Annotated in this window: 40 protein-coding genes and 1 pseudogene (1 of these 41 only partly in view); 21 read left to right on the forward strand and 20 right to left on the reverse strand. The window is 64.1% G+C overall.

All coding sequences use genetic code 11. The annotated features are described in order from the left end of the window. The 4 genes from BMF89_RS14965 to BMF89_RS14980 all read left to right on the forward strand — a co-directional run. On the forward strand, positions 1 to 418 hold the 3' portion of the coding sequence (locus tag BMF89_RS14965) for a hypothetical protein (protein WP_078107903.1). Its footprint begins 50 nt before the window's first position; only the last 418 of its 468 coding nucleotides appear in the window; its start codon lies off the left edge, out of view; it ends in the stop codon at positions 416 to 418. Between the two features lie 142 nt (positions 419 to 560). Continuing rightward, positions 561 to 1,160 carry a DUF305 domain-containing protein gene (locus tag BMF89_RS14970; RefSeq protein WP_078107904.1) on the forward strand — a complete coding sequence of 200 codons (600 nt, stop codon included), beginning with the start codon at positions 561 to 563 and terminating at the stop codon, positions 1,158 to 1,160. A 238-nt stretch (positions 1,161 to 1,398) separates the two neighbouring features. Next, positions 1,399 to 1,674 (forward strand): cytochrome c biogenesis protein CcdA, encoded by a 276-nt coding sequence (locus BMF89_RS14975; RefSeq protein WP_253190833.1) that lies wholly within the window; start codon positions 1,399 to 1,401, stop codon positions 1,672 to 1,674. A gap of 34 nt (positions 1,675 to 1,708) precedes the next feature. Then, a complete protein-coding gene (locus BMF89_RS14980; protein ID WP_078107905.1) occupies positions 1,709 to 3,271 on the forward strand; it encodes a multicopper oxidase family protein in 1,563 nt (520 codons plus the stop codon). A 595-nt stretch (positions 3,272 to 3,866) separates the two neighbouring features. Here BMF89_RS14980 and ftsW read toward each other — a convergent pair. From ftsW to BMF89_RS15010, 7 genes are all read right to left on the reverse strand, one after another. Further along, the gene (ftsW, locus tag BMF89_RS14985; RefSeq protein ID WP_078107906.1) at positions 3,867 to 5,171 is read right to left on the reverse strand and encodes a putative lipid II flippase FtsW; all 1,305 of its coding nucleotides are present in this window, start codon (positions 5,169 to 5,171) and stop codon (positions 3,867 to 3,869) included. Positions 5,172 to 5,322: 151 nt separating this feature from the next. Next, positions 5,323 to 6,666, reverse strand: a complete 1,344-nt coding sequence (locus BMF89_RS14990) for an LCP family protein (RefSeq protein WP_078107907.1) — start codon at positions 6,664 to 6,666, stop codon at positions 5,323 to 5,325. Then, the gene (locus BMF89_RS21690) at positions 6,659 to 6,841 is read right to left on the reverse strand and encodes a hypothetical protein (RefSeq protein WP_139359692.1); all 183 of its coding nucleotides are present in this window, start codon (positions 6,839 to 6,841) and stop codon (positions 6,659 to 6,661) included. The genes BMF89_RS14990 and BMF89_RS21690 overlap by 8 nt, the downstream gene beginning before the upstream one ends. Continuing rightward, positions 6,841 to 9,048, reverse strand: a complete 2,208-nt coding sequence (locus BMF89_RS14995; protein WP_253190836.1) for a transglycosylase domain-containing protein — start codon at positions 9,046 to 9,048, stop codon at positions 6,841 to 6,843. Before BMF89_RS14995 ends, BMF89_RS21690 begins: the two co-directional genes overlap by 1 nt. 421 nt (positions 9,049 to 9,469) lie before the next feature. Next, positions 9,470 to 10,726, reverse strand: a complete 1,257-nt coding sequence (locus tag BMF89_RS15000; protein WP_171983508.1) for an FAD-dependent oxidoreductase — start codon at positions 10,724 to 10,726, stop codon at positions 9,470 to 9,472. After that, on the reverse strand, positions 10,723 to 10,959 hold the full coding sequence (locus BMF89_RS15005; RefSeq protein WP_078107910.1) for a ferredoxin: 237 nt from the start codon (positions 10,957 to 10,959) through the stop codon (positions 10,723 to 10,725). The genes BMF89_RS15000 and BMF89_RS15005 overlap by 4 nt, the downstream gene beginning before the upstream one ends. A 3-nt stretch (positions 10,960 to 10,962) precedes the next feature. Next, a complete protein-coding gene (locus tag BMF89_RS15010; RefSeq protein WP_078107911.1) occupies positions 10,963 to 11,598 on the reverse strand; it encodes a ferric reductase-like transmembrane domain-containing protein in 636 nt (211 codons plus the stop codon). 102 nt (positions 11,599 to 11,700) lie between these two features. Here BMF89_RS15010 and BMF89_RS15015 point away from each other — a divergent pair, with 102 nt between their 5' ends. From BMF89_RS15015 to BMF89_RS15025, 3 genes are all read left to right on the forward strand, one after another. Beyond that, positions 11,701 to 12,090 (forward strand): BlaI/MecI/CopY family transcriptional regulator, encoded by a 390-nt coding sequence (locus tag BMF89_RS15015; RefSeq protein ID WP_078107912.1) that lies wholly within the window; start codon positions 11,701 to 11,703, stop codon positions 12,088 to 12,090. A 140-nt stretch (positions 12,091 to 12,230) separates the two neighbouring features. Beyond that, positions 12,231 to 12,965, forward strand: coding sequence for a phosphatase PAP2 family protein (locus BMF89_RS15020; protein ID WP_078107913.1), 735 nt, complete (start codon positions 12,231 to 12,233; stop codon positions 12,963 to 12,965). Positions 12,966 to 13,050: 85 nt separating this feature from the next. Further along, the gene (locus BMF89_RS15025; protein WP_253190834.1) at positions 13,051 to 15,570 is read left to right on the forward strand and encodes a DUF2156 domain-containing protein; all 2,520 of its coding nucleotides are present in this window, start codon (positions 13,051 to 13,053) and stop codon (positions 15,568 to 15,570) included. Positions 15,571 to 16,169: 599 nt separating this feature from the next. Here BMF89_RS15025 and BMF89_RS15030 read toward each other — a convergent pair. The 8 genes and pseudogenes from BMF89_RS15030 to BMF89_RS15065 all read right to left on the reverse strand — a co-directional run bounded on the left by BMF89_RS15030 (position 16,170) and on the right by BMF89_RS15065 (position 23,095). Next, on the reverse strand, positions 16,170 to 17,225 hold the full coding sequence (locus BMF89_RS15030; protein ID WP_078107915.1) for an iron ABC transporter substrate-binding protein: 1,056 nt from the start codon (positions 17,223 to 17,225) through the stop codon (positions 16,170 to 16,172). Positions 17,226 to 17,327: 102 nt separating this feature from the next. Next, positions 17,328 to 18,644, reverse strand: a complete 1,317-nt coding sequence (locus tag BMF89_RS15035; RefSeq protein ID WP_078107916.1) for a Dyp-type peroxidase — start codon at positions 18,642 to 18,644, stop codon at positions 17,328 to 17,330. 5 nt (positions 18,645 to 18,649) lie between these two features. Next, on the reverse strand, positions 18,650 to 19,435 hold the full coding sequence (locus BMF89_RS15040; RefSeq protein WP_078107917.1) for an EfeM/EfeO family lipoprotein: 786 nt from the start codon (positions 19,433 to 19,435) through the stop codon (positions 18,650 to 18,652). 143 nt (positions 19,436 to 19,578) lie between these two features. Then, positions 19,579 to 19,868: pseudogene (locus tag BMF89_RS22455) on the reverse strand (MFS transporter); the annotation flags it as partial. 74 nt (positions 19,869 to 19,942) lie between these two features. Beyond that, positions 19,943 to 20,971: a HAMP domain-containing sensor histidine kinase gene (locus BMF89_RS15050; protein ID WP_078107918.1), complete on the reverse strand. Its 1,029-nt coding sequence runs from the start codon at positions 20,969 to 20,971 to the stop codon at positions 19,943 to 19,945. Then, positions 20,964 to 21,647, reverse strand: a complete 684-nt coding sequence (locus BMF89_RS15055; protein WP_078107919.1) for a response regulator transcription factor — start codon at positions 21,645 to 21,647, stop codon at positions 20,964 to 20,966. The genes BMF89_RS15050 and BMF89_RS15055 overlap by 8 nt, the downstream gene beginning before the upstream one ends. Before the next feature lie 4 nt (positions 21,648 to 21,651). Continuing rightward, positions 21,652 to 22,305, reverse strand: a complete 654-nt coding sequence (locus tag BMF89_RS15060; RefSeq protein WP_078107920.1) for a VTT domain-containing protein — start codon at positions 22,303 to 22,305, stop codon at positions 21,652 to 21,654. Positions 22,306 to 22,312: 7 nt separating this feature from the next. Further along, positions 22,313 to 23,095 (reverse strand): phosphatase PAP2 family protein, encoded by a 783-nt coding sequence (locus BMF89_RS15065; RefSeq protein WP_078107921.1) that lies wholly within the window; start codon positions 23,093 to 23,095, stop codon positions 22,313 to 22,315. 129 nt (positions 23,096 to 23,224) lie between these two features. Here BMF89_RS15065 and BMF89_RS15070 point away from each other — a divergent pair, with 129 nt between their 5' ends. Continuing rightward, the gene (locus BMF89_RS15070) at positions 23,225 to 23,701 is read left to right on the forward strand and encodes a DUF3566 domain-containing protein (protein WP_078107922.1); all 477 of its coding nucleotides are present in this window, start codon (positions 23,225 to 23,227) and stop codon (positions 23,699 to 23,701) included. Positions 23,702 to 23,713: 12 nt separating this feature from the next. Here BMF89_RS15070 and BMF89_RS15075 read toward each other — a convergent pair whose 3' ends face one another. Both BMF89_RS15075 and BMF89_RS15080 read right to left on the reverse strand, forming a co-directional pair. Further along, positions 23,714 to 25,675 carry a cation-translocating P-type ATPase gene (locus BMF89_RS15075; RefSeq protein WP_078107923.1) on the reverse strand — a complete coding sequence of 654 codons (1,962 nt, stop codon included), beginning with the start codon at positions 25,673 to 25,675 and terminating at the stop codon, positions 23,714 to 23,716. A gap of 66 nt (positions 25,676 to 25,741) precedes the next feature. Next, the gene (locus tag BMF89_RS15080) at positions 25,742 to 25,987 is read right to left on the reverse strand and encodes a heavy-metal-associated domain-containing protein (protein ID WP_139359693.1); all 246 of its coding nucleotides are present in this window, start codon (positions 25,985 to 25,987) and stop codon (positions 25,742 to 25,744) included. Between the two features lie 105 nt (positions 25,988 to 26,092). On the opposite strand from BMF89_RS15080, the gene BMF89_RS15085 reads away from it, so the two are divergent. After that, positions 26,093 to 26,473 carry a metalloregulator ArsR/SmtB family transcription factor gene (locus BMF89_RS15085; protein ID WP_078107925.1) on the forward strand — a complete coding sequence of 127 codons (381 nt, stop codon included), beginning with the start codon at positions 26,093 to 26,095 and terminating at the stop codon, positions 26,471 to 26,473. Positions 26,474 to 26,746: 273 nt separating this feature from the next. Here the strand turns inward: BMF89_RS15085 and BMF89_RS15090 are convergent, their stop codons facing one another. Then, entirely contained in the window at positions 26,747 to 27,349 is a 603-nt protein-coding gene (locus BMF89_RS15090) for a recombinase family protein (RefSeq protein WP_078107926.1), read from the reverse strand. A 240-nt stretch (positions 27,350 to 27,589) separates the two neighbouring features. Between BMF89_RS15090 and BMF89_RS15095 the strand changes: the two genes are divergently transcribed. The 12 genes from BMF89_RS15095 (at position 27,590) to BMF89_RS15145 (ending at position 48,284) form a co-directional block, all read left to right on the forward strand. Further along, positions 27,590 to 28,111: a recombinase family protein gene (locus BMF89_RS15095; RefSeq protein WP_078107927.1), complete on the forward strand. Its 522-nt coding sequence runs from the start codon at positions 27,590 to 27,592 to the stop codon at positions 28,109 to 28,111. Between the two features lie 158 nt (positions 28,112 to 28,269). After that, the gene (locus BMF89_RS15100) at positions 28,270 to 31,293 is read left to right on the forward strand and encodes a TrlF family AAA-like ATPase (RefSeq protein ID WP_078107928.1); all 3,024 of its coding nucleotides are present in this window, start codon (positions 28,270 to 28,272) and stop codon (positions 31,291 to 31,293) included. Positions 31,294 to 31,684: 391 nt separating this feature from the next. Next, complete coding sequence (locus BMF89_RS15105; RefSeq protein ID WP_078107929.1) at positions 31,685 to 32,704, forward strand: type IV toxin-antitoxin system AbiEi family antitoxin; 1,020 nt, start codon at positions 31,685 to 31,687, stop codon at positions 32,702 to 32,704. Beyond that, positions 32,673 to 33,533, forward strand: a complete 861-nt coding sequence (locus BMF89_RS15110; RefSeq protein ID WP_139359694.1) for a hypothetical protein — start codon at positions 32,673 to 32,675, stop codon at positions 33,531 to 33,533. The genes BMF89_RS15105 and BMF89_RS15110 overlap by 32 nt, the downstream gene beginning before the upstream one ends. 68 nt (positions 33,534 to 33,601) lie before the next feature. Beyond that, positions 33,602 to 34,117, forward strand: coding sequence for a hypothetical protein (locus tag BMF89_RS21695; protein WP_139359695.1), 516 nt, complete (start codon positions 33,602 to 33,604; stop codon positions 34,115 to 34,117). Between the two features lie 142 nt (positions 34,118 to 34,259). Further along, complete coding sequence (locus tag BMF89_RS15120; protein WP_078107932.1) at positions 34,260 to 34,577, forward strand: hypothetical protein; 318 nt, start codon at positions 34,260 to 34,262, stop codon at positions 34,575 to 34,577. A gap of 247 nt (positions 34,578 to 34,824) precedes the next feature. Continuing rightward, a complete protein-coding gene (locus tag BMF89_RS15125) occupies positions 34,825 to 35,289 on the forward strand; it encodes a single-stranded DNA-binding protein (RefSeq protein WP_069953159.1) in 465 nt (154 codons plus the stop codon). 222 nt (positions 35,290 to 35,511) lie between these two features. Further along, the gene (locus tag BMF89_RS21700) at positions 35,512 to 35,997 is read left to right on the forward strand and encodes a hypothetical protein (protein ID WP_139359696.1); all 486 of its coding nucleotides are present in this window, start codon (positions 35,512 to 35,514) and stop codon (positions 35,995 to 35,997) included. Between the two features lie 83 nt (positions 35,998 to 36,080). After that, positions 36,081 to 43,892, forward strand: a complete 7,812-nt coding sequence (locus tag BMF89_RS15130) for a DEAD/DEAH box helicase family protein (protein WP_139359697.1) — start codon at positions 36,081 to 36,083, stop codon at positions 43,890 to 43,892. Positions 43,893 to 43,989: 97 nt separating this feature from the next. Beyond that, positions 43,990 to 45,627 (forward strand): hypothetical protein, encoded by a 1,638-nt coding sequence (locus tag BMF89_RS15135; RefSeq protein ID WP_139359698.1) that lies wholly within the window; start codon positions 43,990 to 43,992, stop codon positions 45,625 to 45,627. Positions 45,628 to 45,707: 80 nt separating this feature from the next. Continuing rightward, complete coding sequence (dcm, locus tag BMF89_RS15140; protein ID WP_078107935.1) at positions 45,708 to 47,015, forward strand: DNA (cytosine-5-)-methyltransferase; 1,308 nt, start codon at positions 45,708 to 45,710, stop codon at positions 47,013 to 47,015. Between the two features lie 3 nt (positions 47,016 to 47,018). Continuing rightward, complete coding sequence (locus tag BMF89_RS15145) at positions 47,019 to 48,284, forward strand: type II restriction endonuclease (protein WP_078107936.1); 1,266 nt, start codon at positions 47,019 to 47,021, stop codon at positions 48,282 to 48,284. A gap of 348 nt (positions 48,285 to 48,632) precedes the next feature. Here the strand turns inward: BMF89_RS15145 and mobF are convergent, their stop codons facing one another. Together mobF and BMF89_RS15155 are read right to left on the reverse strand one after the other, a co-directional pair. Then, entirely contained in the window at positions 48,633 to 52,400 is a 3,768-nt protein-coding gene (gene mobF / locus BMF89_RS15150; RefSeq protein ID WP_171983510.1) for a MobF family relaxase, read from the reverse strand. Further along, a complete protein-coding gene (locus BMF89_RS15155; RefSeq protein ID WP_078107938.1) occupies positions 52,397 to 53,005 on the reverse strand; it encodes a hypothetical protein in 609 nt (202 codons plus the stop codon). Before BMF89_RS15155 ends, mobF begins: the two co-directional genes overlap by 4 nt. Positions 53,006 to 53,812 lie beyond the last annotated feature (807 nt).

Here is a 53,812-nt window from a genome sequence, read left to right on the forward strand (position 1 = left end):
CCTGCTCGCCGGGATGCTGGCTCTCATTGCCGGGATCTTCGGTATGCACATCATGACCGGATCCCACAACATGCCCATGGTTGCCGCGGGATTCGCAGCAGTACCGCACGAGGCTCCCGTGATGCTTGACGGCCTCCCCGGACACACGGCCGCTCCGGGTGCCTCAACGGCCGCACCGGACGAGGTCGCGACGTCGACGTCGACGTCCTCGTGCCTGGACCGTACCCCGTGCCCGGCCATGTCCTCCATGGACCAGCCGTGTATCCCGGCCCCGGGAAATACCTCCCTTGACGCTCCTTTGCCCGGCACAACAGAATTCGTCCTCCACGCCGGGACCGGCCTCGCCCACCGTGCTCCCGCGCACCCTTATCTTCCTGTCAGTCCTTCGCCGGGCGAACTCTGCATCAGCCGGACGTAAATCGGCGCTGCCGCGCAGGATTGTTTCCTGCGCCCAGTCCCCACCCTGACGCACCCCACAGGCCCCGCCGGGTCTCGTTTCCGGTGCGTCACACGCCGATGGCGCCACGCGCCCCCTGATGTCATTAAGGACCCCTGATTTTATGAAGAAGATTCTGACCATTTCCGCCGCCTCCGTTGCCACTGTCCTCGCTCTGGCGGGTTGCTCGGGCGGAACCGGCGGCAGCATGCCCGGCATGAGCCATGACAGTTCCGCCATGGCATCCGGCTCTGCCCCGGTCGCCGCTGGCGACCACAGCTCAGACGACACGATGTTCGCCCAGTCGATGATCCCCCACCATGCCCAGGCCGTGGACATGAGTGACACGCTCCTCAAAAAACAGAACATTCCCGCCGCGGTAACGGCCCTGGCCACCAGGATCAAGGCCGCGCAGGCTCCCGAGATCGACAAAATGACCGCCTGGCTCCAAAGCTGGAACGAATCGGCGACCATGTCTGCCAGCCACAGCATGACGGGCATGATGGGCACGGACGACATGGCAAAGCTCGACGCCGCCCAAGGAACGGAGGCAGCGAAGCTGTTCCTGACCCAGATGATCGCCCACCACCAAGGTGCTGTGGCGATGGCCAAGACCGAAGCAGCGGCTGGAAAGAATTCCGGCGCGGTCGCACTCGCCAAGAGCATCGTGGCCTCCCAGGAAGCGGAAATCCAGGAAATGAAGAACCTGCTGGCCACCTTCTAGCCAGCAGACCCTCCTGTGCCGGCCCCAGTTTCGGGGCCGGCACAGGAGATCCCTTTCCGCACCCATACTTGGAGCCGGCATCCACCCGGGCCCAACATCGTGGTGATCCTGATAGGCGCCGCCCTGCTCGGGCTCGTGCCCTGGCTGCAGCAGACCGCAAGATCACCCTGGGACGTGGACCGGCCTGCATCGTCTTCGTCCTCGGCCGGACCCCCTGCATGGGCCGTCGCTTAGCGCCGTGCTGTCCCTGAGCGTCACCACCGGCAGCGCCGGCCGGGGCGCGCTGCTGGCCTTCGCCTACTGTCTGGGACTGGGCATCCCCTTCGCCTTGATGGCCATGGGCCTGGGCTGGGTCAGCTCGGCCCTGGCCTTCGTGCGCCGGCACTTCCGGATCGCGACCATCGTCGGAGCGTCCATGCTCGTCAGTCATGGTCATGGTCATGGTCATCGGTGTCCGGGTGCGGTGGATTTACCAGCTGCAAAGCCTCTCCGGACCTTACTCGCCCCCATCTGACATCCGCGGAACCATACTGCCCTAAGGACTTCCCATGCACATCGATCTGAACCGCCGGCTCTTCCTCGGTCTGTCGGTCGCCGGCGCCGCGACGGCAGCCCTGGCTGCCTGCTCGAACACCCCCGTCCCCGCGGCCGGCCATCCCGCCCGGGTGATGCCCACGGACCCGGTCGTCGCCGTCTACGAAGCCCGGCGCCCCTTCACAGGGACCACCATCACCCAGCCGCTAAACGCCGGTACCTTCGCCGCAACCGTGGCCGGCAAAACCCTCACGACCTGGGGTTACAACGGGGCGCTGGTCGCACCTGCGATCCGTGCCAGGGCCGGCGATTTCCTGACCGTGCACCTGTCCAACGGCCTCAAGGACCCGACGGCCATCCACTGGCACGGGCTGGCCCTGAGGAACGACCAGGACGGCGTCCAGCACGTCACCCAGGAGCCGATTGCGGCCGGTGACGGATTCACCTACGGCTTTCGGCTTCCCCATCCCGGTACCTACTGGTACCACTCGCACATGGACATGCAGCGCGAACGCGCCCTCTACGGGGCACTGATCGTGGAAGACCCGAAGGAGTCCCTCAGCTACAACAAGGACTGGGTCATCGTCCTGGACGACTGGATGGACGGCATCACGGGCACCCCCGACGACGTCCTGAAGGAACTCGAGCAGGGCATGTCGATGGGAGGTGGGATGGATCATCGTCCCATGGGGTCCTCCCCGACGCCGTCGTCCGGTTCCATGGGCATGGGATCGGGCATGAAGCACATGCTGATGGGTTCCCGCAGTGACTTCCTCGGCGGGGACGCGGGCGACGTCAGTTACCCCTTTCATCTGTTCAACGGACAGACACCAGAGCAATCCGAGATCCTCCCGGCCAAGGCAGGGGACATCATCCGGCTGCGGATCATCAACGCAGCCGGAGACACCGCCTACCGCGTCGGCATCCCCGGCCAGAGACTCACACTGACCCACGCCGACGGGTTCCCCGTCCAGCACCAGGACGTCGATGCCGTCGTGCTCGGCATGGGTGAACGCATCGACGCCCTGCTCACCGTCCGCGAAGGGTTCACACCCGTCATGGCCCTCCCAGAGGGCAAACCGGGCCAGGCCCTGGGGTTCGTCAGCACCGGCACGGGCAAGAAACCCCTGCCGGCGGTGCTGCCGGACATCCTGGACGGAACCGTCGTCGACGGCGGCCAACTCCAAGCCGACCCTACCGTCAGTCTGAAGGACAGGACCCCGGACCGCACCCACGAACTCAGGCTCACCGGCGGCATGGCCAAATACGACTGGGGCATCAACGGCAACCGCTTCGATATAAACAAACCCTTCGAGCACCCCTTCGAGGTCAAGGCCGGCGAAAGGGTCGAGGTGAAATTCACCAACGACACCGACATGTGGCACCCCATGCACCTGCACGGCCATACCTTCCAGGTCCGTGCCGGCGGAGCCCGCAAGGACACCGTCATCGTCCGGCCCAAGCAGAGCGTCACCGTCGTTTTCGACGCCGACAACCCCGGACAATGGCTGGTCCACTGCCACAATGCCTACCATGCGGAGCGGGGCATGATGGCCCTCTTTTCCTACATCAAGTAACCGGTGCCATGCGAGCCGCGGCACTCACCACCGGGGAACTTCTCGGGACCGTCGGATCAGCACCATGGGGAGCACGGGTATGGCTGGGAACGGGTTCTGAACTGTGCTGTGCGCCGGGCACGCCTTCGGGCGTGGTCCTCCTGCCATCGATATCGATGCGAGGTCCCGCCGCATACGCCGGCCCAGGGCACCTTCTGCCTGAGTACGCGCACTGCAGGCCGACGATGGCGGCGAAGTCGGGCGGTGGCGTGGTGCCTTCCACTGATCATGGCCCTCCCATCTTCCGGTGTGGAGCTGGGGTCGTCGAGTCGATCGCCTGGGAACGAGGCGGATGCCGGTCCGCCGATGCACCCGATGGGCGTGCCGTCGCGGTGGAGTCCATCGGGTGCGGCCGTGCCGGGGCCGGTCCCCGCTGAACCGCCGCCCGAACCGGACTCCGACCGGAACATCGGCCGTGCCGGCCCCGGGCACGCGCGGCATCGCCCGCGCAGATCAGGTCGGGGATGGGGGGCAACGCGCTTGGCCTCAGCTCGACGTCGAGATCCGCTTGGTGGGGCGCCACGCCGCATGGGCCTCCGAGCGCTGTCCCAGCGTGTCACGGCCTCGGCTTTCCGCGGCTTCCCGTCTGCCGCGGCTTTCTGGATTCGGGCATCGGTGCCGGGTTGGAAGGCTGGCAGGGCTCCCTCCGCACGACCCGTTTTGCGGGCCAGCCGGTACCGGCGGGCCGGATCCCCTCGCGGGCCAGGGACAGGACGACCCCGACGGCGCACAGGCAGCTCACAAGCGCGGAACCTCCCGAGGAGATGAACGGCAGCGGGACCCCGACCACGGGCAGCAGTCCCGTGACCATGCCCATGTTCAGGACCGCCTGCCCGATCAGCCAGACCATGATCGTTCCTGTGAGGACGCGGGGAAAGAGCTCCTGCTGCCGGACCGCGACGCGGGAAATCGCCACGGCAAGCACGACGAAGAGGGCGAGGACGAGGATGGTGCCGAACAGGCCGAGCTCCTCCCCGAGCACCGAGAAGATGAAGTCGTTCTGCGCCTCGGGGATCCAGTTGTACTTCTGCCGGCTCTGGCCCAGGCCGACCCCGAGCCATCCGCCCGAGGCGAACCCCCGGAGGCCGTTCTGGACCTGGTAGCCGAAGTCCGCGCCCTGGGTGCACTCGGCCGGGGACTGCCCGAGCCACGAGTAGATGCGGCACATCCGGTTGGGGCTGGTGATCGCGGACGCTGTGGCTCCAACGGCCATGAGCGCCACCGATGCGAGGAAGAGCCGCGCGGGCACGCCGCCGAAGAACAGGCCCGCGGCCGTCACGAGCAGGATCACGAGGGTCGTTCCGAGGTCGTGGCCTGCGATGACGAGCCCCGCGACCCCCAGCCCCACCGGGAGGACCGGCAGCATCGCGTGCAGCCAGTTGCCGAGCAGGGACGCCTTCCTGTCAAGGATGGTCGCCATCCACAGCGCCAGGAGGAGCTTGGCGAACTCCGAGGGCTGGATGCTGAAGCCGGCCACGTCGATCCAGTTGCGGTTGCCCAGGACCCGCTTGCCGATGAGCTGGACGAGCACAAGGAGCACGAGCGTGGCCCCGATGCCGGGCCACGCGAGCCGCTTGAGCCACCGGACTTTGATCCTCGAGATGATGAGCATGCCCACGACGCCCACGACGCCGAACGCCGCCTGCTTCAGGGCGGCCGTGTATGGGCTTTCCCCCCGCGCGATGCTCTCGACGCTCGAGGCGGAGAGCACCATCATGATGCCGATCGCGGTGAGCGCCAGGGTCGAGCCGAGGATCAGGTAGTAGCCGGCGCCCGCCCCGGGCGTGCCCGGGCCCTCGAGGCGCCGCCACAGCGGCCGCACTCTGCTGGGCGGCCGCTCCTGCTCCAGTGTGGCCATCATCTTGCTCCTTGCTTCAGGGCCCGCGCTGACGGAAGATCACTGGTCGGGCGAGGGAATGATGAGACAGGGACATCGGACACGGCTGGTGTCCGGTCCTGAGAGGGGTTCGTGTGGACAGTTCGGGACGGCCCCGCCTGCTATAGGCGTGCTCTTATTTGACGCAGGGGATGGTGCCGCCTTGGAGGGCTCCTGTGGAGTCGGCGTAGGTGCTTGTGGTGGGCGCCGGTGCCGGGTTGGTCGGTGTTTGGTTGGCCGGTGCGGGGGTTTCGGGTGCTGCGTTTGCCGGAGCCGGATTGGCCGGTACCGGTGCCGGGTCTGGGGCGGTGGTGTTTGTACCGGGTGCTTGCTGTGTCGGTGGCGGTGCGGGGGTGAGGAGTTCCTTCACGGCCGCTTGGACCTGGTTGAGGTCCACGGTGTTGATGGATGCGCCCTCGGGTGACCAGCCGAAGCCGGTGATCGGCAGGGTCGTGAAGGAGATGTTTCCGCCGGTCAGGGAGGTTGCCTGCTGGGCCAGTTCGATGAGGTTCAGTTCGGAATCGACCACGATGTTCTTGCTCACCGCGTCCAGCACGCCCTGCATTTTGCCGATGTCGGTGAAGGTTCCGGCGTCTTTGAGCTGGTGGGACACGGAGGTGATGAAGGCTTGCTGGCGGCGTTCGCGGTCCAGGTCCGAGAACTGGTATGTCGGGTCGGACGTGTCCCGGCGCTGCCGGACGAAGGCCATGGCTTGTTTGGCGTCGATCTGCTGGATGCCGGCTTTGAAGTCGGCGCCGGAGAAGGTGTCCTGGGTGGCCCGGTTGACGCACACGGTGATGGGGGCGATGGCCTGGGCGGTCTGGTAGAACGCGGCCATGGTGACTTCGATGAAATGGTCGATGTGGACGCCGCCCAGGAACTGCGTGACGGTGGCGATCTCGGCCTTGCGGCCGGCGTCGCGGGCCGCCTGGTAGGTGGTGTCGTCATCGGCTTTACCGGCGTTGATCAGGGAGTTCTTTGCGGCGTCGAATCCGTAGCCGTAGGCTTCCTTGATTTTGGCTTTGAAGGGCCCTCCGGGGATGCCGCTGACCTGGACGTAGTCATCGCGGGGGATGGAGATGCCCGTGGCTTTGGAGCCGTCCGCGGGGATGTGGATGAGCATCAGGACGTTGGAGTTGTAGCCGCCGATGCTCTGGTCCCCGGCGTGCAGGGCGTCGTACATTTCCGGAGGAAGAGGCTGGCCTTTTTCGTCAACCCTGGTATCCAATCCCATGACGAGGATGTTCGTGTCCTTGCTCAGCTTCGGGACATCCTGGGCGTTCAGGGCGCCGGAGCGGTGGAGGTTTGCGTTGAAACTGAGCGCGGTACCGCCCGCATACATGATGACGCCGGCGACGAGTGCGGCCGCGGCCAGCACGGCGACGAGGACAATCCTGCGACGGCGGAACTTACGGTCCCGATCACGCTTCAGGAGCTGCTCATACAGGGAGGGCGGTTGCGCATTGTTGGTTTCAGTCATCGGATTCTCCTTTCTGAAGGGGCCGGCAGGTGGCTGTCCCGGGGGCGAACACCGAGGCCCGGAGCGTGGTGTCTGCGCAGGTGCCCGCGTCGATCACGGGACGTGCCGCGAGGCCGGCAGTGGCCCTCGCCGGCCAGCCCGTGGCGCGACCTGGCCTGGCTGCCATGAGGGGCATCAGCCCTTCCCGTTCCCGTTGCCGTCCTTCGACGGTGCTGTCGAGGGCTGGGGTACGGTCGGCTCCGGAGCCTGGCCCGGGGTCGTCCCGCCGGTGGCCTGGTCGCTGCCGCGGGTCTTTGGCGGGGAACCGCCGATGAGGTTTTGCGGCGGGGCGTCGAAGTCGCCGTGGTCGTAGAGGCTGACCGCCTGCTGCATGTACTGCGCCCATTGCGGGCCGGCGATGTAGGCGCCGTCCACCACGGGGTAGTACTTGCCGTTGACCGTGATGTTGCGTCCGAGCCGTGCGGCGCTTCCGTTGAAGGGGTCTCCGAAGAAAGACGCCGTGGCCAGGCCCTTGGTGTAGCCGAGGACCCAGGTCTGGTTGTTGTACTGGTTGGTGCCGGTCTTGGCGGCGGCCGGGACGCCGAGCTTTTGTGGGATGAGCAGGCCGGAGCCCTTGGTGAGGACGTCCTGGAGGACGTTGGTGGTGGCCTTCGCGACGTCCGGTTTCAGGGCGTTCGGCTGGCACGCGGATGTCTGGCCGCCGATTTGCTTGCCTTGGGCGTCGTCGACTTCGGAGATCGAGACGGGCGGGCAGTACGTGCCGTTCGCGGCGAACGTCGCGAACGCGTTGGCCATCGTCAGGGGGGCGACGTTCTGGCTGCCCAGGATATTGCCGAGGGTCGAGAGGTCGATCTTCTGGTCTTTCCCGTCGCCCAGGTGCAGGCCCACGGCGTCGGCGGCCCGCTGCACATCGCAGAAGTCGTTCAGTCCGGCGAGGGACGCGAACGTCGCGGTGTTGATCGACTGGTAGATGCCCTCCCGGACGGTCATGGGCCGATACCAGTTGGGTTCGTCGTTCTGGAGGTCCTCAGAGGGCGGAACAGTGCCGTCGAACCAGCCCTGGACGCGCCCGCATGTGGTCTTCCACGGGTAGTTGACACCGTATCGCCGCCTGGAGGCGTCTACTGTCTGGTTCGTCGCTTTACCCTCGCCGAGCCAGGCCGCGAGGGTCACGGGTTTCATGGTCGAACCGGGCTGCATGCCGCCTACGCCGCCCAGGTCGTTGCCGTTGGCGTCCGCGCTGTCGACGTTGAAGTTGTAGACCGAGACGAAGCCGGTGCCGAGCGTACGCGAGTTCTGCGCCATCGCGAGGACCTTGCCCGTGCCGGGCTGGACCGTCACGAGGGAGGCGCCCCACTTATCCGGGTTCGCGCCTGCTGTGGAGTCGACCTGGGCCTGGGCGGGTCCCTGGAGGCGCGGGTCCAGGGTGGTCTTGATGGTCAGGCCGCCGCGCGTGATCTTTTGGATCCGGTCCTCCTGCGTCGTGCCATAGGCGGGGTCGTTCTGGATCTGGTGGAGGACGTAGTCGCAGAAGTACTGTGCCTGGGCCGCGTAGGCGCAGCCCTGCCTGGGCGGGTTGACCTTGAGCTGGATCGGGGTGTTGACGGCCTCGTCGTGCTGCTGCTGGTTGATGTAGCCGTGCTGGAGCATCGCGTCGAGCACCAGGTCCCGCCGCTTCTTGGACGCCTCGGGGTGCTGGGTCGGGTCGAACAGCGCGGGCCCGTTGACCAGGCCGGCGAGCAGGGCCGCCTGGGGCAGGGTGAGGTCCTTGGCGTCGACGGAGAAGAAGTACTGGCCTGCGGCCTGGATGCCGTAGGCGTTACCGTTGAAGGAGACGAGGTTGAGGTATCCGGCGAGGATCTGGTCCTTCGTGTACTGCTTCTCGAGGGCGATGGCAAGCTTCATCTCCCGCAGTTTGTCGCCGATGTTCTTCTGCCCGTTGAGCACGACCTGGGTGTCTTTGCCTTGGGCGATGAGGTTGTTGTTGAGCACGTTGGTCACGTACTGCTGGGTCAGCGTCGAGGCGCCCTGATGGGCGCCGCCGGCGTTCGTCGCGAGGGCGCGCAGGATGCCGGTTGGGTCGATCCCCCCATGCTGGTAGAAGCGGGAGTCCTCGATCGCGACGATCGCGTTCCTGATGGTGGGGGACATCTGCTCGAGAGGGACCTGGGTGCGGTTCTCGTTGAACAGCGTCGCGATCTGCGATCCGTCGGCCGCGAGGACCCTCGTCACCTGCCCGGGCGGGGCCACTGTCAGCTCGCTGGGCAGTCCGTTGAAGAACTGGACCGAGCCGTTCGCCGCGATCCCGGCCACGGCCGCGGCGGGCACCAGCAGGCCGGCCACGAGCACCCCGCAGACCGCACTGACGCCGAGGAAGACCATGATCCGGCCGAGCGTTGTTCCCGTGTCCAAGAGCGGGTTCCTGCCGGAGGCCACGGCGGCCGCGGTGGCGGGCCCGGCTGCCTCGTGCCGCCGGGACACGCCGGAGCGCCTATCTTGCCAAGTCCGTATCCGCTTGAACATATGTCTCTCTCTCTGGCGATGGATCGCGCTGGCTGGTTGTCGGTTCCGGCGGGGTGCGGCCAAGGGCCGGACCCCGGGTGGCCCGCATTCTCAGTCCGCTGGGCCCGGCTCCGGGATCTCAGGCGTTGCTCGGGGTGTGGAGCCCGTCGGGGGGTCACTCTCCGGGGTTGCCGCGTGCGTCTCGAGCGCCCGGGTTCCTGCCCTTGCGGCCGGGCGCGTCTGGGGGTGCCGGAAAGCCGGGCCCGGGACTCCGGCCGGTGCACTCTTCCCGGTTCCTCAGTTACGGGCCGCCCGTGGTCTGGAGGGCCCCGGTCATGGACTGCCGGACGGGGAAACCGATGGAGGCGTGGTGGGCGAGCAGGGACCGGGGGGCGTTGAAGGCGATCAGTCCGGCGAGGTGCCCGTCGGGTGCGGTGAAGCCGGCGAGGAAGCGGTTCGCGTCCAGGGAGCCTTCGAGGATGTGCATGTGCTCTCCGAGTTGGGGCATGCCGGCGGATTGGATCCTGGTCCCGTGCTGGTGTGACCAGAAGCGCGGCACGGGGGTGTAGGGGGCCTGGGTGCCGGGGTCGGTGGTGAGTGTGTCGGCGGCGGCCTGTCCCATTTCGATGGCGTTGATCCAGTGTTCGATGCGTCGCGGGGTCGCGTCGAAGCGGAGGTTCGGCCAGCGTGCGATGTCGCCGGCGGCGACAATGCCCTCCACCGGCCGGCCGTTCAGGTCAAGGGCGCGGCAGGCCTCATCGCACAGTACCCCGTTGGCTGTGTCGAGCCCGGAGCCCTCCAGCCAGCCGGTGTCGGGTTCGGTGCCGACTCCGACGACGGCCAGGTCCGCCTCGACGGTCTCCCCGTCTTCGAGGTCGAGGACGACGCCGCGGGGGGTCTCGGTCCAGCCGGCGACGGCGACGCCGAGGTGAAGGCGGACCCCGGCTTTCCGGTGCAGGTCTCCGGCCGCCGCGCCGAGCGCGTTGCCCAGCGAACGGCGGAGCAGGACGGGGCTGCGGTCGATGAGGGTCACTGCGAGTCCGCGTTCGCGGGCGGTGGAGGCGATCTCGGAACCGATGAACCCTCCTCCGATAACGGCGACGCGGCGGGCGCGGGCCATGGCCCGGTCGATGGCGTACGCGTCCTGGATGGTGCGCAGCGCCCACACGTGCGGGGAGTGCATGGGCGCCCCCGGCAGGTGCGCGGCGCGGGTGCCGGTGGCGATGACGAGCCGGTCGAACCAGACGTCCCTACCGTCGTCCATGAGGACCCGACGGCCCGGGACGTCCAGGGCGGCGGCTGCGGATCCGGTGCGCCAGCGCGCGTTCAGGCGGGTGTGGGCGCGAAGGGGCAGGTCCCTGGCGCTGCGGGTCCCGGCGAGCAGGCCCTTGGAGAGGTGGGTGCGGTTGTAGGGCCGGTGGGGTTCGGCGCCGAGGATGATCAGTTCGCCGGTGAAGCCGATGGCCCGCAGCCGCTCGGCGGCGGAGAAGCCGGCCCGACCGGCCCCGACGACGACGATCCGTTCGTAGGCCAGAGTCGCGGGAAGGGAGGGGGTCACAGGGCTCTCCTCCTGTTGATGGTGATGGCGGCCATGGGGCAGATCCTTGCGGCCTGAAGGACCTGTGCGGTCTCGGACGCGGCAGGGGAGGGCGTGTAGCGCAGGCGCCCGTCGGGGCCGAGGCCGAACACCTCGGGGGCCTCCTGCTGGCACAGGCCGTAGAGATGGCAGTGGCCGTTGTCCACGCTCACGCTCACCCTGGCCGGTGGGGCCGTTTTGGGTTCCAGTGCCATGGCTCAGGCCTCCTGGGGGGCGATGCGAAGGCCCGCTGCGGCGCGGGCAGGCAGCAGGCGCAGCAGGAACAGCAGCCCGCAGGCCGCTGCGCAGCCGAGCACGCCCACGCCGAGCAGGCCCAGGGCCTGCACCTCGGCCGAGGCGGTGAAGGTGTGGATCAGGGACGCTGCGAACGAACCATAAGCGAGGTAGTGCACCAGGTGCCAGCGCCGGTAGCCCAGGCGCCGCTGCAGGACGATCGAGACGGCCACGGCTACGCCCAGCTCCAGGCCGATGATGCCCAGCCCGACGCTGGTGTCTCCGCCGGCGATGAAGGGAACCACCGCGTTGATCGGACGGAACGACTGCCCGGTCTGGAAGATATAGGACACCCCGTGCAGGACCCCGAAGGTCAGCGCAGTCACGGCCAGGACCATGTGCGTGGCCGACATGGCCGACCGGGCGACCATCCGCCGCGCCCACCCCGTGGTCGTGAGAATCCCGAAGCACACCGTCAACGCCATCAGCCCGTAGGAAAGGAAGCCCGCGAGCGTCGCGATGTGCCGGATGCCCTGGTCGTAGGGTGTGTACTGCTCCGCCGGCACCGCCAGCGCCGGTGCCGCGGCCAGGGCGGCATGGAAGGTATCGAGCAAGGTCATCTCCTCGGGGTAAACTCAACTAGAGTGTCCTACACATTGTAGGAACCATTATCCTACAATATGTCAGACTCAGGTTTGGGTCGGAGCGAACGGAAGGCACGCATGCACGCGGGTGAGCATGAGGAAGGGCGCCGCCGGCACGGGGAGCTGGAGGGGCAGGTCCTGATGGTGCTGTGGGCGGCGGACCGGCCCCTGACCGGCGCGGAGGTGCACGAAGGCCTGGGGGCGCCGGAGCTGTCCTACAAGACGGTCCTGACGGTCCTGACCCGTCTGCTGGGCAAGGGCAGGGTGGCCCGGGAGAAGGTCGGACGGGCGTTCGTGTTCCGGCCCGTCCCGGACGGGTCGGCCGATGCGGCCGAGCGGATGGCCCGGGTCCTGGCCCGCGGCGCGGACCGCGCGGCGGTGCTGCAGGGGTTCGTGGACGCGATCGGCCCCGCCGACGAGGCGATGCTGCGGGCACTGCTGGAGGGCCGGCCGGGGCGGCGGCCGTAATCATTTCGCGTCTCGGCAGGCCTATGAGGGCGTCCTCCCCTAAGAAACACCTATGCCGTCCACCCCTCGTCCTCGGGGTGAAACCTCCTACCAACATGGCCGCACAAGGGTCCCGGACCCCCTTGCCCCGTAAGGAAGACATGAAACAGTTCGCCCCTCCCGTCCCTGCCTTGGGTCTGCCGCTACGCTCGTGGTGGTTCGTGCCCGCTTCGCTAGTCCTATTTGCCCTCACCTTGACTATCGGCACGCTGGCAAAGTTCTATGGCTCCCCGGGCCCTGACCTTGCATGGGACGTCGACATGATCCGCGACCGGACCACGATGCAAACGGTCCTTGCCGTGGTCGTGAACAACGTGCTGTCCCCAGCCGGAAACGTCCTCATCCTGTTCCTAATCTGTCTGGTGCTGCTGGTGGCTTTCAGGAAACCGCTCACCGCACTGGCCTTCGGATCCACGGCTGCCATCGGCTGGCTCTCCTCAGAAATCGGGAAAATCGCCGTCGCCCGGCTCCGGCCTCCCTCCTCGATCACCCACGCGCTGATCATCGAAACCGGACACGACAGCTTCCCCAGCGGCCACACAGCCTTCGCCGCCTCCCTGGTGTGGGCCGCCGTTCTGGTCCTGGCCCGCACCCCCAGGCAGCGCATCGTCACCGCCATCACCGGCGTGGTCTTTGTCGTTGCTGTCGCGTTCTCGCGTCTGTATCTCGGTGTGCACTATCCCACGGATGTGCTGGGATCACTACTGATCAGCACAGCCGGTATCTTGCTCTGGCTACCCTTCTGGAACAGGCTCATCGAGCCCCGACTCCGCCAGACACCACTGATCCGCAAATTGACCCCGCTTCCGCAGCCCCGCCGTACGGCCAACAATTAATCTCCAACCCGGGCCCTTCAAAGCGCGTACGACGAAACCTCCGATCCCATGGCTCACCCTGGGTTTTCTCATCGTCTTCTGGGGATTGGGTGCCCTGACCTCGAGCCTCGTCACTGGACCGGACGCTCAATGGCGGCTCAACGTCGCCCTGACGCCTCGCTCCGTACCTGATCATTGGTGGGCCGTCGTGGCTTCCGCCGTGTGGGCCCCAGGGACGACAGGCTATGTGCTGGGAACCCTCGTGGTGTCGCTGCTCGGTGTGCCCTTGGAACGGCGAATGGGATGGCGGGCGTACGCTATCGCTGCCGTCTCCAGCCAGATTCTGGGCGTTGGCGTTGCCCTTGGATTCCTGGCCACGGCCCGGGGTTTGCTGGGGAGCTGGACGCAGGAGCTGGGCGGCCATCTCTTCATGGGTCCGAGTGCCTTCATCATCGGCGCGGCCATGGCCGGGACGGCGTCCATGGCCACCCTGTGGAGGCGCCGCATCCGGCTGGTCGTCTTCGCCCTGTTGCTGCTCCTGGCACTCTACAGCGGAGGGTTCGCGGATCTCGTGAGGCTCGGCGCCGCAGGGACAGGCACGATTCTCGGGCCACTACTGCTGGGCCGTCGGCCGCGCTTCGGTCGCCCGGTCAGTACCCGGCACGAAGGCCGCGTGCTGATCGCGCTGCTCATTGCCGCCTCGGCGATCGGCCCGGTGGTCGCCGGCCTCGTCCCGCATGCCGTGGGACCGCTGTCCATCCTGCGCTTCCTGTTCACCAACATCCAGCCGGTAGACTCCCAAGCGCTCCAGACCCTCTGTGCGGATCCGGCGCAGGTGAAGGACTGTGCCGTCGCCCAACTGCAGTTGCGCGCCGGGGCCGGCGGGATCTTCATGGCCATCCTCCCGTCGTTCCTCCTCCTATTGCTCGCGGACGGCCTTCGTCGCGGACGGCGATTTGCGTGGGCCGGGGCGCTGCTGATCCAATTGGCCCTGTCCGTCCTGGCCGGAATTGCCATTGCGGGAGTCCTGCAGCCGACTACCTCGGATACCGGGGCAAGCGAGGGGATCGCCGCGATCGAAGGGTCAGGCTCCTCGCAGCCGCTCACCCTGGCCCTGCCGCTGCTTCTGCCCCTTGCGCTGACCATCGTTCTGCTCGCAACCCGGCAGCTGTTTCACGTCACGGCACCGGCTGGAACCTACAAGCGCCTTGCCGTCCAAGTTCTTGTCATGGCGGCTGCGCTCAGTGTGGTCTACGTCGCTGCAGGGCTCCTCCTCGCCCAGGATTTCTCCCCGGTTCCGGGATTGCCGGATCTACTGGCGGATATCCCCGACCGCTTCCTTCCGCTGGGCTTCGTACTGGACGTGCCTCCGGCCTTCTTCCCCCAGGGCACGTCCGCCGTTCTCGTCTACGAAGGCGTCGGAGTCCTCTTCTGGGCCGTTGCGGGTGTCCTGATCTTCAAGACTTTCCTTCACCAGACCCATCTACGGCACGACGCCAGTACCGAGCGTGCGCGGAAGATCATCAAGACGTGGGAAGGCAGCTCGCTGTCTTGGATGACTACCTGGCCGGGAAACATGTATTGGTTCTCCGCTTCAGGACAGTCCTTTGTCGCGTACCGGGTCAGCACGGGAGTTGCGCTCACGCTTGGTGGCCCGGTGGGACCCAAATCCGAGATGGGCGCCGCCTTTGCGGAATTTGCCCGCCACTGCAGGGGCAATGGGTGGACGCCGTGTTTCTACTCGGTGCCCCGGGAACTGCGCGATCATGCGGACTCTTCCGGTTGGAGCTCTGCCCAGGTAGCCCAGGAAACGGTCCTGCCGCTGCATTCGATTTCCTTCAAGGGAAAGAAGTTCCAGGACATCCGCACAGCCCTGAACAGCGCCGCGAAGGAGGGCATCCGCTACGAGTGGACGAGCTACGCCTCGGCTCCTTTCTCCGTCCAGGTGCAGATCGAGGAGATCTCCGAAGAATGGGTAGCGGACAGGAACATGCCCGAAATGGGCTTTACCCTCGGCAGCCTGGACGAGCTCGACGACCCGGAGGTGCGCTGCTTGCTCGCGATTGACCAGCGCCACACCGTTCACGCTGTCACGTCCTGGTTGCCTGTGTACCGCAACGGACACATCGTGGGCTGGACTTTGGATTTCATGCGGCGCCGCAGCAATGGCTTCCGTGCCAGCATCGAATTCCTCATCGCCTCCGCGGCACTCAGCCTCAAGGATGAAGGATGCGAATTCCTCAGCCTCTCCGGAGCGCCCCTGGCACGGATCGCCGAGGATCCTTCCGAAATGCCACGGCCCAGGCCACGATCCCGGCCTCCCGGCAGCCTTGACCGGTTGCTCGATTGGTTGGGCGCGACTTTGGAACCGGTGTACGGGTTCAGGTCCCTCTTGGCGTTCAAGGCAAAGTTCCAGCCGAGGTACGAACCCCTCTACATGCTCTACCCCGACGCCGCTTCCTTGCCTGCCGTTGGAACGGCCGTCGCACGGGCCTACCTGCCCACCCTCAGCCTCGGAGCAGGGCTGGCCTTGGCAGGCCGGATCTTCCACCGGCCCGGACGCTCCGGGCCCTCCGGCAGCCGCCACGAATCGCCGGACCAGCCCCGGCGCGGAGGATCCGGATAGAGACGGAAGAGCATTCCGTGCTTGCTTGCGGTCAAAGCCCGCAAGGAACACTGTCCCAGGCCTACACCGCGACGCCCAAAGCACTCCCCGCCACAGGACCGGCAACAGGACACCCCAGGTCCGCACGGACCGCGTGGACAACACCGGAAATGTCCGCCTCCAAAAGTCCGCCTCCGCCACGCCGGCAGGCTCAGCCACCTGGGAATCTGCCGCGCCCACAACAGCACCACCGTCCCGGTCCTCACCGCAGAACCCGACGCCTTCGTCCTGAACAAAAGCACCAGAGAGATCCTCGCGGAGTTCACACCCGACACAAGCAAAGACCATCAAGTCAAAAGGAAGCACCCCGGTCCAGAAGGGACAGTCCCGTTTATGAGATAGTCCCGTGATGAAGGCTGCGCGGTGTGAGTGTCTATTCGTTCATCGAACCAGGGGGATTCATGGTGTTGAAATGGGCATCGCCATTGCTTTTGCCATAGGTGTGGCCGGAGTCGTCGCAGCCGTGTTCTGTTGGGGCAAGGCCAGAAAAGACGAAGCGGAATGTAGCCGCTGGGTGCTGCCCTGGGGCCGGCCCGCAGCGGCAAACCGGCCCGGGGGGATTAGAGGAGCCCGGCTTTGGTCATCAGCTCGGTGACCTTTTCGCTGTTGAGTTTGGCCGGGTCGACCGAAGGTGCGTGGAGGTCCTTGAGGGGTACGAGCTTGGAGCTGGCCGGCACATCGGATCCGACGGTGTATTCAAAGGAGTCCCCGGTCTGGAGCACCTGCTGGCCCGCTTTACCAGTGATGAACTTCAGGAACTGCTGGGCCTGGGCTTGTTTCTTGCTGGAGGCCAGGACGGCGCCGCCGGAGACGCTGACGAACGCGCCGGGGTCCTCGTTCTTGAAGTAGTGGAGATCAACGTTCTTGCTGTTTTCTCCAGTCTGGGCCTGATCCACGAAGGAGTAGTAGTGGTACAGGACGCCCGCGTCGACCTCGCCGGAGTTGACGGCCGCGAGCACCGGAGTGTCGTCCTTGTAGGACTTGAAGCTGCTCTTCGCCGCCTCCAGCCATTTCTGCGTTGCGTCTTCCCCCTTGAGCGCGAGCATGGCGCTGACGATGGCCTGGAAATCCGCTCCGCCAGTGGATGCGCCGATGCGTCCCTTCCACGCCGGGTCCGCGAGGTCCATCAAGGACTTGGGGAGCTGGCCGGGAGTGAGCTTGCTCTTGTTGTAGGCCAGCACGGTGGAGCGGGCCGCGATGCCCGTCCAGTCACCGGTGGAGGGCCGGTACTGCGCAGGGACCTGCGTCAGGGTCCCCTGGTCGACCGGGGCGAGCAGGCCCGCACCCGCGATGCGGACCATGGCCGGGGAGTTCTCCGTCAGGAAGACGTCCGCGGGCGAGTTTTTGCCTTCCACTGTGAGCTGGTTACTCATTTCCAGGTCGGCACCGTTGCGGAGCGTGACCTTGATTCCCGTCTCCTTGGTGAAGGCGTCCACCCATGCGCCGGTGAGGTTTTCGTGCTGCGCGTTGTAGACGACGATGCCGTCGCCGCCGGATTCCGCTGCGCCGGCTGTGGCACTACCGGTTGCGGTCCCGGTCGGTGCGCCGCCACAGGCCGAAAGCGCCAGCAGGGTGGCGACGGCAAGGGGCGTGGCGGGTTTGATGCCGAATTTCATGGGGGGCCTTTCGAGGTTTCCGGCTGTGACCGGAATTATTGGGGGTTGGGAGTTTGTTGGGGTTGTTTTGGCAGTTCTGGGTGCAGCACCCTGGCGCGAGCCTTAGGAGAACAGTCCCTGCCCGAGGAAGCCGTTGCTGTCCTTCACACCGGGCAGACCGATGAAGTAGCCGCCGCCGAAAGGTTGGATGTAGTCCGTCATAGGCTCGTTGATCAGCCGGGTCTGGGCCGCCTCGAACTGGGTTTGGATGTTCTGCTGGAAGCTGGCGAAGATCAGCCCGGCCTGCATGTTGCCGTTCAGGTCAATGCCGAGATCGTAGTTGTAGCCACGCCGCAGGAACCGTGAGCTGTCCGTGGCCGGCGTGCGCGGGTTGGCCAGGCGGATGTGGGCATCCAGGGGGATGGTCTCGCCTTTGGGGTCGTTGGCGTAATCGGGCTTGTCGTTTTCGTTCGCAGAGCCCAGCGGGGCCCCGGTGGCACGGTGCCGACCGATCATGTTGTCCTGTTCGCCCAGACCGACGCGGTCCCAGAACTCAACAAGCATCCTGATCAGGCGCACCACGATGAAGGTTCCGCCGAGCGCCCAGTCCGGTTGGCCGGAGTCTTTGCCGATCCAGACCAGCGGTTCCTGCGGTGCGGGGTTGACGATGCCGTCCTTGTAGCCGAACAAGTTCCTCGTTGCACCGGAGGGCCTGGGAGCTGACTGGAATCCGTTGATCTTCCATTGCAGTTGCATGGCCCCCCGGGTGGCTTTGGTGATGTCCCGCAGCGCGTAGTGGATCATGTCCGTCGAGTCCGCGCAGAGTTGGAGGAGCAGGTCCCCGCCCATCCAGGCCTGATCCGGGGCGTCGTTGGGGAAGATTTTCATCTCCGTCAGGCCTTTGGGTTTTTTGCCGGCCAACCCGTAGGCCGCATTGTCGAAGACGCTTGATGCCAGGCCAACGGTCATCGTGAAGGAACACGGCGGGATGTCCTCTCCAAGGATTCCTGAGTTTGCGGGCGGACCTCCGCTGATAGCGGGCAGTTCGGTGGACGGCACCGGGGCATCCGCGCGCTGTCCCGCGGCCAGATGCGTTCCTTTCAGGGAGAGGGTCTGCAGCAGGGCCTTGAGTTCTTCCCGGTCCTTGGCCAAGACCCGGAACGCGGCGAAGCAGGCGTGCTGTTGCTGGCCGGCAGGCCTGTAGATACCCGCCTGGTTGATGCCGTGGAAGTCAACGGCTGTCTCTTCCGGACCCGGAACGGGATGCACCGGGCTGTTTTGGGCCGAAGAGGACATGGCGGCGGCCGTCAGGGCTGCAGCCGCCGTTCCTGTTCCGGCGCCAAGAAGGAACGACCGCCGTCCCAGACGTGCGTGGGAGACGGTGGTGGGCTCCGACGTCGTCGTCTCGGCGAGAGGCGGGTTTGGCTTGTTTTTTCTCATCGATTTCAGTCGTCTTCGGTGGCGAACATGGCAGGGACGTAGGCCAAGGTCTCGAGGGCGCGGCCAATGGCGCCGTTGACGGGCTGACGCAGGGACAGCGGCACCGTCCGGTAGTCAGGCCACCGGCCGCTCGTCTTGGTGGCGTTCAGGGCAACGTCCAACGAGTCGAGTTCCGCCGCTATGGTGGCTGTGTATCCCCGCTTTTGCCCGTCAATAAGCGTGCTCAACAGCGTCAGCACCACCCGTGTCCCCGAGACATCGGCCGCGGTAAGGGCGAGGGACATCCCGGAACCTTGATCGTTGTTGCCGGTCAGATTGTCCCTGAGGGCGTCCTCCAGGATTTCGTGGCAGCGCAGCGGCATGTCCGAGGGCGCCACCGTGAGCTCCGGCAGCTTTGAATCCAGTGTGCCGATGTTCGTGTGGAGTTCCTCCAGTACCGGCATGAGTTCTGCCGGCCCCTGTCCGTGATGCAGGCCGTATTCCACCCGGTGCAGACCCGTGAAGCCGGGATCGGCCGGCCCTCCCGCAAGTCCGGATGGCAGAGTGTTGATGGCCGCGCCAAGGTCCCCGAAGATGCCATAGGCGGCACCGATTTCCTGCCACGTCAACTGGGCTGCGAGCCATTGCTCCCGAGCTGGCTCCAGTTCATTGTTGCCGACGGATGCCTTCAGGGTCAGGACTTGCGTTCCAAGGTCGGCAAGTTTGCGGCCGACATAGGCCCGGTAGGATTCCAGGGCTTCATCCATGGTTCCGGCAGGAAGAGGCGTGGAAGCGGTAGCGGTCGCGGGCATAGGGGATCCTTCGGCTGAACAACACTTAGATAGGCAAGGCAACCCTTACTGTAATAACAACATGCTGATGTTGCGTAATTCGGAACCAGCTGAGGTCGACTGTTACGAACGTGCCGAGGGTGGTGTTTGCGGTGGCGGCTGCGGGAATACTGCCGCAGCAAGTAGTAGAGGCAGCTCGAACCAGCCAGTGCCACGGTGCCCGGCAGGAATTAAACGCTGCGCCCCCCACGCGTCGGCGACCACTCCAGTGGGCACCTCAAAGACCACCATCCGGGCTGTGAAGAAGGCGTTCCCCGCAAAGGCTTCGAGGTTGCTGAGTCCGGTATCCAGCAGGAAGAGGGTGTTGATTCCCCGGATCGACGAGGCCGCAAAGAGTGTTACCGCGGGTTAGCGTGAGATAGACACTGGGAATCTTTCGGGCGGCGACGTTCATCACGTCGCCGTCCCCTGCAGCTTGTGGGGAAACACGAGCTCATTTTCGTGCCCTCCGGCGCGCACGCCAGAGCCTCAGCGGCCTGGCTCGACGCGTGTTCGCTGTCCGGGCTTCGGAGCGAGCGGCAGCGTGATTTTCATAGTTGTTCCCCGCGGGCCGCTGCGCTCTACCCCCACCGTGCCGCCGGCCCCCGTAATGATTTCACGGACCAACGCTAGGCCGATTCCAAAGCTGCGCTGCCCCATCGTCCCTTCCGGGCTGTGTCCTTCCGGGTGGTGTGTCCTCACGAAGCGGTCGAAGATCCTTGTTTGGTCCACTCCCTTGATCCCGGCCCCGGAGTCCGAGACGGTGACCACTGCCCGGTTGCCGAGTACCGCCGTCGTGATCCCGACCTGCCCGCCGGCGGGAGTGTGTGCCAGCGCGTTGTCTGCCAGGGCAAGGAGGGCGCGACGGAATCCATTGCTGTCAATGAGTGCGAAGGGCCGGTCTTTTTCCGTCAAGGTGACGCGGACGTCCTTCGCCCCCGCGAGCTGTTGCACGCTTTCGACGACGGCCGCCGCGACGTGGGCGAGATCGCTCGGCTCTGAGGCGGCATCCGGAGGAGAGCCGGTGGCCGCCACGAGCAGTTCGTTGACGATGCCGGTGAGGGTCGCTGTGTCATTGCGGATGCGCGTTAGTGCCTGCCCGGTTTGTGAGTCGGGGCCCGTATGGCGTTGGGCAAGTTGAACGCGTGCGTCCAGGATAGCCAGGGGCGTACGCAATTCATGGCTGGCGTCCTGCACGAACCGTCGTTGCAAAGCCAGTGCTTCTCCCAATGGCCTGATGGCGCTTCGGGCGCTGAGCCAGCCGATGCCGCCGGCAAGGAAGATCCCCGCAACGCCGGCGATGATCATCGCCTTCAGGAGGTCCTTGGTATCCAGGTAGGCGTAGACCGAGTCAGGTTCTCCTGATCCGGGCAGTCCTGGCTGCCGTACCTGGTTGAAAAGGTAGATTGCAGCGGCCGCCAGAAGGCAGAGCACCAAAACCGTGCAAGCCGCGCTGATCCGTACGGCGATCCTCAAGGAGGCTTTGCGGAGAGTCGCCTGGTCTACGTTCTCAGTCATGGGGGTTGCCGATCTGGTATCCGAGGCCGTGGACTGTCCGGATCACCGCTTTGGAAGTCTTACGGCGCAAGTGGTGGACGTAGGTGTCGATCACGCCGGGCTGGTCCGCAGGGTGGAACAGGGCGTTGATGAGGTCTTCGCGGGTGAAGACCCGCCCCGGTTCGCTGGCCAGGGTTTCGAGCAGCCTGGCTTCCTTTGGCGTCAGGGTGACCACGGTGCCGTACACGGAGCGCATGGAACGCATGGAGCGGGCACCGGCGTCGAGCTCCCAATCTCCGATCTCCAGGATCCTGGGCGACTGGGCGTAGGTCCTGGTGAGCGCCCGCAAGCGGGCGGCCAGTTCCATGGCATCGAACGGTTTGATCATGTAGTCATTCGCCCCGGCATCGAGGCCACGGATCTTCTCATCGGTGGCACCGAGTGCCGTCAGGATGAGGATCGGCGTGCCGATCCCCCTGGACCGAAGGGCCGCGATCAACGCGATGCCGTCCATGAGGGGCAGTCCGCGGTCAATAACCATCGCGTCCCAGCTCTGCGTCAGGCCCAGGTGAAGGCCGTCGCGCCCGTTAACAGCCAGGCGGACGGCGAAGTCGGGCTCCAGGAGTTCGCTGATGAGCGGCCCCAGGGCCGCGTCGTCTTCGACCAGGAGGAGGGACGGCCGCGCAGCTGTTGTCATGTCGCTATTTTTCCCCGGGCTGCCCGTTCGTGGCACCCACCGTGACCTTCCGGCGCCGTTTGAGGAACTCGACTCCCCACGGCAACACGGAGACCAAGACCATGATGACCGCAATGACGTCAACGTTCTTTGCCACGAACTCAAAGTGCCCCAACCATGAGCCCAAAAGGGTAACGGAAGATCCCCAGATGAGGGCACCGGCGATGTTCCACAGGGTGAAGGATTTATAGTCATACCGTGCAATGCCGGCACTCAGCGGTGCGAACGTCCGCACAACAGGAACGAAGCGGGCCAGGACAATGGCCGGTCCACCGCGGCGTTTGAAGAAATCCTCGGCCGCGTCCAAGCGGGCGGTCTTCAGGACTCGGGCGTCGTCCTTGAACCAGCGCCTTCCGAACCTGCGCCCCAGCATGTAACCGATCTGGTCTCCAGCGATAGCGGCAACCGTCACGACGGCGATCAGGACCGGCAGTCCTACTTGCAGTTGCTCGTGCAGCAAGCCAGCGGTGAAAAGCAAGGAATCCCCAGGCAGGAAGGGGAAAAGCAGGCCGGACTCAATGAAGACGATCAACGCCACCACACCCAGGGCTGCCGGGCCCAAGCCTTGAAGCAGGGTGGCGGGATCAAGAAATGCCGGCATGGCAGAAAGTACGTGCATGGTGTCCTCAGGATCCGTGGGCGTTGGATGCGGTTGCTTCTGAAGAGGTCTCTTCTGACCCGGCCCGGCCCGGGAACCGCTCGAGGACCCGCGGTGCGTACAGGTTCCAGAGCCCGGCCAAGACGATGACCGCGGCACTGGTGGCCAGGAAGGACGCCACCACATCGCTGGGGTAATGGACACCGATATAGACCCGGGACCACGCCACAACCACGGCCAGGCCGGCTCCCGCCCAAGCGGTGACGGCGGCCCATCGGCTGCCCCGGACCAGAAAGTACAGGGCAAAGACGAGCGCCACGGCGAAGCTCACATGACCGCTGGGAAAGCTATTGGAACCCGTTTCCGGGGAGAGTGGGTCGAAAAGAACCGCGGGGTCGGGCCGGTGGCGGTCCACGATGAGTTTGAACGCCGCGCTGGCAACCCACCCCGAACATGCGAAGAGCACAAACATGAACGCACGCACGAAAGTCCTGCGAACCAGGAAGAGGTACAAGCCGATCACCAGGACAATGCAGACTCCTGCCGCAGGGGCAAAGAGGAAATTCAGCGCCATGGCCAACGTCGTCAACGCGCCCACGTGATGGAGGCTGAGTTCCTGGTCAACGCCAAGTTCGCTGGTGGTCAGGCCCGCTACCAACTGGACACTGAAGCCAAGGGCAAGGACTGCCGCAGCGAGGGCAACCGCCCACAGCAGCCAGAACCTGGGCTGCGGAAGTAACGGCACACTTTGGCGTACGACAGCGGAAGTGCGGTCTTCCACGGAAACGCTCCTGTTGACGAATGATGGCATGCGACTCTCCGGTTCGGGGGGTGACGGCCATGAGCGGCCCGTTTCCACTCTCGCACGGCGTGTTTAAGAAGCTCTTAAGAACTCCCCCGGCCGGGATTCCCTCGCGACCTGCGCGGGGCCGAATAGAGATTGGGAACGAACCCCCGCCAAAATCGAAGGATCTGGGATGTCCGGATCTGCGATCTCGAAAGACTCACGCAGACGGCGGCCGAAGCCACCACCGTCATCGCCCTCAACGTGGTCCTGGTCAGCGCGCTGGCGGGTCTTGGTGCCGTTCTGTACAACATCAGCGCCACCATGGTCGGAGGCATCGGCATGACCTTCACCGACGCCGAACTCCCAAACTTGGCGGTCTCGGTAACGATCGTTCGTAAGACACCGCTTGAGATCCCTTACGGGCCCCCGGGTGTGACTGTTAACCGAGAATGGCGATTAATCGCAGCTTTGCTTGGCGGTTTTCGAACCCTTGGCTGTGACTGCTTGCCTTGTCGGGTGGTTATCGGCAGCTCGAAATGGCGGTTTGTGTGTTGGATTCAGGAACGCTCTGGTGGCTCCGGGTGTTCACGCGCCGTAGCGGCCCGTTCCGGGCCGGGCCGCTTGGAATAGGGTGCCGGTGATTCAGGCGGGCAATGCAATTCGTTTTTGCCGGGTTTCGCCGCGGCCGGGGAGTAGCATGCGCAGGCCGTTGAGGATGATCAGCGCGGCGCTGCCTTCATTCAGCAGCAGTCCTGTGGTGAGGGTCATCCAGCCGGCGAGGGCGGCGATGATCAGGATGGCCACGACGGCCAGGCTGAGGGCGATGTTGATCTTGATGTTGTTCCGGGCCCGTCGGGAGAGGCGGATGGCTGCGGGGAGCCGGTCCAGTTCGTCGGCCATGAGTGCGACGTCGGCGGTTTCGAGTGCGACGTCGGTTCCGGCGGCGCCCATGGCGATGGCCAGGTCCGCGTTGGCCAGTGCGGGGGCGTCGTTGACTCCGTCGCCGACCATGGCGATCACCCCGTACCGTTCGCGCAGTTCACGTACGGCGGCTGATTTGTCCTCGGGCAGCAGTTCGGCGCGGTAGTCGTCCAGACCCAGGGCATGGGCGGTGGTTTTAGCGACGGTGGCGTTGTCGCCGGTGAGCATCAGCACCCGTTTGATGCCTAGTCCGCGCAGTTCGGCGATAGTGCTGTGGGCGTCTGGGCGCAACTGGTCCGCGACCGCCAGAACGGCCAGTGGCCGGGTGTCCTCGCGCAGTACGACGGCGGTGCAGCCGGTTGCCTCGGCTCCGGCCACGGTTTCTCCCACGTGCGGGTCGGTGCGGTCGGCGTCCGAGGGCCGGCCGACGTGCAGGGCGCGGCCGTCGACGACGGCCTCCATGCCGGCCCCTGGGAGGGCGCGGGCGTCCCTGGCGGTGGGGATGTCGAGGCCGCGGTCCCGGGCTCCGGTGGTGATGGCGGCGGCGATGGGATGTTCGCTGCCGGCCTCGACGGCGGCGGCCAGGGCGAGGGCTTCCTGTTCGGTAGTGCCGTCGAATGTGGTGACCTGAACCAGGGCAGGACGGCCGCGGGTGAGCGTGCCGGTCTTGTCGAAGGCGACGGCCCTGATGTCGGCCAGGCGTTCGAGGTAGATGCCGCCCTTGATCAGGATCCCATCCCGCGCTCCGCGGGCGATGGCAGTGACGACGCTGACCGGCACGGAGATGACCAGCGCGCAGGAGCAGGAGACAACAAGGATGACAAGGGCCCGGTAGATGGCCTCACGCCATTCGAAGCCAAACAACGGCAGAACCAGAGCCACCAGGACCGAAAGGGCGAACATGGCGGGGGTGTAGACGGCGCTGAACCGGTCGGCGAAGCGCTCGGCGCCACTGCGGTTGGCCTGGGCCTCCTCGACCTGTTCGATCACCCGGGCGAGGACGGTGTCGTAGTACTCCTTGGTGACTCGGACGCGCAGCACGCCGTTGCCGTTCAGGCTTCCGCCGAAGACCCCGGTGCCGGCGGCAGCCTCCACGGGCACGGACTCGCCGGTGACCGGACTGGCATCGACCCACGAGGCACCCTCGGTGACTGTGCCGTCGGTGGGCAGCCGCTCACCGGGGCGGACAAGGACGACATCGCCGGGGTGCAACTCCTCCACGGCCACGGTTTCGGTTGAGCCGCCGGCCGTGAGCCGGTTTGCGCTCGGGGGTGCCAGTTCCATCAGCGCACTGATGGAGCCGCGTGCCCTGTCCGTGGCATAGGCTTCCATGGCCTCGCCCAGGCTGAAGATGACCACGAGCATCGCAGCTTCCTCGATCACACCCAGCGCGATGGCGCCGATGGCGGCCACGATCAGCAGCACGGTGATGGTCAGCCGCCTGTTGCGCACGGCGCGGATGGCGCTGCGCAGCGGGTAGGCGCCGCCGACGACGATCGAAGCCCAGAAGAGAGCCAGGGCCGCCGGCTCGGGGTGGATGGTCCGATCCACGGCCAGCCCCGCGGCCAGCAGCACCGCGGCGATCCCCAGGGCCACCATCTCGCTGTTCTGCCACCACCGGCGCCGGGACTGCGCCGCCGACTGCGCGGTGAGCTGCGTTGAGGTGCTTGCTCCGGTATTCATCCGGTGATCTCTTCTCTATGTGAAAGCTGAGGATATGGCTCGTGAGGGTCAGCCCTCACCAGGGGATCAGGCGCGGACGGGGCGCGCCGGACCGGCCGGCGCCAGGGACAGGCCGGCCCTCTGTGCCGCTTCAACGACCGCACTGTCTGCCACGGTGCCGTCGTGCGTGACCAGCACGACGCCGGACGCCAGGGCGTCGACCTTCTGCACGCCGGGCAGGGCCTCGACGGGGGCAAGGTCTCCGGAGCAGCTCACACAGCCGCCCCCGAGCGCGCGGTACTTGGAACGGACCAAATGGATAGGTGTACCCACAGGTGGCCTCCTTCACACTTAAGACTTCGAACGACTTCGAAGTCTTTTCCACGATACTCACACTTCGATAGTTGTCAAACTATCGAAGTGTGCAAGAATGGAGGCATGTCGATCCCAACTTCGGCCCCGGCTGCCCCAAATGCGCTGGGTTACTGCACGCCGTTGTCCCGTGAGCCAATGACGGCTGCCCAAGCTGGGGCCGTCTCCCGGATGCTCAAGGCCTTGGCGGATCCGGTGCGGCTGCGGCTGATGTCCCTGGTGCTCTCGCACGAGGGCGGGGAGGCATGCGCAATGTGTGACCTGACCGAGGGCTTCGATTTGGCAGTTTCGACACTCAGCCACCACCTGAAGATCCTGCACGACGCCGGGCTCGTTGACCGTGACAAGCGAGGGGTGTGGGTCTACTACAAGGCCCGCCCCGAGGCCATGGATGCTCTGCGCACCCTCTTCGGTTCGGACCTTTCCACGCCGGCAGAGGCTGGTTGAGCACGCAACCGCGCGGCACCGGGTATGGGCTTGCGATGCGCGAATCAGCTCTGAAGAAAGCCGTTTGCCGCATGCTCCTAAAACGATCGTTCGCAAGACACTCCAAAGGGTCTGTGCCGAGTGGCGGAACCACAGGGCTCATTCTGTAATGCTTCCCGTGTACGCGGCTGTGTAACGTCAAACCCTGTTGGTGATACGCTCCGGTGATGCGAATCGGATACGCCCGATATGCGGGCATGAGACACGTCCAGCCCGATGCGTGTCTCGCGGTATCTACACTGCCTTGGGCTCAGCGCGGGTTTGGCCGGTCGCCTGCATTGCCCGGTACAGCGTGGCTCGGCTCCATCCGACGAGTTCGGCGGCTTGCTGTGCTGTTTTGCCTTCGGTGCGGGCATTGGCTGCGATCTTCAGCTTTTCGGCCGTCACTAATGGATTGTTCGGCGGGCGGCCAAAAACAGCACCGGCGCCCCTGGCTGCGGCGATCCCGGCATTCACTCGCTCCACGATGAGCTCCCGCTCGTACTCGGCCAAGGTGGAGAGCATATTCAGCATCAGCCTGCCGCTGGTGGTGTCCGGGTCGATGCCGTCGGCGATCGAGCGGAGCATGATCCCTTTGTCCCGGAGCCCGTTCACGGTGGTCAGGACATCGAGCAGGGAACGGCCGAGCCGGTCGACGCGCCACACCACGATCGTGTCCCCGTTTTGGGCGTAGTCCATGAGTTTTTGCATCCCGGGCCGGCTTTTGGCTTCTTTGCTTCCGGAGGTCACATCGGAGTAGATGTCCCGGGCCTGGACCCCCGCGGCGGTGAGGGCGTCGCGTTGGAGCTGGTCGTCCTGCCCTGAGGTGCTGATCCGCGTATATCCGAGATGTGCCATAACGGAAGTCTGCCCCATAAACCCCTAAAAACGCGCCGGAGACACCCTCGTCTATGAGACGACTTACCGAGACACAGACACTTGGCGGATAACAGCGAATTTGCGGGGGAGTGGCCGCCCTGTTCCCCGGCCCCGTCCGGGTGTCTTGAAAATCAATAGTTTGTTGCGACACCCCGCCCACCACGTGAGACACGGTCAAAGCGTCCACATAACGCCCGCGTTTCGACCAACGAGCAGGATCTGACCGCGCAGCGGAACGGCCTCGCCGGCCTCGGCGTCCCCGAAGACCGCGTCTACGTCGACCACGGGTTGACGGGCCGGAACAGGGAACGGCCGGGACTGCGGGAGGCCCTGGCCGCCGTCCGAGCCGGCGACACCCTCGCCGTCACCAAACTCGACAGGCTCGCCCGGTCCCTGCCCGACGCGCGGGACATCATCGAAGACCTCACCAAAAGGGACATCAAGCTCAGCATCGGCGGATCCGTCCACGACCCGACCGACCCCGTCGGCCGGCTGCTTTTCAACGTCCTGGCCATGGTCGCCGAATTTGAATCGGACCTCGCCCGCGCCCGCACCCGCGAAGGCATGCAGGTCGCCAAGGCCAAAGGCCTGCTCTGCGGCAAACAGCCCAAACTCAGCAAGAGCCAGGAAGCTCACCTCGTCTCCCTATACAAGGGCGGACACCACACCACCACCGAAATCGCCGAACTGTTCAAGGTCGCCCGAAGTACCGCGTACAGGATCGTCAACCGGACTCCTTAGGAGTGCGCTTGACCCCCTGATCATTTCCGTCTCCGGATATGTGCGGATCCGGCCGACAGTGCGGCCAGATGCGCGCCGCCCCTGATCGTCGACGAGGGAGACAAGATAGCATGTCGGTTACGTCGCACGTAGCCGTATGAAATTGGGGGCCTTGCTAGATGCAATACGCACGGGGTACAGAGTGGCGCGTTTGGGATCTTCACGTCCACACGCCTGAATCCATCGAAAACGCTTACAAGTCTCCGGACAATGCCGATGTGTGGGACCGATACCTAAAAGAACTGGCAAACCTACCTAGCGACATAAAAGTTCTGGGCATTAACGACTACTGGTTCTTTGACGGATACCGTCGAGTTCGAGCGGCCTTCGATGCGGGCAAACTACCCAATCTGGAACAGATTTTTCCAGTACTGGAAGTACGCTGCGACACCTTCTCTGGCGCCGACGGGCACCTGTCGCGAATTAATCTCCACGTAATCGGAGACCCCGAGATACAAATCGATCATCTGAAGGCGCAGCTGGATCCGCTCCTGACGGCCACCTACCAGCTAACACCCGATGTCGAGCCCAAGACGTGGAGCCAGTTCGTGACCCGCGAATCCATGCAGCAGCTGGGTCAAGAGGTCATAGACGCGACGCCCGAGGACAAGCGACAGGGGCTCCGCCCCCTGCGTGTTGGCTTCAATAACCTGAATGTTTCATTTGAAAAACTTCGGGAGGGGATCCTCAGTAACTCCCTCCTGAGAGATCATGCTCTACTCGCTCTGGGGAAAATTGAATGGTCAAAAATCAAGTGGACGCAGGGAACTGCAGCCAACAAGAAACACCTTATTAACAGTGTCGACGCAGTCTTCACCGCTTCTCCGAGTAATGAATCCTTCGACAAATCGCGCCAGTCCCTGACGGTGGCGGGAGTGAACTCCAAACTTCTCGACTGTAGCGATGCGCACAGTTTCATGGATTCTGGTCTTGACAATAGACTCGGCCAATGCAGAACCTGGATTAACGCCGATCCAACGTTTAAAGGTCTCCGGCACGCTTTGCATGAGTACGACTCCAGGGTAACCACGGCCGTGCGACCTCCTGTGCAGACTCGCATGGTCACCGCACCAAAATCCATTCTCACGTCTATCAAGTTGAGCGCTAAGGACGGGGACACCTCCGATCCGCTGTTTGACACTAATCTCCCGATCAATAGCGGATTCTCGGTCATCATTGGGAATAAAGGGCAAGGAAAGTCTGCTCTGTTAGACACCATGGCGTCTGCCGCCAATAGCGACAGGGACAAGGATTTCTCTTTCCTAACCGACGCCAGATTCAGATCCGGTGGCGGGAAGCTGGCAGAACAATACGAAGCCGAGGCGGGTTGGTCGGATGGAACCCACACCACAGTTTCGTTGAATGATCGCTTTGATCCCAGCAAACCTTCGATGGTTGATTACCTTCCCCAGACTCTGATCGAAAAAGTCTGTTCCGCAGACCCAAATAGCGTCGAGAAGCAAGGTTTCGAACAGGAGATTGAAAGGGTTCTTTTCCGGCACATACCTTCTGAGGAACGCCGTGGCGCATCCTCTCTCAGGAGCTTCCTAGATGAGGCCGCCGAACAAGAGCAGACATCGTTGAAGCAAGCACGGCTCGAGATCCGCGAGGCAACTGAACACATCGAACGTTTGCGGTCACGAGGCAAAGAACTCGACGAACTGGGTCTCACGAGCCGAAATCAACTGGTTGTCGAAGAGATCAGCAAACTGGATCAGCGCATAGCCGACATCGACTCGATACTCAGCGGAGGAAGCCGTGTTGGTGAAGGAAAGCAGTCCGTTCCCGCTGACCCACTTACCGCCGCAACTGCGGCGCTGCAAGCCTCTGACAGAGCCGTCGAAGACGCTGAGCCCAAATACGGAGGCGTCACAAAACGGAAGTTGCAAGGCCAAAGAAAGAACCAAATCCTTCAGAACCAGATCGAACAACTCACCACCAGTGCGGAGGAACTCCGTCAGGAGCTGGGCCTTCAAGACGGTCTATTGACGGTTGTCTATCGCCCAGAAGTATTCCAGGCGTGGCTCACGAGCATCACCGAAGACGAGAAGAAGGCCGAGGCAGAACTAGCTGAGTTGCGGCTTAAGAGCCAGGCCAATGAGAAAAACGTCGCCGACATTCGTGCATTTCTAAAGGCTGAAAGCGAAGAAAACCAAGTACTGATTGAAGAGCAGAGTGACCTCGGAAACCGGCGTGCAAAGCTCATTGGTGATCCTTCTAATATCCAGTCTCTTGAAGGCATCAAAGTTCTTGTCGAAGAGGAACTGGACATTCCGAAACAACTGTCTGCCGCGCAGGCTTCTTTGGAATCTGCTTTCAAGGCTGTCCATTCAGCGCTCTTGGCCATCATGAGCGCTCAGGAAGCAGCCTACCGGCCAGCGGCAGATTTTGTGGCAGAGAAAGATCTGGCAAATGACATTGATCTTGAGTTCGCCGTAGAGCTACGTGTCAGAGGCTTTGTCGATAAATGGGTGGGACAGGTCAACCGTCAGAAGTTAGGAGACTTCCACGATCTCGATAGTCGAAAGCGCGATACAAATATCCTCGGGGACATCACCCTAGAAGATGAGGTAGGTCTGTTTACGGCTTTGAAGGTCTTGGAAGATCGCCTATGTACAGTCCGAGGTGCCGCCAGCGGTGACAAGCGCTCCTTGCAGTCGATCATGCGCGCGGGCCAAAAATCTGCGGACCTTCTCTCCTGGATCTATGGCTTGGAGTGGTTGCAGAGCCAGTATGTCATCAGATCAGAAGGGCGCGAGCTCTCAGAGCTTTCTCCCGGCCAACGAGGCCTAGTGCTTCTGCTTTTTTACTTACTTGTTGATCTAGCTGACCGCCCGTTGCTACTCGACCAGCCGGAGGAGAATCTCGACAACCAAACAGTGAAACGGATCTTGGTGCCCGCACTTAAGGATGCGTCCTTGCGCCGTCAGGTTGTTGCCGTAACTCATAATCCAAACTTCGCCGTGGTCGGCGACGCCGATCAGATCATCGTGGCGGAAAAGGTTGGCAACCAATTTGTCTATGTTTCCGGTTCACTTGCGTCGTTGGGCATCGGTTCATCGACTATCGACGTTTTGGAAGGCACACGAGAGGCATTCAAGAACCGGAACGTCAAGTATGACCGTGTCGTAGGGAGGTCCTGACGCACTTCGTTCATCGGCAGGAAGTCACCTTCAGGGCGACTTCGGTCGGCTGGGCAGACCGTGGGCCTATATAGGCAAGAGCCACTCGATTGAGCTATCTGTCTGGCGACTCGACGAAAGACATTGGCCTCCACGCATCAATGCACAGGAAGCCGACACGGCTGAACCCGTCTTGTTTCTTAGCCAGCGTCGATCCCGAACGCAGATAACAGCGCATACGTTCTTCCCGGCGTGACATCTGTGGTCTGCGCCTGGCCCCTCGCGGGCCCCCGGAGGATGACTTTCTGACCGACCGGCGTCCACGTTTGAGGCTGACCTCAGTGCGCGTGTTCATTTTTTTTGAATATTCAATTAGAGTGAATGTTCAACCTAAGTGAACAGAGGAGGGGCGATGCTGGAAAGCCGTATCAACATCATTGTTCAACATCTGACCCAGTACGGCATCGATGTACGCGTGGAAGACTCTGATTGGACCCGCCCCGCGTTCGAGCACCCGCTTCTCACACTGCAGCGGGAGGCCGAGCACCAGAAGTTTGTGATCCTGGATGATGCTCTGACGCAAGTCATTCCCTCGGGGGATCAGGCGAAGCCCCTCATTGCCCAGGGCTATATCGATGAAAAGCAGGCCAGAGGATACCGGGCACAGAATCTGAATTTCGTAGATGAGGCCGGCAATGCCTTCATTACCTTCGGGAACGTCTATATCGACGTACGAGGCCGCCGCGTGAGCCACCGAACTCCCGAGAGGAAGGATGCGGCGGCCGGCGTTTCCGCCTCGGGAGTGAATCTGTTCAGCGCACGCAGGTCGCGTCTGCTGTTCGTTCTGCTGACCTGGCCATACGTCCCGCGCCTGACGATCAGGGAGATCAGCACGCTGTCCGGGGTTTCAGTCGGTCTTGCCCAGGAGACTCTAAAACTCTTACAACGAGAGGAATATCTCTCAGTCGGGCCTGGCCCGCAGCTCTTGAGGCAACGCGAGCTCTTCGAGCAATGGGTCATGACCTATCCTCATCAATTGGCCCCGCGGCTGTCACTGGAGGCCTTCAGATCATCTGAACCGGGTCTTCATGTGCCATTGGCACCAGAGATGGAAGTCAGCGGAGAAAGCGCCCTTCCCGAACTGCTGAATCCTTCAACGCTGACCGTCTATGTCGAAGAGTTCACACCCCGCATGGCCGTCGTCAATAAGTGGCGCAGGGATGAGCATCCGAATGTCTTCGTCAGACACAAGTTCTGGACGGATCCGAGCAGTCTGGACATCGAAGCCCCGACATTGGCCGGGAACCTCCCAACCGTTCCCAGCACTCTCGTATACGCCGACCTGCTCGCCAGCGGGGAACCCCGACAGCGCGAGGCCGCCTTAATACTGAAGGAGCACGATGAGCGACTTGTCCGCATATTCCGCTCATGAGTTCGGTCCCTTGTGCACTGTCCTGCGGAGCGTTATGGACATCACCGCCAGACCGGGAGAGCAGATCATGCTTGTCGGCGCTTCGGCACGCGACCTTATCCACCGGGGTTTGGGATTTGACTCGGAACTGGCCAGCACCACCGACATAGACATTGCCATCGCCGTCCCGGACCGTTTCGCCTACCAATCGGTCATAACGAACCTTGAACCTGAGGGAGACACCCGGATCCGCTTTCGCATCGACAAGTGGTCCGTGGACCTCATACCCTTCGGAGGGATCGAGAACCCGTCGGGAACAGCCGTTCCCCACCCTGACGGACACACCGTGGATGTCTTCGCATTTCAGGAAGTCTTTGACGGAGCCGAACTGTACCGGTTACCTGAGGGCATTGAAGTTCGGGTGCCGACGGCCGCCGGCTATGCTGCCTTGAAAATCAAGGCCTGGGTAGACAAGGGAGCCTTGGGATGGACCAAGCATGCCCGCGACCTCAGCTACGTATGTATGTGGTACCAGAACAGCCCTGGCCTCAACGACTCCCTCTACGACTACGAAAAGGACGCAGACCTTTTCGAGCTGGCCAACTTTGACCAGGATCTGGCCTCTACCTACCTGTTGGGCAGGCACATCCGCGCCACCATCGGGGGCGCCCTTGCCGACCAACTGGGGACCCTCTGGAACCCCGCCAGCCGCAAACTCATGGCATCATCTGAACGAAACGACCGGTTCCTCGCCTCTGCTAAGGCCCGGGACTATGACACCAGACTTCAGTATTTCAACGCGATCCACGCTGCACTCTCAGCTGTCCAAAGCCAGGCAAACAACGATTGACCTGAAAGTTTGGATTCCTTGATCTGCTCAGGTTCAGCCCCTGTAGCCATCACCCATGAAAGTGCAGAATGACTTCATCAGAACTTCCTCTTCCGTCTGGAATCGACCTGGCTGTCCAGGGCATTCAGGGTGCCGTTTGGGATCTCCGCGGCCTGCGCAGCCCACCAGTCCATCCGCATGTGCGTGTAGGGCAGGCACTTTTCTGGATCTGCAGCTTCGATGAACAGCACAGGGAGATTGACGGGTACAAGGAACATCGTGACTCCACTGCCCATGGGCAAGTCATAGAGGGACTGCGTTTTGCGCGAAACGCAGTAACCCACGGCGTTGTTCCTCTAGCCAAAGTCGTCGGTGAGGATTTCAAGCTTCCTGGCGCCAGGCTAACGGTCGGCCAATGGACGTGGCGGACGCGGGAAGAAATCGTCGCTGACTGGACAGAAATGAAACCCAAGCTGAACAACGAGGCGATGCTCTCTTCCTACGATCAATGGACAGCCGGAAAGCGCATCGAAGCCCCGATATTGACGGCTTATGAATGGGTCAAGCAATGGACGAAATCACACTACGGAGTGGAACTGGCGTAAAGCCAATAAGGGGCGTGAGGACCAATGCTCGGGAAAGTCACGCTTACGGGTTGATGAGCAAAACCCGGACCACCAAACAGACGCCCTAACCCGGGCCGGCGTCGACCCGGCAAACATCTACGTCGATCACGCCAGCGGCGCCATGATGATTCCCGTCGACAAGATCTCCTACATCACGCCCGAATCGGACGGCAAGACGCTGGTGGTCGGGCTTGTCGGGGGAGTGAGCAAGCGTGCCGTCCTTCCGGATCTGGGCGGGGCGCCGGCTCCTTGGCAGCAGGATAGCCGCGAGGAAATTGTGAAGCGGCTGCCCGAGGCGATCATGCGTGCCGGCGCCGCCCATAGCGCCGTGGCGGTCATCTCCCTCAATGCTTTCGAACTCACAACCGGCAACCCCAACACACGAATCTTTACGTGGGAAGTGGAGATCGGCGAACCGTACCCGACTAGGGTCTACTGACCGGCAGGGAAGGCAACGCCGGCGGTTGGTGCGCTGGTAGCGTTGATTCCGAAAAGGCCTCCATGTCCCCCCAGCGTGGAGGCCTTTTCGTCTGCCTGGATTCGGTCGGTGCCGACTCATCCGGTTCGCGTTCGAGCCGGTTTACATGGGTGAGCGTATGTCACACACCGTTCGGGATCCCCGGAGCGAATAGTGCGGTAGCGGGCACCAAACAGGTTGGTACCCACCGACTGAGGGAGCGCCTGACATGGCTGGACGTCCAAGGCTCGATAAGCACACAGCAACGGGGAACCTCGTCGATGATCCGGTAACACGCGAGGTAAACGGATCGAAGCTCGTCACTTTCCGTCTGGCGGACACACCCCGGGTCTTTGACCGTGAGGCCAACGAATGGAAGGACGGCGAAGCGGTCTTCTACGACGTCGCCGTGAAGAGCGTCCGGTTGGGGGAGAACGTCGTGGGCTCCCTCGCGAAAGGTAACCGGGCAACGGTCACGGGCAACTATGAGGCCGTCCCGTATGTGAACAAGGAAGGCAGCCCTGGCCTGAACCACAGGGTCTGGGCTGATGAAGTGTCTGCTTCGCTGGAGTTCGCCACGGTGGAGATCGCCCAGAACCCGAAACCGGGTCTCTGGGCCAAGGCGATGGACGCCCAAGTCGCTCCGGTCGATGTTGAACAGGCCACGGTTGACCGCGAATGGGGCCTCGTCTAAGTCCGCATACCTCGTTATTTCCCGGCCCGTCATGGCGTTCGCGTTGTGACGGGCTTGCGGCCGTTCTGAGCGGTCCCCGTTTTCCCTGGACTTGACATCCCGTTGGGAATGCCCACGTTATGTAAACCTGAAAGGCCGTGCACATGGCGCGACGAAGTTTTGATCCGAACCAGATGAGTCTGTTTGACCTTCTGGGAGACATTGAGGAACCGGAGGTCAGCGATGGAGGACATGGTGGGCAGGCAGATGTTGCGCGAGGTGATGTCGGAAGCGCCGTCGGACGAGTGGGAGGACCAGGCAACGACGGACTGGGAGAACGATCCGGAGGCTTGGAAGGATCCGCACTACGCAGCGCCCAGGATGGTGCCGCTGGTGGAGCAGTTCAGAGATCTGTACGTGGACCGGAGCCTGCTGGAGGGGCTGAAGGGGGAGATCGGGCAGGGGAGCCCGGAGTTCGTCGACCTCGTGAAAGCGCGGTGGGCTCAGCTGGTGAGGGATGGCGATCCTTCTCGACCGTTGACGGCGGATTCCCGCGAGCTGCGCGCTCTGCCGGAGAAGGACGTGGCGGTGACCCTGGATCGGATGAACGAGATCATGGGGACCGTGTTCGACTGGATGATCTCCCAGGGCAAGGAGCCGATTCCGGGCTGGACCCAGTGGCTCGTCCCGCCGGTACCGCAGTCGATGATGGGCCTGCTGGAGGACTAAGCGGTGTCCCGGTCGATTTCCGGCCAGGCACAGCTGTCCGGCCGCCGGCGGGCGCGAAGGCCCGTGCGGCCGCAAACCTTGGGGTGCTGCGTCTGCTGCAGGATCTGCGCACGCAGCACCGGTACGCGACGCTGCCCGAGCAGGAAACCCTGGCCCAATGGTCCTCATGGGGTGCGGTGCCGCAGATTTTCGAGGAACACCGCGAGGACTGGGCCACGGAACGTGCCGAACTCAAAGAATTACTGACGCCGGCTGAGTACGCGCAGGCATCCGCGACAACGATCAACGCCCACTACACCGATCCGGCCGTCGTCAAAGCCGTCTGGGACAGCATGGAAGCTGCAGGGTTTGACGGCGGCACGGTCCTGGAACCCGGTTGCGGTGCCGGTACGTTTATCGGGCTGGCCCCGGACTCGGCGGTCATGGCTGGTGTTGAGCTGGACTCCACCACTGCCCGTATTGCCTCGCTGCTGTATCCCTCAGCCCAGGTGCGGGCGGAGGGCTTTGAGCAGTCCCCGATCCCGGAGGGGGCAGTGTCCGCCGTCGTCGGCAACGTCCCGTTTGGGGACTTCGTTGTCCACGATGCCCGGTACAACACGTCCCGGCTGAGCATCCACAATTACTTCATTGCCAAGAGCCTGCGCCTGACCGCGCCGGGCGGCTACGTTGCGGTGCTCACCTCGACGTACACGATGGATGCGCAGTCGGCCAAAGCCCGCCGGCAGATCGCCAAGTACGGTGACCTTGTGGGTGCCGTGCGGCTGCCGACAAATGCGTTCAAAGCTGTGGCCGGCACCGAGGTCATGACGGACCTGCTGGTCTTCCGCCGCCGCAAAGATGCGGAAAAACCCGACGAGGACCGGATCCGGGCGTGGGTGGACGTGTCCACGACGCGGGCGCAGCACCGCGAAACCGGACAGCCCACCAAAGTCTCCATCGGCGGCCACTTCGCCGACAACGACGACGCACTGCTGGGGGTGCTCTCCGTCGGGCAGGGCATGTACAACGACGCGGCGCTGGAACTCAGTGGACCGGCTGGGCACCAGCTCGCGGACCTGATCCGGGAAAACCTGGGCGCACAGCTGGCCGAGGCCGCCGGCGCCGGCCTCAGCTATGCGCCTGAGCCGATCACGGTACCCCAAGGCACCTTCGTCCCGGGGCTGCACTTCCCGGCCGGCGCCGCCGAAGCTGTCACCGGGCATGTCCGCTATGACGCCGCCACCGGCTCGTTCGAACGGTTCAACGCCGGACGCGCGTGGGTATCCGCAACATGCCCTAAAACGCGGGTCCAGGAATCACTGGCGCTGCTGGGGATCCGCGACACCGTCCGGAACGTCATCGACTCCCAGCGGGCCGCTGCCCCGGAGAATGAGCGAATAGCGTTGCGCGAGGAACTGACTGCGCGCTATGACGCCTATGTTTCCGCGTACGGGCCGCTGAACCGGGCCGTGGTGACGGAAGCGAGGCCGCGTTCAGCCACGGATATTGCAGCACGTACGGCCACGTTGGAGCGGGAATGGCGGGCCGCGTTGCCCATCGACGGATCCATTGAGCCTGGCTCATCGATCGTGCCCGCCGAAGTGAAAGACGTATGGCGTGAACGAGCCGGGCAGTCCCGGCCGGCGACGCGCACCCAGGAACACCTGAAAATCCTGCGGGGGGACCCATCCCTGGGGCTGCTGCTGGCGCTGGAGATCTTTGACGAAGCGTCCGGGACGGCAACGAAAGCCGCCGTGTTCGAACGCGACGTGCTGGCATTCCGGGAGCGGCCCGAGCACGCCGGGACGGCAGCCGATGCGCTGGCGATCTCACTGGATGAAACCCGCTCTGTTGATCTGGATCGGATCGCAGGACTTCTGGGCGTCGAAACCTCCCAGGCACGGGAAATGCTCGGCTCGACCGTCTTCCCGGACCCAGGCACCGGGGCGCTTGTTCCTGCGGTGAAGTACCTGTCCGGGGATATCAGGGTGAAACTGGCCACCGCGCGGGCAGCGGCGGAGGTGGACGGGGTGTTCCTGGCCAACGTTGAAGCACTGGAAGGCGTCCTGCCCGAGCAGGTCTCGGCAATGGACATTATCGCCAAACCCGGCGTCCGCTACGCCGAACCGACCGACTATGAGACGTTCATCGCCGAAACATTCGATGTCCCCGTCACCGTGTCGATCTCACCCACCGACGGGACATGGGAGCTGCGCGGAACGGCCGGGGCAGCGAAGTACGCACCTGCCGTCCGGTTCGACTACGCAACCCCTGACCGGACACCGGTGGCGCTGCTGCAGTCCCTGATGAATAACCGCACCATCACGATCCGCCGCACCATCCACGACGAGAACGGCGCCGAACGCCAGGTCAAAGACGTCAAAGCCACACTGGAGGCACGCGACAAGGCAGCCAAAATCGCCGACGAGTTCGGGGCCTGGCTCTTCCGTGACGCCGCACGCGCCGTCCGGGTGACCGAGGCATACAACGTCATGTTCAACTCCCACGTCTCCACGGACTACAAAGCGATCGGGGAGGGCCTCTCCCTGCCCGGACTGGACGCTTCGATTACCCCGCACGCCTACCAACGCAGCGCGGTCGCCCGGGTCGTAAACGAACCGACCGTGCTGCTGGATCATGTCGTGGGTGCAGGCAAGACCGGCACCATGGTCATGGCCGCGATGGAACTGCGCCGCACCGGCATCGCACAGAAGCCGGCCATCGTCGTCCCCAACCATCTGGTGGACCAGGTGAGCCGGGAATTCATCCAGTGGTACCCGTCCGCGAACGTCCTGGCGATCCCTACCGGCATCAACGCCAACGAACGCGCCTTCTGGGTGGCAGCCGCTGCCACCGGAGACTGGGACGCCGTGGTCATCCCGTCCACGGTGTTCGGGAAAATCCAGGTCGATCCGGCCCGCACCCAGGTGTGGCTGGAGGAGCAGATTGTCGAACTCCGCGAGGCCAAGGCCGGCATGTCCAGCGAGGAGAAGTCCCGGATCAAAGCCGTCGAAAAGGCCATCAAACGTATCGAGGAACGGCACGGGAAAATCACCACCGGCAAGGACACCGGAGTCACGTTCGAAGAGACGGGCATCGACTACCTGTTCGTGGATGAAGCCCACCACTACAAGAACCTGTTCCGACAGTCCGACTCCTACGAACTGGCGTGCACCGGCTCGGACCGGGCCTCGGATCTGGACTTCAAACTCCGGGCCCTGCGGGAGACCAAGGTCGAGGACGCCCGCCGTGGCGGCTACCACCGGGACGGGTACCTGCCGGCGGTGGCCACGTTCGCCACCGGAACGCCGGTGGCGAACTCCATGTCCGAGATGTGGGTCATGCAGCACTACCTGCGCCCGGACCTGCTGGACAAGGCCGGCCTGGTGGACGTGAACTCGTGGGCCAACCAGTTCACCGAACGCTCCACGGTGCTGCGCATCTCTCCTGCAGGCGGCGGATACGACCAGGTCGAGCGGATCAACAAATACATCAACGTCCCCGAGCTCGTGGGCCTCACCGCCCAGTTCTCCGACGTCATCACCGTCTCGGACATCACCGCGAAACTCCCAGTCCTGACCGGCGGGGAGCGGCGGCTCATCTCACGGGAACCATCCCTCGCGGTGGCGGAGTATGTGGAAGATCTCGGACAGCGGGCCAAAAACCTTTCAGGCGTTGATCCGCGGGATGACAACATGCCAAAGATCACCAACGACGGGCGCATGGTCGCGCTGGATCCGCGGCTCAAAGGCCTGACAGCGGATGCCGACGGTGGAAGGCCGGCGCAGGTTGCCGCCGAAGTGTGGGCTATCCACGAACGCACGAAAGACACCGTCTACACGACCCCTGACGGCAACCCCTCCCCGGTCACCGGCGGGCTACAGCTGCTCTTCTGTGACCGCGCGGTGCCCAACAATGCGGGCCGGTTCAGCATGTATGACGCGATCCGGGACAATCTTGTCGAGCACGGCATGGAGCGGGAGTTGATCGCATTCATCCATGAGGCCCCGAACGACATCGCGCGGGCGGAATTGTTCGATAAATGCAGGGACGGGCGGGTCAGTGTTCTGATCGGTTCGACGGAGCGCATGGGGACGGGAACGAACGTCCAGGCCCGGGCCGTCGCGCTGCACCACGTCGATGTGCCGTGGCGCCCGGCTGACCTTGAACAGCGTGAAGGGCGGGTGCTGCGGCAGGGGAACCAGAACGATGAGACGACGATCCGCTCCTACGCCACGGCACAGACCTTCGACGTCTACATGTGGGACATGGTGGCCCGCAAAGCCAAGTTCATCAACCAGCTCAAAACCGGGGGCGTGCAGGGCCGGAGCATGGATGACGGCTTCGGCGATCTTGAACTGTCCGCCGGGCAGGCGGCCGCGGCGTTGTCCGGAGATCCCCGGCTGGAGCAGCTGGCATCCATGCAGATGGAGGAATCGAAACTCCAGTCACTCTTCCGCTCCTACACGGACGCGAAGCGCCGCAGCAAAGGTGAGCTGACGATCGCGCACTCGGCACTGGGCACCATGGAACGGGACCTGCCCGTTCTGGCCGCTGCACTGCCGGGCCTGAGCAACACCCGTGGTGATGCGTTCACCATGACCGTCGGCGCACAGGAGTATCGGGAACGAGTGGGCGCGGCCGCGGCGCTGCACCGCACCGTCCTGGCCTCGGTCACTGTGCTGCCGGCCGGGGCCGGTCCCTACGTCCGTCTCGGTACGGTCGCGTCTCTTCCGGTGGAAGGCCGCTGCAACAACGGCACTCTCGAGCTCATGCTCGCAGGATCCGGACACGCGCTCGTGCGTGTGGTGTGGGCCGAGTTCATCAAGGCCGAACCGCTGGGACTGGTCCGCCGGCTGGAGAACACGGCGGCCGCGTTGCCCCGGATCCACCAGGATCTCCTGGAGCGGCAGACCACGTACCGGCAGGCAATACCATCACTGGAAGAGACGCTGGCAATGCCGTTTGAACACGCCGCCGAACTGACCGGCCTGCAGCAGAAAATCAGTGACCTGATGACGGACATGGGCCTGAACCAGGACGAAGACGAACAAACCGCCGAAACGCCACCTGTCGCGGGCGAAACACTGCGGCTGCTCGCCGGAAACACGGACAAGTTCGCGGTCTCCGGCCTGCGCGACGGCGACGTCGTCACCGGCATCCAAGGCCGCGGCCAACAGCTGTTCCAGGTCGAATCAGTCAAGGCCGGGGACGGCGCGGTGCTGCGCCCGCTCGGTGACGCCGACGAGCGCAGCGACGACGCGCACATCGCCTACTTCCGCGACGTGGAACTGGTCAACCGGCCCCAGAGAACCCTGACCCGGTTCGAGCGGGTCTTCCTCTCCGTGAAGGACACCGACGCCGTGGCCACCAAAGACACGGACGTCCGCAACGGCGAACGGATCACCGTCGAGAGACGGACACTGGACCCGGACACCGGGACCGAAACAGGCAAGGTCATGATGGTCACCGGCACCGTGGAAGTGGCCGAGGGTGAATGGCGTGTCAACGACGACGCCGGATCCAGTCACCGCTTCCGCCGCTCCTCATGGGCTGCCCTGACACCGGTGCTGCGTCATGATGTCATCGCCCCCGACGCGGTAGCGAAAGAAGCAGCGAGTGCCGCTGCGGCAGCGGCGACGATGAGCGCCCAGGATTTCCTGCCCGGAGACGTCCTGCTGGAGGACGTAACGGGGCTCGGGCTGCGCGGCGACGTCGCCACCGGAGCCACCCTGTACTCGGGAACCAGGTTCATCGACCCCGACATGGGCATGGAACGCAAGAACACCGACCGTTATGTGCCGGCCGCCGCGTCATACCAGCCAGGTAGGCTGCTGACCGTAGAAGAAACCGCCCAGTTGTTCCCGGACGGTTTCGGGGACACCGTGGGGGACCTGCGCCCGGGCGACATCGTCTCCGTCCATGAACTGGACCGCAACCAGTCCAGGCGCGGGAACGTGACAGTGACCGGCCGGAACTCCGGGACGATGGTTGACTTCCGCTACCGCTTCGATGACGGGGCGACAGGTGCATGCCGGCGCCGCACCGACCAGAGCATCGCCGTCCACGCCCGACGCTACGGCGCGCTGACGACGTTCGAAAACGCGCTGCTGCAGGCGCCGGGGAAAGTCCGCGAACAAGCGGCCGCGCTCCTGACGCGCGAGCATGTTGGCCAGTGGGTGCGCCTCAGTGCCAGCCCCGGGACGGTGCCTGCGTGGAACAAGTCCGAGATCGTTCTCGGCCGCCTCATAGAAGCGGAGAGGATCCCTGCTCCGGATGCCCGAAGCGGACCCACCCTGCGGCTTCAGATCGAAGCACCCGGCGGGACGCGCAGCAGCTGGGCCGCACAGGGCAACACCACGACACTGCTCTGGGACGGAGACCTGCCGGAGAAGCCGCTGGACTTCAGCGGCGTCTCCCTGGACATGGCACCCGTGCCTGTCACGTCACCACCGGCGGCACCCGCGGACATCATCGAAGAACTGGCTACCGGGTTCGGGGATCATCTCATCATCTCCACCGTGGACCTGCCGGCAGCGAAGGCCCCGGCGGAAGCAACCCCGGCCATCGATCCACCAGAGGGCGCTCCCGTCTTGGAGCACAGTGCAGAGGGAACGACCCTGACAGGGGTGGGCAGGGAGAACAAGGCGCTCCACGGCGCGCTTAAGGACTCCGGATTCAAGTTCTCCCGCCGTCAGGAGTTCTGGTACCTGCCCAGGAACTACAAGACATCCACCCGGGACATGAATGTCCGCCAGCTGCTCTCCGCGGCCGGGCGTCTCGGGGAACCCATCAGCCTCGACGAAGCGGAAGGGGAGCGTCGCATGGCGATCCTGAAAACAGGGGACTGGGTCAGCATCCGGCCCGGAACAGCGACCATCCACGGCATCGACGCCTTCGGAATGCCCACCGCCGTCAAAGACTTCCCCGCCATGGTCGGCAAGGTCGGGGCGAACCCGGGACAGCACCGCGTGCCGGTCGAGGTGACCGTCGCAGGCAAGGTGCACACCTTCGAGATCAGCGGCGAATCCGGGGCACTGGAAGTGATGGACAGCCCCGAGACGGCACCGTCATTACCGGACGAGGTGCACGTGACCCTGGACAGGATCGCCGGCAGGAGAGTCTGCGAGGTTGAACCCGGGCAGCGGATCAGCGTCAGCGGAAAGGCCCTCACGCTGGAGGCCCTCCAGTCCTTCCAGCGGGAACGCTTCGATGACGCCCTCGTCCTCGCCGTGGAACCCGGACCCGTGCAGTCCGTGCAGTATCTGCTGCTGGACAGGGGAGCGGACCGGCTGTGGGTGGAAGCCACCGCCATGGAAAGGGTCCCTGTGATCGGCACCGAACCGGTGCACGAGACACATTTTGCGCCTCCGCGCTTCCGCCGGGACCCGCTGCGGGACGTCACTACAGGCGAGCGGGTAGCCGCCACCGGTATCCGGAGCTCAACGGTGAACACGCGCATCGAAGAGATCGTCAGCGCCAGCGGCACTCTCGCGGCCATAGCCAGGGTCAACGACACGGACTATGACCTGACCATCGAAACCAGGAGGGGCCCTGTCACCCTCCGGCAAGGGCCCGGCGGTTACCTGCCCGAAGTCACCACCATGGTCAGCGGCACCACACAAGGCTGGGTTCCGTCGGTGGACGGGGCCAAGCGGTCGGTGAGCGCGGCGCAGCTCAGCCCCGGAGACATTCTGGTCAACGCCAGCGGAGAACGTGCGACGGTCGTGGCCACACGGCCGGCGGGCGAACTGACGGAGGTCATGGTCACGAGCAGCCGCGGCGAAAAGGGCGTCATCAAGGCAGAGAAGGATCGTCCCTTCATCGTCGAAAAACCGAAGCCTGAAGCGGAAACCGCGGCGCCCGAGGTGATCCCTGTGATCGGCCCGGCCCCCGAGGCGGGACCATTCCTCTGATTCCACTATTCGGCCCGGCGGCGGCGGACACATCGTCCGCCGCAGCCGAGCCGAACAGTTTAACAACAGCGCCAGTCAACGAGAGAGGCCGATAACCATGGCAGCAGAAGTGAGCTTCAACCACATCGAGGACGTGCCGCTCGGCGCCGTGATAGACGTCGAGGGAAGTCCGTACGATCTCGTCACAGACGAAAAGTACAGGACAAGCATCTACGGCGAGGTCCGCCTCCTGGGGCGCTCCTACGCATACTTCACCGGCTCAACGATGATCCACGTCGATCATGGAAGCTCGACGGACTGGTTGATTGTCCCGAACGAGCAGCAGATCATCATGATCGAGCCACCCGCACCAGGCCTTGAAATCCCCGTGGTGCCTGCACCACGGTTGCAGTTACTTGACCTCAGTGACAGGTGGAACCTGCCCGGCGGGAATGTCCTCATCACCGGTGTCAGGCGTTCACCCTATGGGCTGGTTGACCCGGTCAGGCAAACACTCATGGGCACGATCCAAGGTTTGTACCCGGCACCGGATCGCCAAGTCCTTGTCGCCCTGGCAACAGATGATGGGGAACAGCAACTCCTCGTCGATGCCGCCATTGAACTCTCCAACGCCACGGCATGGGTTCTCCCCGGCACACCACCCGTTCCCGCGCTCTGGGACGTCCTCGAGCGTGGGGAACTGCGCGCGAACCCGGAGAGCAACGGTTCAGGGGGTACTGACTGGGACACCGTGTCCGCGGAACCTCCTCTGACGCCGGAGACATTGGTGACGTGGGATGACAGCCAAGATCCGGCAAATAATTTCAAAGCAGCGTTCATTGACGAGAACCGTTGGAATGGCTGGGCGAAGCCTTACTTTGGACAGGAGGAATGCATCCGGCTCGCCGCGCACCAAATCGCCGCCGGTGAAACTGCGCAGTACGACTACGATGCCGCCCGAGACGTCTGGCAAGAGATTAACCCGGAAGAGGGCTACCGCGCCGACTGCCGGACAAAAGAAATCAACGGCAGCCGGTGCCATGAGCTCGGAAGCGGATTCACGTGGCTGGAGGTCACACCGGAGCTCACATCCGGGGAAAACGAAACCCTTCTCGGCCCGGCCAGCACCCACGTGGGCGCAATGCGCGGAGCACTGGCCGGGGTGGGGGAGCATCCCTCGGGCGCACACCTGTGGGCGGAGCAAGAACTTGACCAACTCCCCGTCGGTGCTGTCATGCACAGCGAAAACGTGAACGTGGCGTGGATCAAGACTGAGATGAAGGTGTGGGCGAACTACGAGAACTGGAGAAGCAGTCCGATTGCAAGCGCAGAGCTTGCCTATCTCTCAGGTGGTGAGCTGCGCAAAGGCACCGGGTACTTTGAAGACCTTGCAACAGGGCGTGCCGTCCTTCCGTCCCTGCCGCTGGATCCAGAGCAACCTCCGACGGCGGTTAGGGCAGAGGTCAGGACCGAACGTCCGGAGGCCACACGGGTCAGCGTTCTCGGGTTGAAGAAAGGCTCACTGATCGTCAACGACGCCGGAGCGGTCGCGAAAGTGGAGCGAGTCCTTCGTAGCGGTGACGACGTCCACCTGCGTGTGAGAAACGAACACGGGCAGCTGGGGAAGCTCACCGTTGCCCCGGACAAACATTTCTTGCAGCTACCCGCTGGTGCCGAGTTGGTGGCGGCCCCGGAACAAGCCGGCCCCGTCCTCGAATTAGCTCACAATCCCCACGACGGACCGTCACTGTCGTAGCTACCCGCCAAGATGGACGTTCACTTCCCGTATACGGCGCGCCGCCCGGAGCTGGGTCAAAAAGATGACAGGATGTCACGATGACGACACATTCACCGGAGCAGGTTACCGGCCTTTTGACCCAGGCGCTGGAGCGCTTCACCAAGGCCGAACTGGCTTCAGCACTCGGAGTGGACACGCGGACCGTGAGCCGCTGGTCGGCGGGGGAATACACTCCGAAGACCTTCGTCGGGGCCGCTCTGGAGTCACTGTTAACACCACGGTCCATCCAGAAGCATGAAGATCCCGAGTTTACCTTCATCGACCTGTTCGCCGGAATCGGCGGGATCCGCCAGGGCTTCGAGAAGCATGGCGGCGACTGCGTGTTCACCTCGGAATGGAACGCGTTCTCGAAGAAGACCTACACCGTGAACTTCGGCAGCGGACACCAGTTCATCGGCGACATTGTCGGGCAGCAGAACAACGTCCCGGTCCACGACGTCCTCCTTGGAGGTTTCCCGTGCCAGCCGTTCTCCATCGCAGGAGTGAGCAAGAAGAACTCGCTCGGGCGCCCGCACGGCTTCGACGACCCGACCCAAGGCACCCTGTTCTTCGAAATCAAGGAGATCATCAAGACCACCCGGCCGGCGGCATTCGTTCTGGAGAATGTGAAGAACCTCAAGAGCCATGACAAGGGCAACACCTTCAAAATCATCATGCAGGTTTTGCGGGAAGAGCTCGGCTACGACGTCCACGAGAAGGTCATCGATGGCGGGCACTTCACGCCCCAGCATCGTGAGCGGATCATCATCGTCGGCTTCGCCCGGAAGACGGACTTCACGTGGGAGGACCTCGTGCTGCCGGAGAAAACCAGCCACAAGCTCGGCGATATTCTCCACCGCACCGACGGAACGGAACCGGTCCTCGCCCACGACGGGGATAAGTACTTCGACCACGAACAGAAGAAGGTCAACGACAAGTTCACCCTCACCGAGAACCTGTGGACATACCTGCAGAACTACGCCAAGAAGCACAAAGCCGCCGGTAACGGTTTTGGTTTCGGGCTGGTCAACGCTGAGGGCCGGACCCGCACGCTGTCGGCCCGGTACCACAAGGACGGATCGGAAATCCTGGTCGAACAGCCTGGGCAGCGTCCGCGCAGGCTCACGCCGCGCGAATGTGCCCGCCTCATGGGTTTTGACGACAGCTTTGTCATCCCGGTCAGCGATACCCAGGCGTACCGTCAGTTCGGCAACAGCGTCGTCATGCCGGTATTCCAGGAGGTGGCCCGCATCATGAAGCCGCACCTGCTGCAGGTCAAGGCAACGATCGCGGCGGAAAAGGAAGTAGCAGAAGCCGCCGAAGCGGTGCTGCAGGAAACGCCCGCCATGGCGGACGCGGCCGCCTAAGCCATGATCCGGATTGGGGACTATTTCCAGGGCTTCGCAACCAAAGTCCTGGCTGACGTTGACGTCAACAAACTGACATCGAACCAGCACGAGTTCAACGGAAGCAAAGCTTTCCGGGACCTGCTGGGCACTCCCGTCGGAAAGATGCACTTACCGACGAAGATGGCATACCTCGATGATGATCTGGAGGAAATGCCGGAGCTGTTCGAAACGTCGCTGACGTGGTACGACAGCCGCGAGAAGAAGGAGACGCGCGGTCCGGAGTACCGGCTGCTGTACCTCTCCGCCGCAGAGCACATCATTTACCGGGCCAACGCCGGTGACACGATGTTCCTCGCCAAGGAAGACGGCGGGAGCCTCATTCTTGTGATCGCCAAACAGGGCTCAACGATCTTGCGGCAGCTTCAATGGATCTTCGATGTCCAGAACACCACCGAATCGCTGTTCGTCACCACCAGCATGGAACGCCAGCCCGAACGCGAGGAAATGGCCAGCGAGGAACTTCTGGCGCTGCTGGGCATCGAGGTGGATCTGGGCGATGACCGGCTGCTGGAGGCAATCCTGCGAAAATTCCACAGCGAGCTGTGGCCATCGACTCCGCACTTCGCCGCTTTTGCCCGATCAATGGTCAAGGACGCCGACCCCGTTACAGACCCTGACGGCACGCTCATGAGCTGGGTCGGCATGGAACACCGGCTCTTCCGGACGCTGGAAAAACACCGGATAAGCGAAAGCATTTCCAACGGCTTCCTTGGCCCGGACGGCAACGTGGACGTCGACGCATTCCTGAAGCTGTCCCTCTCCGTGCATAACCGCAGGAAGTCCCGTGCCGGGCTGTCGCTGGAAGAACACATCGCAGCCGTGTTCACCGCCCACGGAGTCCGGTTCGTGAAGAAGGCCAAAACGGAGGGCAAAAAGGAACCTGACTTCCTCTTCCCCTCCAAACGGGACTACGACGATCCGCGGTTCCCGCCCGCGTTGCTGACCTTGCTCGGATCCAAGACGACCCTGAAAGACCGGTGGCGGCAGGTACTCAACGAGGCTGACCGCATCCCAGACAAGCACCTGCTGACGCTTCAACCGGCCATTTCCGAGGACCAGACAGCCGAGATGAGAGCCGAACGACTCCAGCTGGTGATCCCGAAGCAACTCCATGGCCCTGGCTTCACCGAAACCCAACAGCAATGGCTGATGGGCCTCGATGACTTCATGAACGAAATCAAACACCGGGAACAACAGGCGCCGGTCACGGTGGATCACCTCTTCTGACACCGCACTGCCCGAAGCACTCGCCCCGCGACTCAGAAGGAAGCAGCACCACGGCCGAGAAATACGAGTTCGTCACAGTCAACGACGCGGCGGGGGCGTGGAAGGCGTAGAGCCGCCAAATTGGAGCTCGACGCCGCCGCGCCCCACGTGAGCATCATCGCCCCCTGCCCGCCGAAGGCCGGCGCCGCACCGGAAGGCCCAGCGTGGCTAGCCACTGCCGCCCATCGCTCCCTCGCCCGGATTCCGCGTAATCTGGCGTCCCGAAGGCTATCCCAAGTCGACCTCAAATCCCGCGTACGGTGAGGCTTCGGTTGCATCCAATAGCGTGGTGCAACTACCGCGTATGCCTTAGAGATCCCATGCGTGGTCAATTTCCGTTGGCCCCGGATCGGGTGCATCCGGCCAGCTGCCCATGCTGGTGTCTTGGGGAAGGCGACCCGACGCCTGCGGGGCCAGGACGGCTTCGGCATGGACGAACCTGGCCTCATCCGCTGCGAACGATATATCCGCCCACACATCCGTTTCGGTCACGGTTCCGGCGGTGGCGGGCGCCGCCCGGCGTGAACCCGCTGGCCGGTGCTTTCTCGCGTTGGCGTAGTAGCCGGACATGGTCTTGTCTGTTGATTTCGGAGGATCACCCCATGCCGACGCCGCGTCCTGCTGCCCGGAGACTTCCCGCCACGCCGTGACCGCCCGGACCAGCCGGGGAAAGTCTTCGACGCCAGGGTGGGCCTTCCGGAGGTCATCGACCCATGCGGGTGCGTCGTCGCCAGTGATGGGCGGTACCAGCTGGGTCAGACGTGCGGTGATCTTGCCTTCCAGCAGCTGCTGCAGGCGCCGGCCTTCGGCGCTGCCCGGGGCGAATCCGGTGGTGATGCTCCCGACGTCGCGGGCCGACCCGGCGGATTCTGCCACCTCCGCAGTGCAGGCCGCGATCAGATCCTGCACCGACGCCGTTTCAGGGCTTATGCCTGCGGGCAGGCATTCATGGGGCGAGGCATGGATGAGGGCCGTGAACAGCCGGTCGGTGACGATCTCTTCCTTCCTTGACGCACTGACGGAGTCATCCAGCCAGGCCAGGACGTGGAAGGCCTGTTCAGCTGATGCCACGTAGTCGTATTCGAAGACGAGCCGGGCGAAGTCGTTGGCGTGGCCGTGTTCGGCGTCGCGGACTTCGTGGGCGGTGATTTCCTGTGCCTGGTTTCCGAGCACACCGTGCAGGACCGCTGCGGCATCGGCGGGGATGATCCTGCGGACCATGCCCCACTCATCCGGGGTGGCTTCGTCTGCGGGGTCCGGGACATCGACGTAGCAGGTGTTCCCGTGCCGGCCGCGGGTCATGGCGACGTAGAACAGTTCCCGGGACTGCCCGGAGGCGACGACGGTGTGGGCGGTGTCCACGGTGACGCCTTGGGACCGGTGGGCGGTGCAGGCGTAGCCGAGTTCAACAGAGGCTTCCAGATAGCTGGGATCCAGGACGACGACGGCGCCGGTGTCGGTCCTCGTCGCCGTCACGGATCCGTCCGGGTGGATGGTCGTGACCGCCAGGCGTGTGCCGTTCTTGATGAAGTGTCCGGCGTCATCGGTCAGGCGCCGGTTGTTCTGCCGGGCCAGGATCACATCCCCGACCCCGGCAATGCCGCTTCTGAGCCGGATGCTGTGTTCGAGATCGACGCGGCCTTCGGCGGCGAGGTCCAGCTGTGCGCGGATGTTGAGTTCGTTGACGGTGTCGTTGTCCCCGGCAATCAGGAGACTGGCTGAGGTGCTGGTGCGGGTGTCTGCCATCCATGCCTGGTAGGCCCTGTCCGCGGCGCTGCCCTCACGGCATTCATGGATCCTGCCGTGTTCGGCGTAGGTGGCCAGGACGTCGGTGTCGCCGGTGCGGAGCCGCAGGGAAGCTGCCCGTTCCCAATCGGCTTTGAACCTCCACACACTGGTGAGAACGGGTGCGTCGGTGTTGCGTTCCATCCAGCCCAGGAAACCGCCGGCTTCGACGGCGTCCAGCTGGGCCGGGTCACCGACGAGGAGGAGTTTCGCCCCGGCAGCGGATGCCTGGCGGGCCAGCTCGGCGGCTGCGGCGGTGCCGACCATCGATGCCTCGTCAAGGATGACGAGCTGGCCGGGACGCATCTGGTACTTGGCCTGTTCCGCGTACTGGCTGGCCAGTGTGGAATGTGCGACGCGAAGCTGCGCCTGGACCCGGTCCTTCGCGCCGGACCTGGCCGACGCGCCCTGTTCGGCCGCGCCCAGTCGGGTAACGGTCCGCTCGAGGTCCGCCACCCGTACGGCGCGGCGGGCGGCGCCCTCGCCGACTGATTCGTACAACCACTTGGCGACGTTGTCGGTGGCCGCGTTGACTTCCTCCCCGAGCACCGCGGCCGCGACCGCCGAAGGAGCCAGGCCGATCACCGTGCCCTCACCGTGGGCGTCCTCCCAGAGTTCCCGGACGGCGCGCATCGTCGTGGTTTTCCCCGTCCCGGCCGGGCCGATGATGGCGTCGATGGCTTTCCCGCTGGTCAGTATCGTCTGGGCTGCGGCTGACTGGTCGGGGCTGAGCGCGCGGCCCTCGCGGGTACTGGCCGTGCCCAGGGCCGCACGGGTTCCTGCCCCGTCCAGCGCCGGGGCTTCCGCGCCGGTGCGGGAGATCAAGAACGCCTCATCGTCCATGATCTGGGCCGTGGTGAAACGCTTGGTTTCCTCGTGTTCAAAGGCACTCCGCCCACGGACGGTCAGGAATGGATCCGCCATCTCCGGTGTGCCCATCCGTTCCGGGCTCAGGGAAACGGCTTCAAGGGCGGCGGCTTCCACGACGCGGTCCACAAGTTTCTCGCGGTCGGCCGCGGATCCCATCCTGACTCCGCGCAGTACCCGCTCCGTGGACGCGATCAGGTTCGCCCGCGTGAAGGTGGTGCGCCGGCTCCCGGTGTCATGGAGTGCGAAGCGTCCCAGTACCGCCGCGACGTCGGGTGCGATGTCCGCATTTGCCACGACTGCGGCATCGTGGCCGATGGCGTCACGGATGATCCCGGACGGGGCGTAGCCGGCGGTTTCGGTCCGCTGGCGCCAGCCGATCATTTTCTCCGTCAACGATTCGGCCGAGGGCTTTTTCGCGGTCCGTGTCGCCAGTGTCGCTTCCTGGCGCAGTTTCAGCACCACGGCCTGGGGCGGGCGGCCGCCGTGGTGTTCGATCCACTGGGCGATCAGTTCATCGGTTCTGGCTTCGATCTCAACGGACCGGGACGAGAATTCGGTGATCAGCCCGTCCGGGACACCTGCGAGCTCGGCCCGCGCGTTGCGGGGATCCGTCTCGGGTTCCCCCAGCTGCTCCAGCAGCGACTGGGCGTCGGTTCCTGCCAGTCCGGCTATCCCGGTGCGCAGCTGGGCCACGGCACCGGTCCGGCCGTAGATCCGGTCAAAGAGGATGCTGTTGTACTTCTCGCTCACGGCGACCATGTTCCGGTGCAGTGTGTAGGAATCCAGCGTGACCCATTTTCCGTCACTGATTCGCTGTACCCGGTTGGCGATCACCGCGTGGGTATGAAGCTGCGGATCTCCGGCACGGGAATCCCAGTGATCAAACAGTGACGCGATAGCCCCATCCACGGCCACCCAGGCGACACCGCCGTGACCGGCACGGGCCTGGATGACGTTCCGCTCGAGCCAGTCCAGGCATTCCTCCACGGCCTGCCGGTGCGCTTCATGGAGTTCTGCCTGCAGCTTCGGTTCCGCCAACGCCCACAACACGCTTACGGATTTGGGCACGCTGAATGTCAGGTCGAATCCGGCGACTGCTTCCCGCTCGCTCCTGGCCGCGTTGCCGATCGGTGTCTTCGCACCTTGCGGTGAGGACGTCTTGACGATGGGGCGCGCACCGAGTTCCTTGCCCGTGCCGGGGTGCTTGAAGTCTTCATAAATGCTTTTCGCCGCCCACTTCTGCACCTGCTGCCCGTTCACCAGGCCGACGCCGGAGAGTCCGCGCCCGAACCAGCGTCCGGCCGGGGCCTGGGTCTCGGTGTAGTACGCGGTCAGATCCCTGGTCCCAATCTGGGCCGCGTCCCCGGCGGCCGCCGAATCAAGGTAGTAGTCGATGTTGATGCGCCCGATACTGACCGTCACTTCTGACCTGCTTTCGCTTTTGCCTGCTGTTGCTGGTTCCGCCATGAAACCCATTGGCTCAGGATCCGCTGCTCGGCCTCGGTGGCCGGTTTGCCTTTAGTGCTTTGGTAGAGCTTTTGGCAGAGCCGGTCCCAGGCCCGGTACACCTCCGGCAGGCCGCGGGCCTGCGCGGAGACCTGATCGAACGAGGCCCGGAGTCGTTCATGGACGGCCATCAATTTCGCATAGGCGGTGTTGCCGTCCTCCAACCTGGAACGCAACCCGGCCACCACGCCCTCGTCCGCGGCCGCCGGCACCCGTTCACGGGCCGTCCGCTCAGCATCGGCGAGCCGCCGGCGCAGGTCCACGAGCTGATCACGCATCGCGGATGTCTTCGCTGCCTGCTCGGCAACCACGGCGCCTGCCCGGCGCCGCTCCGTCGCGACGGACGCTTCCGCCGCCCGTACCTTCGCCCGGTAGCTGTCCCGTGAATCCCGCGCCCGGTACATCAGCACGCTGGCCTGCCGGACCGTTTCCTCCAACTCCCCTACGCGCTTCGACAAAGCCAGCGCCGTCTCGGCAGACACAGGATCAGCCACCGGCTGGCCCCGGCGCCGACGTTTCATCGCCGTTTCCTTGCACGCCTCGCTGCAGTAACGGGTGCGTTTGTCTCTGGCCTCCGGCAAGCGGCCGTGGCATTTTGAGCAGATCCCCACGGGTAAAACTGTTGGTTCCATACCCACCCATTCGCCGGGACCGTGCCCGGGCGTGTGTGAGATCGGTGGACAAATGTCCACCGAGTGCACCTTGGTGCCAGAGGTGTGAGTCCTTTTTCGTACCTTGAGCCTCCTATGGAGGCTCTACTCCTCTGGGCTTCTCTCTGGGGGCTGTATTGATGTCTGGTCGGGGCTGGCTCTGGTATTGAGCCGTTGGTCCCTCTGTGGCCTTTGAGTGTGTCCTGGCAGGTTCAGTGCGGTCGGGGGCTTCCAACAGCACCCGAAGGCGACCGTCCATGATCCAGGATGTGCCCGGTGCCCGCTCACCCACGGTGAGCCGAACAATCAATGGCGCCGCGGGCATTGGGTTCAGCCGGTCACAGGGGGTCCCGGCGTCCACCTGTGTGCGGGAAAAGCCCGAAGGAATAGCTTTTGCCGTGCACCTGTGGGCGCGGGGCAACCGAACCAACCACCACGACGCAGCAGGAATCCCGTCCGCGCAGCGGGCCACCATCATCATGGGCGAGCCCATCTCCCAAGATGACCACAACGGCACCCTTCGGTGCCGGACACCAACATGAGCCAACAAGATGGGTGGACGTGTACCGAAGGGACACCGGACTAAGTCCAGGGCCAGGCAAGCGGCAAGCGGCAGCGGCAAGCGGCAGCGGCAAGCGGCAGCGGCAAGCGGCAGCGGCAAGCGGCAGCGGCAAGCGG

This window comes from Arthrobacter sp. SRS-W-1-2016 (genome assembly GCF_002009585.1).
GTDB lineage: Bacteria > Actinomycetota > Actinomycetes > Actinomycetales > Micrococcaceae > Arthrobacter > Arthrobacter bambusae_A.

What these genes read in the sequence shown, in the direction of transcription:
- BMF89_RS14970 (WP_078107904.1), top strand. Translation starts at nt 561, where the DNA reads ATGAAGAAGATTCTGACCATTTCCGCCGCCTCCGTTGCCACTGTCCTC.
- BMF89_RS14980 (WP_078107905.1), top strand. Translation starts at nt 1,709, where the DNA reads ATGCACATCGATCTGAACCGCCGGCTCTTCCTCGGTCTGTCGGTCGCC.
- ftsW (WP_078107906.1), bottom strand. Translation starts at nt 5,171, where the DNA reads ATGATGGCCACACTGGAGCAGGAGCGGCCGCCCAGCAGAGTGCGGCCG.
- BMF89_RS14990 (WP_078107907.1), bottom strand. Translation starts at nt 6,666, where the DNA reads ATGACTGAAACCAACAATGCGCAACCGCCCTCCCTGTATGAGCAGCTC.
- BMF89_RS21690 (WP_139359692.1), bottom strand. Translation starts at nt 6,841, where the DNA reads ATGCCCCTCATGGCAGCCAGGCCAGGTCGCGCCACGGGCTGGCCGGCG.
- BMF89_RS14995 (WP_253190836.1), bottom strand. Translation starts at nt 9,048, where the DNA reads ATGGTCTTCCTCGGCGTCAGTGCGGTCTGCGGGGTGCTCGTGGCCGGC.
- BMF89_RS15005 (WP_078107910.1), bottom strand. Translation starts at nt 10,959, where the DNA reads ATGGCACTGGAACCCAAAACGGCCCCACCGGCCAGGGTGAGCGTGAGC.
- BMF89_RS15010 (WP_078107911.1), bottom strand. Translation starts at nt 11,598, where the DNA reads ATGACCTTGCTCGATACCTTCCATGCCGCCCTGGCCGCGGCACCGGCG.
- BMF89_RS15015 (WP_078107912.1), top strand. Translation starts at nt 11,701, where the DNA reads ATGCACGCGGGTGAGCATGAGGAAGGGCGCCGCCGGCACGGGGAGCTG.
- BMF89_RS15020 (WP_078107913.1), top strand. Translation starts at nt 12,231, where the DNA reads ATGAAACAGTTCGCCCCTCCCGTCCCTGCCTTGGGTCTGCCGCTACGC.
- BMF89_RS15030 (WP_078107915.1), bottom strand. Translation starts at nt 17,225, where the DNA reads ATGAAATTCGGCATCAAACCCGCCACGCCCCTTGCCGTCGCCACCCTG.
- BMF89_RS15035 (WP_078107916.1), bottom strand. Translation starts at nt 18,644, where the DNA reads ATGAGAAAAAACAAGCCAAACCCGCCTCTCGCCGAGACGACGACGTCG.
- BMF89_RS15040 (WP_078107917.1), bottom strand. Translation starts at nt 19,435, where the DNA reads ATGCCCGCGACCGCTACCGCTTCCACGCCTCTTCCTGCCGGAACCATG.
- BMF89_RS15050 (WP_078107918.1), bottom strand. Translation starts at nt 20,971, where the DNA reads ATGACTGAGAACGTAGACCAGGCGACTCTCCGCAAAGCCTCCTTGAGG.
- BMF89_RS15055 (WP_078107919.1), bottom strand. Translation starts at nt 21,647, where the DNA reads ATGACAACAGCTGCGCGGCCGTCCCTCCTCCTGGTCGAAGACGACGCG.
- BMF89_RS15060 (WP_078107920.1), bottom strand. Translation starts at nt 22,305, where the DNA reads ATGCACGTACTTTCTGCCATGCCGGCATTTCTTGATCCCGCCACCCTG.
- BMF89_RS15065 (WP_078107921.1), bottom strand. Translation starts at nt 23,095, where the DNA reads ATGCCATCATTCGTCAACAGGAGCGTTTCCGTGGAAGACCGCACTTCC.
- BMF89_RS15075 (WP_078107923.1), bottom strand. Translation starts at nt 25,675, where the DNA reads ATGAATACCGGAGCAAGCACCTCAACGCAGCTCACCGCGCAGTCGGCG.
- BMF89_RS15085 (WP_078107925.1), top strand. Translation starts at nt 26,093, where the DNA reads ATGTCGATCCCAACTTCGGCCCCGGCTGCCCCAAATGCGCTGGGTTAC.
- BMF89_RS15090 (WP_078107926.1), bottom strand. Translation starts at nt 27,349, where the DNA reads ATGGCACATCTCGGATATACGCGGATCAGCACCTCAGGGCAGGACGAC.
- BMF89_RS15100 (WP_078107928.1), top strand. Translation starts at nt 28,270, where the DNA reads ATGCAATACGCACGGGGTACAGAGTGGCGCGTTTGGGATCTTCACGTC.
- BMF89_RS15105 (WP_078107929.1), top strand. Translation starts at nt 31,685, where the DNA reads ATGCTGGAAAGCCGTATCAACATCATTGTTCAACATCTGACCCAGTAC.
- BMF89_RS15110 (WP_139359694.1), top strand. Translation starts at nt 32,673, where the DNA reads ATGAGCGACTTGTCCGCATATTCCGCTCATGAGTTCGGTCCCTTGTGC.
- BMF89_RS21695 (WP_139359695.1), top strand. Translation starts at nt 33,602, where the DNA reads ATGACTTCATCAGAACTTCCTCTTCCGTCTGGAATCGACCTGGCTGTC.
- BMF89_RS15120 (WP_078107932.1), top strand. Translation starts at nt 34,260, where the DNA reads ATGATGATTCCCGTCGACAAGATCTCCTACATCACGCCCGAATCGGAC.
- BMF89_RS15125 (WP_069953159.1), top strand. Translation starts at nt 34,825, where the DNA reads ATGGCTGGACGTCCAAGGCTCGATAAGCACACAGCAACGGGGAACCTC.
- BMF89_RS21700 (WP_139359696.1), top strand. Translation starts at nt 35,512, where the DNA reads ATGGAGGACATGGTGGGCAGGCAGATGTTGCGCGAGGTGATGTCGGAA.
- BMF89_RS15135 (WP_139359698.1), top strand. Translation starts at nt 43,990, where the DNA reads ATGGCAGCAGAAGTGAGCTTCAACCACATCGAGGACGTGCCGCTCGGC.
- dcm (WP_078107935.1), top strand. Translation starts at nt 45,708, where the DNA reads ATGACGACACATTCACCGGAGCAGGTTACCGGCCTTTTGACCCAGGCG.
- BMF89_RS15145 (WP_078107936.1), top strand. Translation starts at nt 47,019, where the DNA reads ATGATCCGGATTGGGGACTATTTCCAGGGCTTCGCAACCAAAGTCCTG.
- BMF89_RS15155 (WP_078107938.1), bottom strand. Translation starts at nt 53,005, where the DNA reads ATGAAACGTCGGCGCCGGGGCCAGCCGGTGGCTGATCCTGTGTCTGCC.